Origin of the sequence: Rhodococcus sp. B10 (assembly GCF_011770055.1) — a bacterium.
Classification (GTDB): Bacteria; Actinomycetota; Actinomycetes; order Mycobacteriales; family Mycobacteriaceae; genus Rhodococcoides; species Rhodococcoides kyotonensis_B.
Window position 1 is genome coordinate 56,657 of record NZ_JAAFYV010000018.1, and the last position, 43,462, is coordinate 100,118.

Annotated in this window: 37 protein-coding genes, 1 tRNA gene and 1 pseudogene (1 of these 39 only partly in view); 17 read left to right on the forward strand and 22 right to left on the reverse strand. The window is 65.8% G+C overall.

What is annotated here, in order from left to right; genetic code table 11:
• Positions 1-659, reverse strand: the 5' portion of a protein-coding gene (locus tag RhoFasB10_RS13765; RefSeq protein ID WP_068426022.1) for an acyl-ACP desaturase. The gene continues 160 nt to the left of window position 1, outside the view; only the first 659 of its 819 coding nucleotides appear in the window; it begins with the start codon at positions 657-659; the stop codon falls past the left edge of the window.
• A 413-nt stretch (positions 660-1,072) separates the two neighbouring features.
• Here RhoFasB10_RS13765 and RhoFasB10_RS13770 point away from each other — a divergent pair, with 413 nt between their 5' ends.
• The 5 genes from RhoFasB10_RS13770 (at position 1,073) to RhoFasB10_RS13790 (ending at position 6,146) form a co-directional block, all read left to right on the forward strand.
• Entirely contained in the window at positions 1,073-2,305 is a 1,233-nt protein-coding gene (locus tag RhoFasB10_RS13770; RefSeq protein WP_068424589.1) for a helix-turn-helix domain-containing protein, read from the forward strand.
• A 201-nt stretch (positions 2,306-2,506) separates the two neighbouring features.
• Positions 2,507-2,582 (forward strand) — tRNA-Arg (locus RhoFasB10_RS13775).
• A gap of 45 nt (positions 2,583-2,627) precedes the next feature.
• Positions 2,628-3,056, forward strand: coding sequence for a DUF732 domain-containing protein (locus tag RhoFasB10_RS13780; RefSeq protein WP_157105281.1), 429 nt, complete (start codon positions 2,628-2,630; stop codon positions 3,054-3,056).
• Positions 3,057-3,132: 76 nt separating this feature from the next.
• A complete protein-coding gene (locus RhoFasB10_RS13785; protein ID WP_254303482.1) occupies positions 3,133-4,473 on the forward strand; it encodes an HNH endonuclease in 1,341 nt (446 codons plus the stop codon).
• A gap of 254 nt (positions 4,474-4,727) precedes the next feature.
• Entirely contained in the window at positions 4,728-6,146 is a 1,419-nt protein-coding gene (locus RhoFasB10_RS13790; RefSeq protein WP_068424592.1) for a DEAD/DEAH box helicase, read from the forward strand.
• A 4-nt stretch (positions 6,147-6,150) separates the two neighbouring features.
• On the opposite strand, the gene RhoFasB10_RS13795 is transcribed toward RhoFasB10_RS13790, so the two are convergent.
• On the reverse strand, positions 6,151-6,594 hold the full coding sequence (locus tag RhoFasB10_RS13795; protein ID WP_254303511.1) for a GNAT family N-acetyltransferase: 444 nt from the start codon (positions 6,592-6,594) through the stop codon (positions 6,151-6,153).
• Positions 6,595-6,666: 72 nt separating this feature from the next.
• Here RhoFasB10_RS13795 and RhoFasB10_RS13800 point away from each other — a divergent pair, with 72 nt between their 5' ends.
• On the forward strand, positions 6,667-8,688 hold the full coding sequence (locus RhoFasB10_RS13800; protein ID WP_254303483.1) for an ABC transporter ATP-binding protein: 2,022 nt from the start codon (positions 6,667-6,669) through the stop codon (positions 8,686-8,688).
• A complete protein-coding gene (locus RhoFasB10_RS13805; protein ID WP_167676826.1) occupies positions 8,685-9,422 on the forward strand; it encodes an energy-coupling factor transporter transmembrane protein EcfT in 738 nt (245 codons plus the stop codon). The genes RhoFasB10_RS13800 and RhoFasB10_RS13805 overlap by 4 nt, the downstream gene beginning before the upstream one ends.
• A 12-nt stretch (positions 9,423-9,434) precedes the next feature.
• Here RhoFasB10_RS13805 and RhoFasB10_RS13810 read toward each other — a convergent pair whose 3' ends face one another.
• From RhoFasB10_RS13810 to RhoFasB10_RS13875, 14 genes are all read right to left on the reverse strand, one after another.
• Positions 9,435-11,084, reverse strand: coding sequence for a VWA domain-containing protein (locus RhoFasB10_RS13810; RefSeq protein ID WP_068424596.1), 1,650 nt, complete (start codon positions 11,082-11,084; stop codon positions 9,435-9,437).
• A gap of 57 nt (positions 11,085-11,141) precedes the next feature.
• Positions 11,142-12,773 (reverse strand): VWA domain-containing protein, encoded by a 1,632-nt coding sequence (locus RhoFasB10_RS13815; protein ID WP_068424597.1) that lies wholly within the window; start codon positions 12,771-12,773, stop codon positions 11,142-11,144.
• 78 nt (positions 12,774-12,851) lie between these two features.
• Positions 12,852-13,286 (reverse strand): SRPBCC family protein, encoded by a 435-nt coding sequence (locus RhoFasB10_RS13820; RefSeq protein WP_068424598.1) that lies wholly within the window; start codon positions 13,284-13,286, stop codon positions 12,852-12,854.
• Between the two features lie 78 nt (positions 13,287-13,364).
• Positions 13,365-14,999 carry a cation acetate symporter gene (locus tag RhoFasB10_RS13825; RefSeq protein ID WP_167676828.1) on the reverse strand — a complete coding sequence of 545 codons (1,635 nt, stop codon included), beginning with the start codon at positions 14,997-14,999 and terminating at the stop codon, positions 13,365-13,367.
• Entirely contained in the window at positions 14,996-15,283 is a 288-nt protein-coding gene (locus RhoFasB10_RS13830; RefSeq protein ID WP_167676860.1) for a DUF485 domain-containing protein, read from the reverse strand. Before RhoFasB10_RS13830 ends, RhoFasB10_RS13825 begins: the two co-directional genes overlap by 4 nt.
• A gap of 202 nt (positions 15,284-15,485) precedes the next feature.
• Positions 15,486-17,222 carry a cation acetate symporter gene (locus RhoFasB10_RS13835; RefSeq protein WP_068424605.1) on the reverse strand — a complete coding sequence of 579 codons (1,737 nt, stop codon included), beginning with the start codon at positions 17,220-17,222 and terminating at the stop codon, positions 15,486-15,488.
• Positions 17,223-17,528 carry a DUF485 domain-containing protein gene (locus RhoFasB10_RS13840; protein WP_240931099.1) on the reverse strand — a complete coding sequence of 102 codons (306 nt, stop codon included), beginning with the start codon at positions 17,526-17,528 and terminating at the stop codon, positions 17,223-17,225.
• A gap of 59 nt (positions 17,529-17,587) precedes the next feature.
• The gene (locus tag RhoFasB10_RS13845; RefSeq protein WP_240931089.1) at positions 17,588-18,415 is read right to left on the reverse strand and encodes a LytTR family DNA-binding domain-containing protein; all 828 of its coding nucleotides are present in this window, start codon (positions 18,413-18,415) and stop codon (positions 17,588-17,590) included.
• On the reverse strand, positions 18,412-19,554 hold the full coding sequence (locus RhoFasB10_RS13850; RefSeq protein WP_254303512.1) for a histidine kinase: 1,143 nt from the start codon (positions 19,552-19,554) through the stop codon (positions 18,412-18,414). The genes RhoFasB10_RS13845 and RhoFasB10_RS13850 overlap by 4 nt, the downstream gene beginning before the upstream one ends.
• A 79-nt stretch (positions 19,555-19,633) precedes the next feature.
• Positions 19,634-20,830 (reverse strand): lipase family protein, encoded by a 1,197-nt coding sequence (locus RhoFasB10_RS13855; RefSeq protein WP_167676830.1) that lies wholly within the window; start codon positions 20,828-20,830, stop codon positions 19,634-19,636.
• Positions 20,827-22,464, reverse strand: coding sequence for a Na+/H+ antiporter (locus RhoFasB10_RS13860; RefSeq protein WP_068424610.1), 1,638 nt, complete (start codon positions 22,462-22,464; stop codon positions 20,827-20,829). Before RhoFasB10_RS13860 ends, RhoFasB10_RS13855 begins: the two co-directional genes overlap by 4 nt.
• A 91-nt stretch (positions 22,465-22,555) precedes the next feature.
• Positions 22,556-22,744, reverse strand: coding sequence for an antitoxin (locus tag RhoFasB10_RS13865; RefSeq protein ID WP_068424611.1), 189 nt, complete (start codon positions 22,742-22,744; stop codon positions 22,556-22,558).
• Positions 22,745-22,789: 45 nt separating this feature from the next.
• Positions 22,790-25,195: an HAD-IC family P-type ATPase gene (locus RhoFasB10_RS13870; RefSeq protein WP_167676832.1), complete on the reverse strand. Its 2,406-nt coding sequence runs from the start codon at positions 25,193-25,195 to the stop codon at positions 22,790-22,792.
• Between the two features lie 58 nt (positions 25,196-25,253).
• The gene (locus RhoFasB10_RS13875) at positions 25,254-26,354 is read right to left on the reverse strand and encodes an MBL fold metallo-hydrolase (RefSeq protein ID WP_068426033.1); all 1,101 of its coding nucleotides are present in this window, start codon (positions 26,352-26,354) and stop codon (positions 25,254-25,256) included.
• A 198-nt stretch (positions 26,355-26,552) separates the two neighbouring features.
• Here RhoFasB10_RS13875 and htpG point away from each other — a divergent pair, with 198 nt between their 5' ends.
• Positions 26,553-28,478: a molecular chaperone HtpG gene (gene htpG, locus RhoFasB10_RS13880; protein ID WP_167676834.1), complete on the forward strand. Its 1,926-nt coding sequence runs from the start codon at positions 26,553-26,555 to the stop codon at positions 28,476-28,478.
• A 58-nt stretch (positions 28,479-28,536) separates the two neighbouring features.
• On the opposite strand, the gene RhoFasB10_RS13885 is transcribed toward htpG, so the two are convergent.
• Entirely contained in the window at positions 28,537-29,121 is a 585-nt protein-coding gene (locus RhoFasB10_RS13885; RefSeq protein ID WP_167676836.1) for a TetR/AcrR family transcriptional regulator, read from the reverse strand.
• A 94-nt stretch (positions 29,122-29,215) separates the two neighbouring features.
• Here RhoFasB10_RS13885 and RhoFasB10_RS13890 point away from each other — a divergent pair, with 94 nt between their 5' ends.
• On the forward strand, positions 29,216-30,181 hold the full coding sequence (locus RhoFasB10_RS13890) for a hypothetical protein (RefSeq protein ID WP_167676838.1): 966 nt from the start codon (positions 29,216-29,218) through the stop codon (positions 30,179-30,181).
• Positions 30,182-30,210: 29 nt separating this feature from the next.
• A complete protein-coding gene (locus tag RhoFasB10_RS13895; RefSeq protein ID WP_068424623.1) occupies positions 30,211-31,011 on the forward strand; it encodes a crotonase/enoyl-CoA hydratase family protein in 801 nt (266 codons plus the stop codon).
• Positions 31,012-31,062: 51 nt separating this feature from the next.
• On the opposite strand, the gene shbA is transcribed toward RhoFasB10_RS13895, so the two are convergent.
• Positions 31,063-31,626, reverse strand: coding sequence for an RNA polymerase sigma factor ShbA (gene shbA, locus RhoFasB10_RS13900; protein WP_167676841.1), 564 nt, complete (start codon positions 31,624-31,626; stop codon positions 31,063-31,065).
• A 225-nt stretch (positions 31,627-31,851) separates the two neighbouring features.
• Between shbA and RhoFasB10_RS13905 the strand changes: the two genes are divergently transcribed.
• Positions 31,852-32,781, forward strand: a complete 930-nt coding sequence (locus RhoFasB10_RS13905) for an alpha/beta hydrolase (RefSeq protein ID WP_167676843.1) — start codon at positions 31,852-31,854, stop codon at positions 32,779-32,781.
• Here RhoFasB10_RS13905 and RhoFasB10_RS13910 read toward each other — a convergent pair.
• From RhoFasB10_RS13910 to RhoFasB10_RS13920, 3 genes are all read right to left on the reverse strand, one after another.
• On the reverse strand, positions 32,764-33,390 hold the full coding sequence (locus RhoFasB10_RS13910) for an FHA domain-containing protein (RefSeq protein ID WP_068424629.1): 627 nt from the start codon (positions 33,388-33,390) through the stop codon (positions 32,764-32,766). The genes RhoFasB10_RS13905 and RhoFasB10_RS13910 overlap by 18 nt on opposite strands.
• Positions 33,391-33,446: 56 nt before the next feature.
• The gene (locus RhoFasB10_RS13915; protein WP_068424631.1) at positions 33,447-34,115 is read right to left on the reverse strand and encodes a hypothetical protein; all 669 of its coding nucleotides are present in this window, start codon (positions 34,113-34,115) and stop codon (positions 33,447-33,449) included.
• A gap of 209 nt (positions 34,116-34,324) precedes the next feature.
• Positions 34,325-35,056, reverse strand: a complete 732-nt coding sequence (locus RhoFasB10_RS13920; RefSeq protein WP_068424634.1) for an enoyl-CoA hydratase — start codon at positions 35,054-35,056, stop codon at positions 34,325-34,327.
• Positions 35,057-35,073: 17 nt separating this feature from the next.
• Here RhoFasB10_RS13920 and RhoFasB10_RS13925 point away from each other — a divergent pair, with 17 nt between their 5' ends.
• The 6 genes and pseudogenes from RhoFasB10_RS13925 to RhoFasB10_RS13950 form a co-directional block, all read left to right on the forward strand.
• Positions 35,074-36,186, forward strand: coding sequence for an NAD(P)-binding domain-containing protein (locus RhoFasB10_RS13925; protein WP_167676844.1), 1,113 nt, complete (start codon positions 35,074-35,076; stop codon positions 36,184-36,186).
• A gap of 568 nt (positions 36,187-36,754) precedes the next feature.
• The gene (locus RhoFasB10_RS13930) at positions 36,755-37,585 is read left to right on the forward strand and encodes a mycofactocin-coupled SDR family oxidoreductase (RefSeq protein ID WP_167676846.1); all 831 of its coding nucleotides are present in this window, start codon (positions 36,755-36,757) and stop codon (positions 37,583-37,585) included.
• Positions 37,582-38,418 (forward strand): mycofactocin-coupled SDR family oxidoreductase, encoded by an 837-nt coding sequence (locus RhoFasB10_RS13935; RefSeq protein WP_167676848.1) that lies wholly within the window; start codon positions 37,582-37,584, stop codon positions 38,416-38,418. The genes RhoFasB10_RS13930 and RhoFasB10_RS13935 overlap by 4 nt, the downstream gene beginning before the upstream one ends.
• Positions 38,415-39,350, forward strand: a complete 936-nt coding sequence (locus tag RhoFasB10_RS13940) for a MoxR family ATPase (RefSeq protein ID WP_167676850.1) — start codon at positions 38,415-38,417, stop codon at positions 39,348-39,350. Before RhoFasB10_RS13935 ends, RhoFasB10_RS13940 begins: the two co-directional genes overlap by 4 nt.
• Before the next feature lie 69 nt (positions 39,351-39,419).
• Positions 39,420-40,334: a VWA domain-containing protein gene (locus RhoFasB10_RS13945; RefSeq protein ID WP_167676862.1), complete on the forward strand. Its 915-nt coding sequence runs from the start codon at positions 39,420-39,422 to the stop codon at positions 40,332-40,334.
• A 198-nt stretch (positions 40,335-40,532) separates the two neighbouring features.
• Positions 40,533-42,413 (forward strand): annotated as a pseudogene (locus tag RhoFasB10_RS13950) (MMPL family transporter); the annotation flags it as partial.
• Positions 42,414-42,441: 28 nt separating this feature from the next.
• Here the strand turns inward: RhoFasB10_RS13950 and RhoFasB10_RS26335 are convergent.
• Positions 42,442-43,281 (reverse strand): uroporphyrinogen-III synthase, encoded by an 840-nt coding sequence (locus tag RhoFasB10_RS26335; RefSeq protein ID WP_240931090.1) that lies wholly within the window; start codon positions 43,279-43,281, stop codon positions 42,442-42,444.
• Between the last annotated feature and the right edge of the window lie 181 nt (positions 43,282-43,462).

Consider the following 43,462-nt stretch of genomic DNA (forward strand, 5'->3'; position numbering starts at 1 on the left):
TGGAGTCGGAGGTCGTAGATGCCGTCGCGTTCGATCAGCATCGAACTGCGCTCGAACCCAGGAAGGCCGCTTCCCGGCATCTGGAAGTTCATGATGACCTCGGTGACGATCGACGCTGTCTGCGCGGGCACGATGTCGAAAGCCGCGGCCGCGATGCTGCGGAGGAACTCGACCTGACGTTCCTGGTCGGCGACGACGCGGCCGAGCAGGGCCGTCGCCACCGGATCGGCACATTCGACGGCCGCGTTGCGGTGGCTGACCATCGTGGCCATGACATCGATCGTGGCGTGCGCGATCGATCGAAGCAGGTGGTCACCTTCCATCGACGACGCGATCCCCACCGTCATGCACTGGAACCGGGCGCGGTCGAGCGCAACGGGATCGACGCTGCGCGTAGCGACGAGGTAATTCTCTATCGCTGCCGCGTGACGCGCCTTCTCGTCGGACCAGGCGGACGTCCACGACGTCCACGCGCCAGGAATGGCAGGCGACTCCACCGAGCGATAGTTGTTGTGCGTCAGAAGCGTCGTGATCAGTGCCGCCTTGGCGGTTTCGGTCAGCGTGGAACGTTGTGCGCTCCAGAACGATTCGGGTTCGACGTAGTCCGACGACGTCCAGGTCGACGAGTTGCCGAAGCACTCACCGAGTTTCGCCTCCATGACAGGCTCCAGCTCTCGGAGCAACGCCAGTTGAGTCACCCGTCCGCGCACTGCCTACCCCCTGAATCGATGGTGATCGCCCCCGTCGGTGCGTCGGCGTCGTCGGATCCGCACCGTGAAAACGTAGGCGCCGGATCACGGCGCTGGGAACCGGTTTTCGAAGGTTTAGGCAATGTCGCAAGGCCGGATCGCCGGGCCTCGAGAGTCCTCACAAGTTTCTTCGCCGAACCTATGGATAACGCGTTGATAACAACCTATGATCTAGTCCGCTAGAGGGCTCGAAACAATCTCCAAGTACGAAAACGTTGGAATTTCGTCGAAGTTTGCCTACGACAACTAGGTAAGTACGCCATACTACGCACCAGTAACTTTGTTTCCGCCAGAGCTGAAGTTCCCACACGAAGGGCTGATCTGTGACCGTTCACAACACGACGAGCCTCGGAATCATGGTCGCGGGCGAGCCCGCTTCCGCTCCACTTCGCGACTTCCGTGCCGTGGCCCGGCTGCTCGTCGGCCACTTCGCCGCCAACACGCCGTGCGGTTCGCTACCTGGCGAGCAACTGCACGGCGACGTCACCGAGTTCACGGTCAAGTGCATCAGCATCGCGGTCCAGATGCTCGACGAGCGTCGCGCTCCGAACGACGCGGACCTCGCCGAACTTCGTGCGAAGGCGAGCCAGTGGGCGCGTGAAGGTGTGCCACTCGAATCTGTGCTGACCGTCTATCACGAGGGAATTCAGATCGGCTGGAACCTCGTGTCCAAGCGAGCGGGCGACGGCGATGCACGCAGCCTCATCGAAGCAGCGCGAGTGTTCGTACTTCTGTCGGAGAAGGTGTCGATCGCCGCATCGAAGAGTTACGTCGAAGAACTTCAAGCCGTCGCCAGCGAGCACCACACTGCGGCACACACTCTCGTGTCGTCGCTGCTCAGCGGACACAACGCGGTGTCGTTCGCGCGTCAGAGCGGAATCGAGCTGGCCGACAGTTACCTGGTGCTCGCGTTGTCCGTTCCTCCTCATCCCGACGAGAACGACCCGGCCATCCAGCGGACCGTCGCCGCGCGTCGGAAACTACGTCGCGTTCAAGCCGAACTCGCGACCATCTGCGGTCGCACGCCGCTGTCGATGCTCAGCCCCGAGGGCGGCACCGTTCTCATTCCCGGTGTGCACGACGAGGAATGGGTCGAGGCGCTCGTCCACCGGATCAGCACCGCCGCCGAGGTTCAGGTGACCGCCACCGCCGAGCAGTCGGCCATCGCCGACATTCCCACGGCCGCCGACCAGGTTCACGAGTTGCTCGTGCTCGCACATCAACTTCACCGTCCCGCCGGGCTGTACCGCATGGACGATCTGGTTCTCGAATATCAGCTGACACGTCCGGGACCGGGTCGACGTCACCTCCGGCAGATCCTCGAACCGCTCGACGCGTCCCCCGAACTTCTCGAGACGCTGGAGATCCACATCTCACACGACCTCAACCGTCAGCGCTCGGCCCGACAGCTGCACCTGCACACCAACACCGTCGACTACCGGTTGAAGAGGATCGCGCAGCTCACCGGGTTCGATCCGACCCGACCGTCGGGCATCAGGCATCTACAGGCGGCGTTGGTCGCGCGCCGGCTCGAGGCTTCGCAGGGGGCTGCCTAACCATCGCGGGAATTATTCGAGAAGGCATGCAGTTGCACCCCTCGACAGTGTTCGATCCATGCCCCGGGTACCAACACTTTGCCGCTGCGAGCGGCCACCTGCCGAGAGGCGCACTGGCGGACACTGTCACCTCGGGAGCCGTCCACACATCGTGTGGGCGGCTTCCTTCTTTCTCGAAGTCATCGGGTACCCTGACCGTGCGCCTTCGTAGCTCAGGGGATAGAGCAACCCTCTCCTAAAGGGTAGGTCGCAGGTTCGAATCCTGCCGAGGGCACCACACGTACCACCAAGCCCTTCCAAGCCACTGGCTACTATGCGGCATATGAAACCATGCGTTCTGTCAGTTTTGGCGGTCTGCGCCGTCGGCGCGGTCGTCGCAGGATGCAGTGCGCCCGACCGATCAGCTGACGCCGCACCGTCGGCGAGCGCGCGCGTCGAGGCCACCGAGACGACAGCCGCTTCTCCCAGCACTCCGCCCGAACGAACTCCGTCCGACCCGGCGGACTTCGGTCGACTGTTCGACAGATACGTCGCGTCGGGTGTTCCCGTGGTCGACTGGGCCAGATCGGTCTGCCAAGCATTCGATCGGGGCGAATCGACGTCATCGGTCGAGACTTCGCTGGCAGGCTACCTCGAGAACTACCCGCCGCCAGGAGATTCGGCGTCGTGGGTTCCCGCGGATTCTCAGTTCCTCGTTGACAATTCGGTCACGCTCTACTGCCCCGAGCACCTTACCCTGATCGACAACTAGCACGTCGCGATCCCTTGCACGGCTCACGGCGGTCCGCTAGTCTCGAACATGTGTTCGAAAGAGATTGGGGGATCTCGTGGAAACAATCGACGACGCGCAGGACGCACTGGGGGCGGCAGAAGTGCTCGCGTTCGTGTCGAGGCTGCAACAGCGGCTCGACCTGCCCGACGCAGCGGCCGGCGTCGATTTGATCTCCGCCCTCGAAACCGTGAAATCTGCAGCGTCGGCCGTGCAGGCTACGGCGACGGTGTCGGTTGCAACTACCATCGAGACGAAGCGCAAAGAATCCGGAAAGCCGAAATCGCAGTGGCGCAAAGGAATTGCGTCGCAGATCGGATTGGCTCGCCGCGAATCACCCAGCAAGGGCGGCAGATTCCTCGGGCTCGCACGCGCGCTGGTCGATGAAATGCCCCATGCTTACCGACGTCTGCTCGCAGGCGAACTCAACGAATGGCGCGTCACCATGATTGCCCGCGAGACCGCGTGCCTGGCCGCCGACGACCGACGGGAGATCGACAAGCGGCTCTGCGAGAACCCCGACACGCTGAAGGGGCTCGGCGACAAGGCAATCGAGGGGAAGGCGCGGGCACTGGCTGCCGAGCTCGATCCGGCGTCCGTCGTGAAGAAGCGTGCGAAGGCATATTCGCAGCGTCGCACCGCTACTCGACCGCAGCCGGACTTCATGGCCCAGTTCACCACGCTGACATCCATGGATCGTGCTGTCTCCATGTGGGCCACCTTGAAACGTGACGCCGACTCGATGGTGGGCGTCGGCAAAGAGCCCAGGACGCGAGACCAGATCATGGCCGACCTTGCGTACGAGCGCATTACAGGCGCCGCGTCGGCGACCAGCAGTGCGCCGGTGTCGGTGAACCTGGTCATCTCCGACGACTCACTACTGTCGGACGGGGCCAAGCCCGCGCACCTCATCGGCTACGGAGACATCCCTGCGACCATCGCGCGGCATCTCGTGAAGGAAGCATGCGAGTCCGACACCGACGTCGAATTGCGGAGGCTTTACGCCACGCCGGCGACCGGCGCCCTCACCGCGATGGAGTCGAAATCGCGACACTTCCCGACAGCGTTGGCGAGGCTGATCGACATCCGTGACCGAACCTGCCGAACACCGTGGTGCGACGCGCCGATTCGTCACCGCGACCACATACGCCCCCATGCACGGGGAGGAAAGACGAGCGCGGACAACGGGGCGGGTCTGTGCGCGGCGTGCAACCACGCGAAGGAAGCCGAAGGCTGGGTGTCGACACCACGACCGCGTAGATACGGCGTGGTGCACGGGTACGACTTCGAGACTCCGACCGGGCATCGGTACACCTCGGAGGCACCGCCGATGCCCGTCGGCAGGGTGTATGTGTCGCTCGTCGAGCAGGATCTCGACGACGGTCTGTCGGCTGCGTGAGTGCCTGATGCATCACTCGGGAAATGATTTCGAGGCCTCACCCGTTACACTCGACGATGGCGCGCGTAGCTGCTCGTCAGACGTCGTGGAATGCTTCGACTTTCCGCCCGGCTCCGGCCGCGTTGTCCATGTGCACCCTGCACAGGCTTTTCTTACGGCGATCGATACTGCCCACCGGCAGTCTCGCCACCTTGCATTCGCGGGCGAATTCGCCCATGGGTGCACTAGTTTGCCCGAAAGGCACACCACTTTCTATGACTACGTTCGCTTCGTTCGGTGTCCCGACTGCACTCGCCGAAGTTCTCTCCGCCCAGGGCAAGACCGAGCCCTTCCCGATCCAGGCAGACACGCTCCCCGACACACTCGCGGGACGCGACGTGCTCGGCCGCGGCAAGACCGGCAGCGGCAAGACCCTGGCGTTCTCCATCCCGATGGTCGCCCGCCTCGCCGAAGGATCGACAGGACGCCGCAGGCCGGGCCGCCCACGTGGCCTCATTCTGTCCCCGACGCGTGAGCTGGCCACCCAGATCGCCGCAACGATCGAGCCGTTGGCCGCTGCCTACTCGATGAAGGTCACCACCATCTTCGGTGGCGTCTCGCAGAACCGTCAGGTGGCGGCGTTGTCCGCAGGCGTCGACATCGTCGTCGCGTGCCCCGGACGTCTCGAAGACCTCATGAAGCAGCACTACGTGAGCCTCGAGAACGTGCAGATCACCGTCCTCGACGAGGCCGATCACATGGCCGACCTCGGATTCCTCCCCGGCGTGACCCGCATCCTGTCCGCCACGCCCGCGAAGGGACAGCGCCTGCTGTTCTCGGCGACGCTGGACAACGGCGTCGACAAGCTCGTGAAGCGATTCCTCACCGACCAGGTGACGCACTCGGTCGACGAAGCCACCTCCCCCGTTGCCGCCATGACGCACAACGTGTTCGAGGTCGACGGCGTCGAGACCAAGAAGAAGCTGGTGCACACGTTGGCGTCGGGCACCGGCCGCCGGATCCTGTTCATGCGTACCAAGCATCAGGCCCGCAAGCTCGCGAAACAGTTGACGGAGGCCGGAATCCCGTCGGTCGACCTGCACGGCAACCTGTCCCAGGCTGCGCGTGACCGCAACCTGCTCGCGTTCTCGTCCGGTGACGCAAAGGTTCTCGTCGCCACCGACGTCGCCGCCCGCGGTGTGCACGTCGACGACGTCGCACTGGTCGTGCACGTGGATCCGCCGGCCGAACACAAGGCGTACCTGCATCGTTCGGGTCGTACCGCGCGCGCCGGAAGTGCGGGGGACGTCGTCACCGTCGTGCTCCCGGAACAGCGCAAGGACACGGCAGTCCTGTTGCGCAAGGCCGACATCAAGGTCACTCCCATCCGCGTCACCGCGGACTCCCCCGAGGTGGCACGCCTCGTCGGCGAGCAGGCAGCCTACGTCGCCCCGGCGCCCAAGGCCGCGACGCAGCAGCCGCGTCAGGCCAAGCCCCGCAACGGTTCCGGCCGCAGCAGCAATCCGCGTAGCACCGCTGCTCGCGGCGGCGGCAATTCCCGCAGCGCGTCGGGCAACCCGCGTGCAGGTGCAGGTGCGACAGCAGCCGGAGCCGACGGCCGTCAGCACGCAGCAGGCGGCGGACGCCGTCGCCGTCGTCCTGCAGGGCCCGCCGCGAGCCAGCGGACGCGCTGAGTTTCTACAAGCTCCGCGCGAAGCAGAGTGAGGTCGGCTCGTCGACGTACGGGCCGTACGAATCGATTCGCGAATATCCCTCGCGTTCGTAGAACCTCACCGCATCGGGCTGCCCCGACCCCGTTTCGAGTTTGAGTACCTCGATTCCTCGGTCACGGGCCAGACGTTCGAGCTCGCGGAGGATGGCGACGGCTGCGCCTCCTCCGCGCTCGAAGGGGATGACGTACATCCGTTTGATCTCGGCAGAACCGTCGCCGAGCAGTCTCAATGCGCCGCAGCCGATGCCGACGGCGTTCTCGTCGCGGGCGACGACGAAGACCGCGATGTCGTCGGCCGACGGTGCACTGCCCGGCTCGTGGTTGCTGTTTCCGTAGCGAGCATCCAATTCTGCTCGCTGAGCCGCACGCAACTGGGCGCCCACTGGGGTGTCCCAGCTCTCTTCGTTCACGGTGACCAATTCGTGCGCCTCTCTCGTTTTCGCTGATCAAGAGTTTAAGTCGGTTCCTGGCACACTGGACAAGTGAGTAAGAACCCCCGTGTCCACAGGCAGGCCCTGACGCCTGCAGAACTGGCCACGGCTGCGGTCATGAGCAGTTTCTCCGTCGCGCTGTCCGTCGTCGCGATGGTGGTCCCCCTTGCGACGGCGCTGCAGATCGTTGCAGCTGTGCCGATGGCCGTCGTCGCGCAACGTCACCGCACGCGCGCGCTCGTGTCCGCCGCGGTGGCGGGCACACTCGTCGCGTTCGTCGCGGCAGGCACCACGACGGCCATCACTGTTGCGACGTCGGCGTTGCTCGGCGGGCTGGTCGGTCGCGCGAAACGCAAAGGACACGGCCTGCTGTCGGTTCTGGGGACCGCGTCGATCATCGGCCCGTCGCTCGGCCTGGTGACGGTCCTCGCGCTGTGGGTCTTGACGCCGCTTCGAGAGCTGTTCCTCCGGACGATCGAGAACACCATCGAGGGCATCGCCCGACTGCTCGCCCGCGCCGATGCTCTCGTGTCGACCGCCGACGTCGTGCGATCGAGCGCAGGCGCGGTGATCGACAACTGGTGGTGGTGGATTCTCGGCACGATGAGCGTCAGCACCGTCGGCGGCGCATTCTTCACCTGGCTGATCCTCGGCGCCGTTCTGGACCGCCTCGCCACCATTCCCGTCGTCGATCATCTGCCCGCAGGTGGCGACGGTGACATCGGCCCCCTTCCGGTTCGGTTGCACGACATACACTTTCGCTACGACGGCGCACACTCGGACGCGCTGCAGGGCATCGCCCTGACGATCGGATACGGCGAATTCGTCACGATCGTCGGACACAACGGCTCCGGAAAATCCACCCTCGCACGGATCCTGGCCGGCCGCGTGCCGACGTCGGGCGTCGTCGAACGTCCCGGCATCGCGGGTCTCGGACGCGTCGGCGGCACGGCAGTGGTGTTGCAGCGGCCGGAAAGTCAGATCCTGGGCAGCCGCGTCGCCGACGATGTCGTGTGGGGTCTCGCGCCGGATTCCGATACCGATGTCGACGCGCTGCTCGCCGAAGTGGGTCTGGCAGGAATGGGTCCACGTGAAACCGCATCTCTCTCCGGCGGTGAGATGCAGCGGCTCGCCGTGGCCGCAGCCTTGGCGAGACGGCCCGCGTTGCTGATCGCCGACGAGGCAACGACGATGGTCGACGCGGACGGCCGGGCCCGATTGGTCGCGCTGCTCGCCGATCTCCCGAAGCGGCACCGCATGTCGGTCGTGCTCGTGACGCATCAGGAATCGGAGACGACAGCTGCCGATCGCGTCATCCATCTCGACGGAGGAAGACAAGTCGAGCACGCCCAGGATTGGATGCGTGCACGCTTCCTGGACGACGACCCCACGCCGTTCCGTGCGGGGGCTCCGCTGATGGAACTACGCGGCGTCGAGCACACGTACAACCGGCGTACGCCGTGGTCGCAGAAGGCTTTGAACGGTCTCGACCTCACCGTTCGTCACGGCGACGGCATTTTGATTCTGGGCGGAAACGGGTCCGGGAAATCGACGCTCGCATGGGTTCTCGCGGGCCTGACGACGCCGTCGCACGGCACGGCCGAGTTCGACGGCTCCCCGATCTCCCGGGACGTCGGAACCGTCGGCCTGGCTTTCCAGCATGCTCGTCTGCAACTGCAACGCCGGACCGTCTCGGAGGACATCGAAGCGGCGGGCGGTCCCGAAGTCGGCTCGGCGCACGTGGCGTATGCGATGGACGCCGTCGGACTGGATCGACGTCTGGCGGGGCGCGACATCGACGCACTCAGCGGCGGGCAGATGCGTCGGGTCGTCATCGCCGGATTGATCGTCAACAAACCTCGCGTGCTCGTGCTCGACGAACCCCTCGCCGGTCTCGATCCGCCGGGCCGAACGGAGATCATCGGCGTGCTCGGGAATCTCCGGCGACGCGGCATCGCGATCGTCGTCATTTCCCACGACGTCGACGGTATGGACCGCATCTGCGACCGAACGATCGTGTTGGACAACGGCCGCATCGCACAGGACCTGTCGAGAAGAGGAGTGACGTCGTGACAACCGTTGTGCTGCGGCAGGTTCCGCGGACGTCGCCGATCCACCGGCTGTGGGCAGGTACGAAACTGATCTCGGTTCTGCTGCCGAGCATTCTGCTCGTGGTCGCACCGTCGTGGCCGACCATCGGTGTCATCGTCGCACTTCTGGTCGTCACGGCAATCGTCGCGCGCGTGCCGCCGACGGCGATACCGCGTCCACCCATCTGGATCTGGGGCCTGTTCGTGATCGGCGCGCTGATCAACGCGCCGCTCGGGTTCGACGCGATCCTGCTGTTCCTGCGTGCGACGACGTTCGCATTCGTGCTGTTGGGTGCGTCGATGATGCTCGGCTGGACGACGTCGATGAGCGACATCGCGCCTGCAGTCGCCGTGCTGGGCTATCCGCTGAAGAAGATGCGGTTGCCGGTCGACGAATGGGCAGCCACCGTCGCCCTGTGCCTGCGATCGCTTCCGCTGTTGATCGAGGAGATGCGGGTCATGAACGCGGCACGTCGACTGCGTCCGAAATCGGTACTCAACAGCGCGGCCGACAACTCGATCGTCGACCTCGTCACCGCCACGATGTCGATCGCGATCCGGCGCGCCACCGAGATGGGCGAGGCCATCACCGCTCGCGGTGGCACCGGCCAGATCACCGCGTACCCGAGCAGGCCCGGCATGGCCGACGCCATTGCACTCGTCGTGGTCGCGGCGTGCTGTGCGTTGGGCATCGTGCTCACGGTGATGCTCGGCTGATCGGCGCCGCGTCTACTGCCCGCCGACCCGTTCGGTGCGCGAATTGAGTGCCTTGACGAAGACCTCGGGGATGTCGCGTGGATCCTCGGCGATGTAGCTGGTTCCGCCCGTTGCAGCCGAAATCTTCTGCAACGCAACGGGATCCGCGTCCGTCGTGATTCCCACGGTCACGATCACGATCGGACGAACCGGGTCCTGCTCGCGCTGCAGCGTGGCGAGCAGTTCGTCGAGGCTCGGGCTGCCCGCATCCTCGTTCGCGCCGTCGGTGAGGATGATGACGCTGTTGACATAGTTCGGGTCGTAGCCTTCTTTCACCCGGCGGAAGGCGGCGAGAGTCGTGTCGTACAAACCGGTTCCACCGCCGACGAGCGAGGGCAGCGTGCGAATGGCCGACAGAATGGCTTCGCGCTGCGGCACTCCGTCGACCATGTTGCTCACCGGGCCCAGGGGAACCAGTTCACGGAAATCCTGGTTGCCACCGCCGAGGCCGATCGAGAACGCCCACAGACCCATCTCGGTCTGGTCGCTGAACAGCGAATTCGCACCGAGGCTGGCATCGACCGTCAACGCGATGCGCGTCGAATCACCGGACTTCGCTGCCATCGAACCCGACACGTCCTCGACGACCAACGTGCGCAGGGGCAAGGCGAGCACGGCCCAGTCGCGGAGCGTCGTCTCGATCGCCAACGGATTCTTCAGTTCGAGCGATGCCGCCGATCCGACGCCCTTGCCGTCGGGCAACGCCGTGCCGTTCGACTGCCGAAAACCGGCGGCCGTCAACGCATCCGTGGCGGATTTCGTCGACAACACCGACGACAGCGACGCGCCGGCGTCCTTGGCTCTGTCGTAGTCGGGTCCGGCTGCGGCGGTGACGGCGAGCGGAAAGTTCAGGAAGTAGCTGCCCGTCGGCGGCACCGACGCCGTCAGCGGCGCACCGGGATTCGCGTCGTTGTAGGCGACGAGACTCTGTTCCGTCGACACACTCGTACCGCCGTCGGTCGCGACCTGCTTCACCAGATCGGCTACCTCGTGAGGTGTGTCGGCGATGCGCCCGAAGTCCTGAGCCATCGGCACGAGCGCCGCCGACACCGCGTTGGCGTCGGTGATCGCGACTTCGGACTCGGCGAGCGCACCGAGAATCGACGCCAACGACGCACTGCTGGTGAGCGGATCGCCGATGCGCTGACCCTGCTTCTGCAGAACCTGAAGCCATGTCACGGCAGGGGGCAGCGAATCGTCCTGAGAGACAACGACTGGAAGCGTGTTGGCCACCGAGGACTTGGCCAGCTCCGGGAGCGCCCCCGTGGATCGCAACGTCTTGAGCAGCCACAGCGTCGAATCCGGGATCCACAGATCGGGACGGTTCGCGTTCTCGCCCGCCAATTCCGCAGCCGTGTCGCTCGGAGCTTCGGCACGGACCTCGAAATCGGTGCAGCCACGCGACACCTCGTCGGACTGCGCGAGGACGTCGGTGATCACCGGCGCAATGGTCGGATCGACGGCGAGAGAGACCTGCCGGGTGCCGTCGCACCCGGCGGATCCGGCCCGGACGGCCTGAACTCCGAAGTACCCCCCGACCACCACGACCACGGCGACTACGACGATGGCACCCCACGTCAGGGCAGGATGTGTGCGCGATCCAGTTCCGTGCCGCCCCGACATTCTCCTTCGCCCCCAAACGAGTCTCTGTGCATCCGGCAAACCAACCTAGCTGCTGAATCAGCGGCCGGACCGGCTTTTGAGAGCATTCACAAAGACGTTGGGGATTTCCGCTGGGTTTCTCGCCAAGAAGCTGGTTCCGCCGGTGGCCGCCGAGATCTGTTGCAGCACGCCGGCGTCGGCGTCGTCGGTGATCCCGATCGTGACGACGATGACGGGCTTCGTCGGGTCCTGCTCCGCCCGTAGCGTCGACAACAGTTCGTCGAGGGAGATGCTGTCGGGATCTTCGTTCGTTCCGTCGGTCAGGATGATGACGCTGTTGATGTAGTCGGGGTCGTACCCTTCCTTGACCTTCCGGAACGCCGCCAACGTGGTGTCGTAGAGGCCCGTTCCGCCACCGACGAGGCTCGGCAGAGTCCGCGTCTGCTGCAGCAAGACCTCACGCTGCGAGGTCCCGTTCACGTTCTCGTCGAGACGCCGGATCGGCACGAGTTCGCGGTAGTCCTGGTTGCCGCCGCCGAGTCCGATCGAGAACGCCCAGAGCCCGAGAGCTGCGTTGTCCGGGAACAGTCGGTTGCCGGTGTCGCTGGCCTGGACGGTCAGTCCGATCCGGGTGTCGGCGCCCGCGCTGTAGCCCATCGAGCCGGACACGTCTTCCATGACGAGCGTGCGCGACGGCAGCGCCAGGACCTGATACCGCTGCAACGTGTCCTCGGCGGTCTGTTGATCCGCGATGGTCAACGTTGTGACATCACCCAAACCGCGGCCGTCGCTCAGGGCGGTCGCGTCGGGAGCTCGGAAGCCTGCGTCGGACAGCGCCGACAGACCGGCCTCGGAAGCGAGGGCGTCGGCGACGGCGCGGCCGACCTCCTTGGCCTCGTCGTGCCGCTCCCCCGCGGGCTCGGTGACGGCAAGCGGGAAGTTGAGAAAGAAGCTGCCGGTGGGTGGTGTCGTCGCACCGAGTTCGGTGCCGGTGTCCTTCTCGTACGTCAGCAGCGACTGTTCGGACACGACGGCGACGCCGCCGTCGGAGGACATCTCGTCGAGACGCACGACGGGGTCCGCCTCCCCACGCGTCGCGGCCTGCGCCTGCGCGATGGGAACGAGGGCAGCGGACACCGAGTCGACGGCCTCGGCGTCGGACCCGGCTTCGGCGAGCGCGCCGAGGATGGCCGCGTCGGACACGGTGTTGCTGAGCGGATTACCGATTCGTAGGCCACGCAACTGCAGTGCCGTGAGCCAGGTGTCGAAAAACGGAACCTCGTCCTTGCGGGCAGCGATGACCGCCGGACTACTGGCCACCGACTGGCTGGCCAGGTCGACGAGGGCGCCCGTCGCACGTACGGTCTTGCCGACCCACAGCGACGAGTCGGGAATCCACAGAGCAGGCGCGTCGGCACCCTTCGACACCGCGGCCGACGCGTCGGCCGAATCCTGGGCGGTGACGTCGACGCTGCCGCACCCGAGTTCGTCGGCCGACTTGCCTGCCAGAACGCCGGCCACCACGTCCGCGATCGCAGGATCGGCTGCCAGGGTGTACGTGGCCGGATCGGAACAATCGGAACCGAAGGCCTTTTGTGCTGCGAACACACCGCCGCCGACCACGAGCAGCGCCACGACGGCGATAACGCCGTACTTCACCAATCCCGTCGAGCCGGACGCGGCGGACGGCGCGCTGTGTTTGCCTGGCATTGCAGAACCTCTCCGTAGTGAGCAGAAGCCGAACTGCGATGACTCCCGCTGTGCGGTTGGCGGCGATAGTAACGGGTTCTACGAGTACAGAGTCTCGAACTTCTTCAGCGAGCTCTCGATGTCGCCCTTCAAGGCTCGTGCGACGCCCGAGCCGATGGGCCCGAACAACGGCGCTCCGCCGAGATCGATGTCGAGCGCGAGGTCCGATCCGCCGGCCTTGGCTTCGGACACCGACAGCACGAGCGAGATCTTGACGCCGCCCTTTCCGTTTCCTTTCAGCTTCAACTTCTTCGGTGGGTCGTAGCTCTCGATGGTCCAGCGGACCCGGTTGCGCATGCCCTTCACGGTGGCCACGCTCTCCAGCGTGGTGCCTGCAGCGAGCTGGTCGGGGAGCTCGCCTCGCCATGCTTCGTGGATGGACAACCACTTCTCGTAGTCCGCGAGATCCGACGCGTGAGACCACGTCGTGTCGGGGTCGAGGGGAACGTTGACGGAAACCTTCAGCTTGGCCACGCAGGGATAGTAACCACACATGCCACGACGCCCGTGTGAGGCATGACTCACACGGGCGTCGTGGTTTTGTGACAGTTCCTAGTGGACCGACGCCTTTTCGGCACCGATGCCGGTCAGCGACCGCACCTCCATCTCGGCCTGCTTGGTCTTGTCCTCGTTGTCCTTCGACAACAGGGTGCCGACGATGCCGAGCAAGAAGGCCAGCGGGATGGACACGATGCCCGGGTTGGACAGCGGGAACCAGGCAAAGTCCGAACCGGGAATCATCGACGTCTTCGACCCGGACACGGCGGGCGAGAAGACGATGAGCACGAGCGTCGAGATCAGGCCACCGTACATACTGCACAGCGCGCCGGTGGTGTTGAAGCGACGCCAGAACAGCGAGTACACGATGGTCGGCAGATTCGCGGCTGCGGCGACGGCGAACGCCAGTGCGACGAGGAACGCGATGTTCTGTCCGTTCGCGAGGATGCCGAGGCCGATCGCGAGCAAACCGATCACGACGGCGGTGATCCGCGAGACCTTGACCTGCTTCCGCTCGTCGACGTCGCCCTTCTTGATGACGGACGCGTAGATGTCGTGTGCGAACGACGCCGATGCGGTAATCGTCAGACCCGCGACGACGGCGAGGATCGTCGCGAAGGCGACGGCAGAGATGACGCCGAGCAGGACGACACCGCCGAGTTCGAACGCGAGAAGCGGTGCGGCCGAGTTCTGTCCGCCTGCCGACGCGAGAATGCGATCCGGTCCGACGATGGCCGCGGCGCCGTAGCCGAGAACCAGGGTGAACAGGTAGAACGCACCGATCAGAGCGATGGCCCAGACGACACTGCGACGGGCTTCCTTCGCGGTGGGCACGGTGTAGAAGCGCATGAGAACGTGTGGGAGACCGGCAGTTCCGAGCACGAGTGCGATGCCGAGCGACAGGAAGTTCAGCTTGGACATGTTGCTGCCGCCGTACTGGGCACCGGGCTCGAGCACGTTGGTCGCAGCGACGGTCTCGCTGGCCGAGCCGGAGATGGTCGCCTGTGCGCTACCGAGCAGGTCGGACAGGTTGAATCCGAACTTCGCGAGCACGAGCACCGTCATGAACAGCGCGCCTGCGATGAGCAGAACAGCCTTGATGATCTGCACCCACGTCGTACCCTTCATGCCGCCGACGAGGACGTAGACGATCATCAGCACACCGACGACGGCGATGACGATGGATTGCCCGGTGCGATCGGAGATGTCGAGCAGCAGTGCGACGAGTCCACCCGCGCCTGCCATCTGCGCGAGCAGGTAGAACAACGACACCGTCAGCGTCGACAACGCGGCCGCGGTACGGACCGGACGCTGCTTCAGACGGAAGCTCAGCACGTCGGCCATCGTGAATTTACCTGTGTTGCGGAGCAATTCGGCGACGAGAAGCAATGCGACGAGCCACGCGACGAGGAACCCGATGGAGTACAGGAAGCCGTCGTACCCGTAGACCGCGATGGCACCTGCGATGCCGAGGAAGCTGGCCGCGGACAGATAGTCACCGGCGATCGCGACGCCGTTCTGCGGCCCGGAGAATCCGCCGCCCGCGGTGAAGAACTCCGACGCCGTCGCGTTCTTCTTGCTCGCGCGAATGACGACGAACATGGTGACGGCGACGAACGCACCGAAGATCGCGATGTTGACGATCGGTTCGCCGACGGTGGTGTCGGCGGCTTGTGCCAGGACGTTCACGACCGAGCCTCCATTTCGTTGCGAAGCGCTTCGGCGCGGGGATCGAGCTCACGGTTCGCGAATCGGACGTAGATGCCCGTGATGGCGAAGGTCGTCACGAACTGACCGAGCCCCAGCAGCAGGCCGACGTTGATGTTGCCCCACACCGGGGTGGACATGAAGTCGTGCGCGTAGTTGCTGAGCAGCACGTAGACGATGTACCAGATCAGAAAGAACGCGGTCATCGGAAAGACGAAGTTGCGCAGGCGTCGTCGCAGCTCCTGAAACTCCGGGCTTGCTTGCATCTCCACGAACGCTTGCGCATCCGGGGGTGTTGTATCCGGCTTGGTCACCGTCGTTGCTCCCTCTTTCGGCCGTCACGGTCTGTGACTCGGAACTGAAGGAGACGGTAATGAGAGCCACATCACAAAGGAACGATGCGGCAGCGATCGCACGGTGAACCGACCGTCGATGCGACGAACGGTCGCCGAACGACGACGAACGGACTTACAGCTCGCGCTCGCGATCGCGGCCCATGTCGAGACGTTCCGGCGCGTGCAGCCGGGTGAAGATGCGTCCGACGTCGACAGGCACCGATCGTGCCGTGGCCTTGCTGACCAGGATCATGAGCGCGAACGCGAGCGGAACACTGACCGCCGCCGGGTAGCCGAGAATCGCTGCGGGCCAGCCGGACCACACGGCGTCGGACACTCCGAACACCGACAGCGTCGCCGCGGTGAGGGACACGACGCCGCCGCCGATCAGCCCCGCCGCGGCGCCCGCGGCCGTCAAACCGCGCCACCAGATTCCGAGCACGAGCAGCGGGCACAACGTCGACGCGGCCACGGCGAACACCAACCCGACCGTGCGCGAGAGATCCAGCGACACCACACCCAGAGACAGAGCAAGCGGGACGATGCCGGCGAGGACGGCCGCGATACGGAAGTCGCGGACCCGACCGCGCAGCACATCGGTGCTGAGCACGCCGGCAATACTGACGAGCAGGCCGGACGACGTCGACAGGAACGCCGCGATCGCACCCGCGGCGACGACGGCAGCGAGCAGTTGGCCACCGACACCCGACAGGACCGACCCCGGCAGCAGCAACACCGCGGCGTCGGACGTGCCGGTGATCGACAGTTGCGGCACGTAGAGGCGAGCGAACACCCCGAGCAGCGTCGGGAACAGATAGAACACGCCGAGCAGACCCAACACCGTCAGCGACGTGATGCGTGCGGCACGTCCGTCGGGGTTCGTGTAGAACCGCACCAGCACGTGGGGCAGGCCGAGAGTACCGAGGAACGTCGCGAGAATGAGCGAGTAGACCTGGTACAGCGGGTGCGTCCCGCCCAGTCCCCACCCCGGTTGCGCCCACTGTCGATCCGTCGTCGGCGCCCCCGCGACGACGGGAACCGGCGAGTCCGCGTCGAGAACGAGCGTCGTACCGTCGCCGAGTTCGTGCGTTCCGGGGTCGAGAACAAAACGCCCGTCCACGGCCTCCTGGTCGACGGTTCCCCGCGCGGTCACCTCGATCGGCGAATCCACCTGCACCAGAACGTCGGTGGAGATCTCGACGGTCGTCTCACGATCGACGGTCGGTGGCGCCGGACTGCCGACGACACGGTCGTCCGCGAGAAAGTGCATGGCCAGCACGACGGCGGGAACGGCGACGGCCGTGAGCTTCAGCCAGTACTGGAACGCCTGCACGAACGTGATCGACCGCATCCCGCCCCCGACGACGTTCGCGATGACGATGAGACCGACGACGGCCGCGCCGACCCAACTCGGAACGCCGAGAAGGATGTTCAGTGTCAGGCCCGCACCCTGGAACTGCGGCACCAGATACAGCGCGCAGATGATGACGACGACGAACATCGCCAGTGTCCGCAATCGCCGTGAGCCGAGGCGGAACTCGGCGAAATCCGGGACCGTGTACGCCCCGCTACGTCTCAAGGGTGCGGCGACGAACAGCAGCAATCCGAGGTAGCCCGCGGTGAATCCGATCGGGTACCACAGCGCGTCCGCGCCGTATTTCGCGATGAGACCGGCGACGCCGAGAAACGACGCAGCCGAGAGGTATTCACCGGAGATCGCCGCCGCGTTCCACCTCGGCCCGACACTGCGCGACGCCACCAGAAAGTCCGACGTCGTGCGTGCCAGTCTCACGCCGTAGACACCGATCGCGACCGTGGCGACGGCTGCGAGCAGCAGCGCGGCAACCGTCACCCAGGGCACGGTGTCCATCTAGTCGTCCACGAGGTCGACGAACTCGTGTTCGTTGCGGTCGGCCTGACGCACGTACACCCACCCGACGACCAGCAGCAGCGGATAGACCGCGACACCCAACACCAGCCACGGCAGCCGAATTCCGAACAGCGTCGCGTCGGCGAACGCGGGAACGACGAGGGACACGAGCGGGATGGCGAACAGCACGGCCAACGTCAGCAGCGCCAACCGGACGGACAGCATCAGTTGTGCACGTACGAGACCACGGACCATCGCGTCGCCGACCTCGGTCTGCTCCTGGACCTCGACGCGGGTGCGCACCATGCGTGCTCCGCGCCTGCCCGCGAGAACGACGCGTTCCCTCGGCCGGCGTCGTGGCCCGGTCACCGGCTCGACCAGGACTGCAGCGGACCGCGGACCAGTCGGTCCTTGAGTTCTCTGGTGTGACGGCGGCTCACCGGCAGTTCGGTGGCGGGCAGTGCGCCGTCGGCGCGCAGGCACACGACCAAACCCGAACCGACACTGCGAATTCCGGTCACGAGCGCGAGCGACACCAGGAAAGATCGGTGCACCCGAAGGAAACCACTGCTCCCCCAACGGCTTTCGAGCGTAGAGATCGGGATACGCACCAGATGCGAGCCGGACGTGGTGTGCAGCCTGGCGTAGTCGCCCTCGGCTTCGACCCATCCGACGCTCGAGCGTTGGACGAGCGTCGTCGTCCCGGCGAGTTCGACGGGAATGATCTCGTCCGAGGCGACGGCGTCCTGCGGTTCGCTCTGTCTACCCGCCGACACGATCCGGCGAAGCGATTCCGCGAGCCGCTCCTCGCGCAGCGGTTTGAGCAGATAGTCCACCGCTCCGAGGTCGAATGCCGCGAGTGCACGGTCGTCGTGCGCGGTCACGAACACCACGGCAGGTGGGCGCGCGAAATTCGACAGGATCCCTGCGAGTTCCATGCCGTCGAGTCCGGGCATGTTGATGTCGAGGAACACGGCGTCGACAGCAGGCACACCGGGTCCGGCGGGATGTTGCAGCCGACGCAAGGCAGTGGTGGCGTCCGAGGCCGTACTGACCTCGGCCACCGAGTCCTGTCTGCTCAGCAGAAAGGCAAGCTCGTCGAGCGCGGGTTTCTCGTCGTCGACCGCGAGCACGACGAGCCCTGTCGACGACGCAGTATCCACGGACGTCATCGTGCCAGACGCGCCGGTCATGCCCGAATACCTGCTCGAAATTTCGGTACCCGCATGCTGACCTTCGTTCCGGCGCCCGGCGCGGTGTCGACGACGAGTCCGTAGTCGTTGCCGAACGCTGCACGCAATCGGTCGTCGACGTTGGACAGCCCCACGTGCGCGCCTTCCTCCACGTTCAACGAGCCCGAGCGCAACATGTCCGGATCCATGCCGACGCCGTCGTCCTCGACGCTGATCAGACAGTCGGTCCCCTCGTCGGCGGCGACGATGGTGATGGTGCCGCCGCCCGAACGTCCGGCCAGCCCGTGTCGAACCGCGTTCTCGACGAGCGGTTGCAGCGCGAGGAACGGCAGCACCACGCTCAACACCTCGGGCGCGACCCGCAGCGTCACCTGCAGAGTGTCGCCGAAGCGGGCGCGTTCGAGAGTCAGGTAGCGGTCGATGTTGCGCAGCTCGTCGGCCAGCACCGTGAATTCGCCTGCCGTCCGGAACGAGTAGCGCGTGAAGTCGGCGAACTCGAGCACCAGCTCGCGAGCCCGGTCCGGGTCGGTCCGCACGAACGACGCGATCGTGCCGAGTGCGTTGTAGATGAAGTGCGGACTGATCTGCGCTCGCAGTGCGCGTACCTCGGCGCGATCCAATCGAGCGCGTGACGCGTCGAGCTCGGCGAGTTCTATCTGCCCGCACGCGTACCGGGCGACCTCCGAAATCGCGCCGAGCATGCCCGGCCCCGGCACCGACGTCGTCACGGCTCCGAGAACGCCGACGACGCCGACGTCCTCGATCAGCAGCGGTTGCGCGATGACAGCACGTACCGCGTGATCCGGCCCCAGCGGATACGACAGCAGGACGCGTCGCTCACCCTCGATCGCACGTGACGACGCCTCCAGAAACGGCCCCGCCAGTTCGTCGTAGGGGCCGTTCCACGTCAGCAGGCTCGCATCCGCGTCGGCGACACCGAGCGCATCGCCGCCGGTCAGGGCCCGCAGATGCGGTGCCGCCTCGGCGGCGGACTCCGCGTCCAACCCTTGCCGCAGCGGGCGCGCAGCCAGCGATGCGGTGTGGAGCGTCGAATGCACGGCTCGTTCCTCGGGCGTCGTCAGCGCGCGACGGCCACGGAAGCTGATCAGCGCGATCGCCGCCACCGCACACGCGGCGATGACGGCGAGCCAGAGAGGCGCAGAGTTCACTCGGGCTGCCGCTCCGCGTCGAGCTGCGTCGGTCGATCCAGCACGGCCCTCACCCTCCTGCGCAGGTGTTCGGCGCGGGCGCACCCGCGAAACGGTCGGACAGCCATGACACTCCGTACGGAATCGCAGCCTGGTCGGAATGACCTTGTCCCGGGTCCCGCCGAAGTTCGACGACGTCTCCCAACGAGCATGCCTCGGCGACGGCGTCCTGTGTCCACTTCGGGTCGATCAACTGATCCTGGTCGCCCACGAACGCCGCCAACGGAACCGACGACCGCGCACGCGGAAGCGCGACGGACGTCAGCCACTCCTCCATGCGCAGTCGCGACGCCTCGGTGGCAGGCGCGGAATCGCCGGGCGTCAGACGCGTTGCGGCTTCGGCCTTCTGCACTCCGAGCAGATCCGTGCACGCGGTGAGTGCACGGCGTTCGCTGCTCAGGACGCCGCGGATGTACTCAGACGAGTCGACGTCGGGCTGCCGAAACTGCACACCGACGACCAGAAACGGCGTCAGCAACGCCTGCGGAAGGGTCGGTGTCGCACCGCTTCGATACAGCGGGCTCAGATCCAACACGGGCGACAGACCGACCGCGCCGACGAGATCGAGACCGTCACCGTAATCCGCGCGCTCCGCCGCAGCCCAGACCGCCTGTCCGCCTTGTGAATTGCCGATGGCGCCCCATCGCGTTCCAGTTCCCGGCACGAGCGCACGTGCCGCGCGCACGATGTCGATCACGTTGTACGCGGCGGCGTCGGGATCGAGATACGGGTGTGGTCCGTCGGTGCCGATACCCTCGTAGTCGGTGACGGCGACGACCATGCCGCGTTCGAGGAACGGTGCGACAGTTCCGATGGTGCCCAACAGGTTCGGATACAGGGACGGTGCACATTCGTCGGTGACGCCCGTGGTTCCGTGCGCGACGGACACGACGGGCCATCCACCCGCGGGCGGCGCTCCGCTCGGTGTGAACACGACGCCCGACACCTCGGTACCTGTAGTGCCGTCCCCGGACGTGGACCGGTAGACGACGCGGGTCGCCGTCGCACCGAGCACACGGACCGCGAAGTCCGCATGACCCATGGCGAACGACGAGACCACTGCGCCCCGCTCGTCGCCGACCGGGGCTGCAGGCACGACTGCCGAATGCGGCTGCGTTTCTGCCTGTGGCTTCGTCTCTGCCTGTGGCTGAGCGCAACCCGCCAGCACGCAGACCGCGACGGCCAACGCCGCTGCCAGCCGCGTCACCGAATACGCCGTTCGATTCGCGCCTCGGCGGCAGCCTCCTCGACGTCGAGACCGTCCAGAACCTCCCGCAGCACCTCGTCGTCGAGATCGCCGGAGTCACGCGCTTTCACGAGCGCAGTTCGCTGCGCCGCCAACACGTTTCGTCGCAACCGGTCGAACGTCGCACTCGCCGACTTCTTGCGTTCCTCGTGGTCCTCGGCCGCGTCGGCTTCGAGACGGGCGCGGACCGAGCGTCGCACTCGGTCGAGCACCGCGTCGACCGATTCCTTGTCGGACCCCGAGATGCCGTCGGAGGCCACCTCGGACAGGTACGTCTCGGCGGCTGCCCGAGAGATCGCGCGGGCCAACGCATGCTGCTCTTCCGTCTGCTGCTGCTCGAGCGGATCCGCGACGTCGAGGCGCCGGATCAGCATCGGCAGCGTCAGACCCTGGATCAACAGTGTTCCGACGGCAACGACGAACGCGACCGCCTGGATGACGCCGCGGCCCGGGAAGGGATCGCCCGTCACCGTCACGAGTGGTACACCCGATGCCGCGGCGAGCGTGACGACACCGCGCATCCCGGCCCAGGACAGCACGAGGTTCTGCCGCCACGTGAGACCCACGGCATCGGTGCCGGAGGATCCGTTCCGCCGCACCAGTTTTCGGCTTGCGGCCCGTCGACCGGTGTTGACGAAGATCCACGCCGGCCGCACCGCGATGACGACCGCGAGAATCAGCAGCGAGTAGGCGAAGATGTGCAGCACGGGCAGGCCGTTCCGCTCGACCTCTGCGATGACCGACTTCAGCTGAAGACCCATGTACGCGAACACGAATGCCTCGAGCAGCAGGTCCAGGGTCGGCCACACCTGCCGCTCCTGGATTCGCGTCGTCACCGGGACGTCGGCGGTGACGCGTCCGAGCACGAACCCCGCCGTCACCACGGCCAGCACACCCGACGCGTGTATCTCCTCGGCGGCGAGGTACGCCGCGAACGGAAGAACGAGGCCGAGAACGGTTTCCAAGGCCGAGTCCTGGATACGGGATCGGACGAAACGCACGATTCTCGCCAGTATCAGCCCGATCAGAACTCCGCCGACGATCTCGTACGCGAAGAACAGAACGGGCGAGTCGATGGCGATCTTCTTACCGGTGACCGACGCGACCGTGAGAGTGAACAGGGTCAGTGCGGCGGCGTCGTTGACGAGACTCTCACCCGTCAGGATCGCCATCATGCGCGACGGCAGGCCGAGCTTTCGGCCGACGGCGACGGCCGCGACCGCGTCGGGAGGTGCGACGACGGCGCCCAGCACGAGGGCTGCACCTAGGGTCAGTTCCGGGACGAGCCAGTTCGCGAAGTAGCCGACGGCGAAGGTCGTCACGACAACCATGATGATGCCGAGCCGCAGAATGTGGCCGAGGTTCTTACGGAAACTGACGAACGAGAAGTCGAGCGCAGCCGAGTACAGCAGCGGGGGCAGGACCGCGCCGAGGATGAGATCCGGCGCGAGGGTGATGTGCGGGACGCCGGGTACGAACGACGCGATGGACCCGACCGTCACCAGGACGAGCGGAACCTGCAGATCGAGACGCTTCGCGAAACCGGCAACCGCGACGGCGGCAATCACCACGAGGAGAAGAATCGGTCCGTCCACACGAACATAGTGCGCCAACGCACCCGTGCGCGGATAGTTGGCCCAGGGGCCGTGTCCAGGGGCCGACTATTCACGCACGGGCGCTACGCGCCTACTTTTCCGGAATCGCCTTCTTCGCGGCTTCCTGAACCTTGTCGACCTTGTCGGAATACTTGCCGCCGGTCTTGTTGTCGATGAAGTCACCGGCCTTGTCGACGGCGCTCTCGATCTTGTCCGAGTTCTCGGCAGCGGCCTTCTTGCCCTTGTCGACGAGACCCTTCAGATTGTCTGCGAAACCCATGATCGCTCCATCTCGTGTGGTTGTGTCCGACCCCGAAAAGCTTACTCAGGCCGGCGCGCCTGCAAACAGGCGTCGCTTCTCTCCGTGCAGTGCCGCACTGATCCACCAGGCTGCTTCGACTGCCACGATGCCGATTGCGCCGATGACGAGTGCCGTCGTCGTCAGGGCGATGTTCGACGGGTCCAGCTTGAAGAACGTGCGGCAGAACGGGATCGTGAACAGCAGCAGGTAGCCGACGACCGACCCGGCGAGCAACAGAATCTTCCACCACACATACGGCCGCGCGACGACGGCGAGTACCCAGACGGCGATCATGATCAACGTGATCAGTGCCGTCGTACTGGCTTGCGTCACCTGGGTTTCCGACGCCTCGGGCCCCTGGTACGCGAGCAGGTACGACACGAACGTCGCGACACCGACGATCAACCCCGACGGCACCGCCAGACGCATGACGCGGCCCACGAATCCAGTGCGTGCGCGTTCGTTGTTCGGCGCGAGCGACAGGATGAACGCCGGAATGCCGATGGTGAACCACGCTGCGATCGTGACGTGCCTCGGCAGGAACGGATACGGCAATGGTTCGAAGTGGAAGATCTGCGACAGCACACCCGAGATCCCGATGAGAAACGCGAGCAGAACCGAGTACACCGTCTTGGTGAGGAACAGATTCGAGACGCGTTCGATGTTGCCGATGACGCGTCGACCTTCACCGACGACATACGGCAGCGTGGCGAACTTGTTGTCCAGCAACACGATCTGTGCGACCGCGCGCGTTGCCGCGCTTCCCGATCCCATCGCGACGCCGATGTCGGCGTCCTTGAGGGCGAGCACGTCGTTGACGCCGTCGCCGGTCATCGCGACGGTGTGCCCCCGAGACTGCAGCGCGCCGACCATCTGCCGCTTCTGATCGGGACGCACGCGTCCGAAGGTGATGCCGCTTTCGACGGTGTCGGCCAGTTCGTCGTCGTTCTCGGGCAGCGTGCGTGCGTCGACAGGGCTGCCCTCCAATCCGAGCGAGCCCGCGACCGCGCCGACCGACACCGCGTTGTCGCCGGAGATGACCTTGACCGAGACGGACTGGCTGGCGAAGTAGTCGAGGGTCTCGCGGGCGTCGGAACGCACCTTCTGCTCGAGGATCACCAGGGCCCGAGGCGTCACGACGCCGGGAGCGTCGACGTCGTCGACGGGCAGGTCACTGCTGGCCAACAGCAGGACACGCAGGCCGGACGAGCCCGCATCCTCGGCCTGGCGCGCGATGACAGTGTCCGCGTCGAGCAGTACGTCCGGGGCGCCGAGGAGCCAGTTGCCGTGGTCCCCGTAGGACAGCCCGCTCCACTTCTTCGCCGACGAGAAGGGTGCGACGGCAGTCTCGGTCCAGTTCGGATCGTCGGGAAAGGCCTCGGCAATGGCGAGCACGCTGGCGTTCGGCCGCGGATCGTCGTGGGCGAGGGCAGCGAGCACCTGCGTCAGCAGGCCGCCGTCGCCGTCCTCGACGACACGCAGCTCCGACAGGCGCATACCGTTCTCGGTGAGGGTTCCGGTCTTGTCCGCGCAGACGACGTCGACGCGCGCGAGACCCTCGATCGCGGGAAGTTCCTGCACGAGACACTTGCGCTGGCCGAGGCGAACGACACCGACCGCGAACGCGATCGACGTCATCAGCACGAGGCCTTCCGGCACCATCGGCACGAGCGCGGCCACCATGCCGTTGAGCGCGGGCCCGAGCGACTGACCGCTCGAGAACAGCTGGTTGTAGATGATCAGCGCACCGGCCGGAATCATCAGGTACGTGATGAACTTCAGGATCCTGTCGATGCCGCTGCGCAGTTCGGAATGCACGAGCGTGAACTTGCTGGCTTCCTCGGCGAGCCGGGCGGCGTACGCGTCGCGTCCGACTTTGGTCGCCCGGTAGGCGCCGCTGCCCGAGACGACGAAACTTCCCGAAAGCACTTGTGCGCCATCGGTTTTGTGGACAGCGTCGGCCTCGCCGGTGAGCAGGGACTCGTCGACCTCCAGGCTGGCCGTCTCGATGATCTCGCCGTCGACGACGATCTGATCGCCCGGTCCGAGTTCGATGACGTCGCCGAGGACGACCTCGTCGGGCGCGACCTCGCGGGCCACGCCGTCGCGTCGCACGACGGGCTTGTTCTGGCCGACGATCGCCAGTTCGTCCAGCGTCTTCTTGGCGCGGATCTCCTGGATGATGCCGATGCCGCTGTTCGCAATGATCAGCAGGCCGAACATGCCGTCGACGATCGACCCGGTCGACAACACGATCAGCAGCAACACACCCAGGATCGCATTGATTCGGGTGAAAACGTTGCCCCGAACGATGTCCTTGACGGACCGACTCGCACGAGCCGGGACGTCGTTCGATTTCCCCTCGGACCGAAGCTGCGCCACCTGCGCTTCGGTCAATCCGCCCTCGCGCTCGTCCGTCTCGATCGACATGGGGGTTAGCCTAATCGGGTCGTTCCTGCAGGCTCCACTCCTGCCTATGCGTTCGCCGTCATCCGAGCCGTGCCCACCAACGGTCGTCGGCGACGCCGTGAGCGACGTCGACCCGCTGACCCGGCATCGGCACGGCCGTCGTGATTCCTGCCTCGTTCGCCGCGGCCTTCAACCGAACAATCGGCTCCGACCACGGATGGAAGGCGAGGTTGAAGGTAGCCCAGTGGACCGGCACGAGAACACCACCGTTCAGGTCCTCATGCGCGCGGACCGCTTCCTCGGGGTTCATGTGAATATCGGCCCAGCGCGGGTCGTAGGCACCGACCGGCAGCAGCGTCAGATCGAAGGGGCCGTACTGGGCACCGATCTCGGCGAACTTGACCGTGTATCCGGTGTCACCACCGAAGAAGACGCGATGCTCCGGCCCGGCGAACGCCCAGGACGCCCACTGCGTCGGGTCGCGCCTGAGTCCTCGACCGGAGAAGTGCCTGGCCTCGGTGCACGTGATGGTCAGACCGTCGATCTGGGTCTGCTCGTCCCAGTCGAGTTCGACGATCCTGTCCTCCGGGATCCGCCAGTGCCGCAGGTGCGCGCCGATGCCGATCGGTACGACGAACGGCGCGTCCTGCAGACTCGCAAGCCGCTGGATGGTCGCCTTGTCCAGATGGTCGTAGTGATCGTGCGAGATGACGATGGCGTCGACCTTCGGAAGCGCGCGCAGCGGCAGAGGCGTCGGATGCAGCCGAGCCGGACCGAGCGTGCGCGACGGCGACACACGGTTGCTCCACACCGGATCGGCGAGGATCCGTCGACCGTCGAGCTCGATCAGCACCGACGAATGCCCGTACCAGGTGACGGCCGTTTCCCCGGCGTCGACCGGCGCGATCGTCGGCGCCAACGGGACCGGTCGCTGCGGCTTGCCGTCAGATCGACGCTTGAGGAACGACACCAGGAGAGACTCGCCGCTGCCGCCGGTGAAGCTCGAGCTCGGCTCGCTGTTGTGGAACCGGCGGTCGCGGTAGCGCGCGGAGTTCGCGGCGTACGGCGCGATCTTCGCTGCGGTGGCACCGATCTGCGCGGGCAGACCCCACGCGGCACGCGTCACCCAGGCAGCAGCCGCGACACCCACAGCAAGAGGCACGATCGATTTGCTCGTCACCGAAGCCACGATAGGTGAACTGCTGCGATCGAGGGCGTGGTCACCGCGTCGATCGCGTCGCCTGTGGTCGCTGACGTGGACCGATGTTCCCGTCGTGTTCTCCCTCGGCGTAACGGCCATCTCCCGCAGCTCGGCGCCCCGGTACGGAAGTAGAATTCTCGATGTCGTTTTTGCTCTGAAAGGAGATCGCACCCAGTCATGACCACCGAACAGCGTGAGTTTCAGGCCGAGACGCGTCAGCTCTTGGACCTGATGGTTCACTCCATCTACTCGAACAAGGACAGCTTCCTTCGCGAGATCATCTCGAACGGGTCCGACGCACTCGACAAGCTGCGGCTCGAGTCGTACCGAAACAAGGACCTCGACGTCGACGTCTCCGATCTCCACCTCGAGGTGGAGATCGACAAGGAGGCGCGAGTCCTGACGATCCGCGACAACGGCATCGGCATGACCCGCGACGAGGTCATCGACCTCATCGGCACGCTCGCCAAGTCCGGTACCGCCGAGGTTCGCAAGAAGCTGAAGGAAGCCAAGGACGCGGCCGCGTCGGAAGAGTTGATCGGTCAGTTCGGCATCGGCTTCTACTCGACGTTCATGGTCGCCGACAAGGTCACCCTGCTGACGCGCAAGGCCGGGGAGAGCACCGCGACGCGCTGGGAGTCCGACGGCGCAGGCACGTACGAGATCTCCGACGTCGACGACGCCCCGCAGGGCACGTCCGTGACGCTGCATCTCAAGCCGGCCGACGAGGAGGACCACCTCCACGACTACGCGTCGGAATCGAAGATCAAGCAGCTCGTCAAGAAGTACTCCGACTTCATCGCGTGGCCCATTCGCATCGACGTCGAGAAGACCGTCAAGGCAACCGAAGAGGGCGCCGAGGACACCACCACGATCGAGACGCAGACGATCAACTCGCAGAAGGCACTGTGGACTCGCCCCAAGGACGAGGTGTCCGACGACGAGTACAAGGAGTTCTACAAGCACGTCAGCCACGCATGGGACGAACCGCTCGAGGTCATCCCGTTCAAGGCCGAGGGAACGTTCGAATACCAAGCGCTGCTGTTCATTCCGTCGCAGGCGCCGTTCGATCTGTTCATGCGCGAGGGCAAGACGGGCGTGCACCTGTACGTCAAGCGCGTCTTCATCATGGACGACTGCGAAGAGTTGATGCCCGAGTACCTGCGGTTCGTCAAGGGTGTCGTCGACGCACAGGATCTCTCGCTGAATGTTTCACGTGAAATCCTGCAGCAGGACAGGCAGATTCGCGCGATCCGTCGACGTCTGACGCGCAAGGTCCTGTCGACGATCAAGGAACTGCAGAGCGAGAACGCCGAGAAGTACCAGACGTTCTGGTCGCAGTTCGGTCGGGCGCTGAAGGAAGGCCTGATCTCCGACTCCGACAACCGCGAGACGCTGCTGCAGGTGTCGTCGTTCGAGTCGACTCACTCCGAGTCGGGCCTCACGACGCTCGCCGAGTACGTCGACCGGATGAAGGACGGCCAGGAGCAGATCTACTACATGACGGGCGAATCCCGTCAGCAGATCGAGAGCTCGCCGCACATGGAGGCGTTCAAGGCTCGTGGCCTCGAAGTTCTGCTGCTGACCGATTCGGTCGACGAGGTCTGGGTCGGCAACGTTCCCGACTTCGACGGCAAGGCATTCCAGTCCATCTCCAAGGGCGAGGTCGACCTCGACACCGAGGAGGAGAAGAAGGAAGCCGAAGCCAAGCGCGAGGAGCAGGACAAGGAGTTCGAAGAGCTCCTGAAGTGGATGAGCGAAACCTTGTCCGAGGACGTCAAGGAGGTTCGCCTGTCGTCACGTCTCACGACGTCGCCCGCGTGCGTCGTCGGCGACGAGTTCAGCTTCTCCCCGCAGCTCGAGAAGATGTACAAGGCGTCGGGACAGTTCATTCCGACGTCCAAGCGCATCCTCGAACTCAACCCGACACACGACCTGGTGACGGGCTTGAAGAAGGCACGCGAGGACCGCAGCGACGACCCGTCGTTGGCCGAGACCGCAGAATTGCTCTACGCCACGGCACTTCTCGCCGAGGGCACCGAGTTGAAGGATCCCGCGAAGTTTTCGCGTCTGCTGGCCGACCGGTTGACGCGGACGGTGTAGGCAGCTTCGCTGCACGTGCACGGAAATACATAGGGGGCTATGTATTTCCGTGCACGTGCTAGGCGAACCCGAGCTCGTCCAACGCGGCCAGATAGTGCTCGCCGTCGAAGTCGGGTAACAGCGCCGACTGCAGGATGTACCCCTGACACAGCCCGACGACGAGGGGCGCGACCGCCCGCGCACGATCATCGGAGTCCTCGAAACCCTTCTGCGCGAACCACACTCGCAGATAGCGCTCGTACAGCCCACGCAGTTCCACCACGACCGGAATCACCGTCGACGTCTCGCGCGGCTCTGCTGCCGCCGCCGCCCAGATCTGCACCAGGATGCTCGGGTTCCCGATGTCGCGTGTCATCCCCGCCAGGAACATGCGGATGACAGCCTGCGGCGGAGGCAACGGATCCTGCTTCTCCAGCCCGTCGAGGTCCTCGGACCGGCTCCTCAGGACGTCACGCGTCACCTGCAGGATCAGCTCCTGCTTGTTCTTGAAGTAGCTGTAGATCGCGCCGGCCGACAGCCCTGATTCGGTGATGATGTCCGCCATCGACGTGCCCTCGAACCCCGATCGCGCGAAGCACGTCATCGCCGCATCGATGATCTGACGTCGACGCTCGACGCGATGGTCCTCGCTCACTTTGGGCACCGGGCCATATTAAAAACGAATGCTCGTTCTTGACAACTCGCCCTCACCGCCTCAGCATAAAAGAACGATTATTCGTTTTTTTAGGAGTCGAACCATGAAGCTCACCACCTGGCCACGCGCCGTCGCCGTCGCACTCGTCGGCTCGGCAGCCCTGGCCGTCGTCGTCCTCGCCTTCCTGTGGCCGTCCGTCACGTCGAAGGTCCACGAGATTCCTGTCGCTGTCGTCGGCGACTCACCCGCTGTGACCAGCCGATTGTCGGAGCAGTTCGACGTCACGACCGCGGCGAGCCGTGACGACGCCGTGCAGCGGATCGAATCGCGCGACGTGTACGGCGCAGTCGTTCTCGGCCCGACCCCGGAGGTTCTGACGGCCTCCGCCAACGGCGCGGTCGTCGGTCAGATGCTCACCGGGGTTGCGTCGGCGATGAATGCTCAGGTCACCGACGTCGTGCCGCTGGCGTCGACCGACGCGCGAGGCGCCGGCCTGTCGGCAATGGCGTTCCCGCTGGTAATCGGCGGCATCATCGGCGGTGTCGTCATCTCGATGACCACCAGGGGCGTGTGGCGACGGCTCCTCGCCACCGCGGTCTACGGCGTCGGGGCAGGTGTTGTCGTCGTGGCCATCACCCAGGGTTGGTTCGGCATTCTTCACGGACCCGTGCTTCTCGACGTGGCCGCGGCAGCCCTCGCGGTTCTGGCCGTCAGTGCCCCGATCGTCGGTCTGACGTCGATCATCGGGCCGGCGGGCATCGGCGTCGTCGCGGTACTGATGATGTTCGTCGGAAATCAGATCGCCGGGGCGACGCAACCCGCCCAGTTCCTGCCGGCGCCGTGGGGTGCCATCGGACAGTTCTTGCCGCCGGGCGCCGGGTCGACCCTGATGCGGACGCTGTCCTACTTTCCCGAGGCATCGACCGCTCAGGCGTGGTGGGTGCTGATCGCGTGGGTCGCGCTGGGTGGCGTGTTCATGGCCGTCGGGCACCGCACGACGACGGCCGCGACACGCGCGTCGATCGTGCGAGCAAGCTCGGTCGCCGAGCCGGAGCGTGTTGCACTGTAGGCACCGACCATCGAATGGAGGCCTTGGACGTGACGGACCCGGTACTGATCGAACGCAGCGACGACGTCGTCGTATGGACCTTGAACTATCCCGAAGCGCGGAACCCGATCTCGGAGATCGAGACGATCGACGCGCTCGAGGACGCCGTTCGGGACGTGAACCGCGACCCCAGTGTGCGAGTGGCGATTCTGACCGGCGCCGGGTCCGCGTTCTCGTCCGGAGGCAACGTCAAGCACATGCGGGACAAGGAAGGAATGTTCGGCGGCAGCCCGGCCGAACTGCGGCAGGGCTACCGTCACGGCATCCAGCGCATTCCGAAAGCGTTGTACCACTGCGAGATTCCGACCATCGCCGCCGTCAACGGTCCGGCCGTCGGGGCGGGGTGCGACCTGGCGCTGATGTGCGATCTGCGTATCGCGTCGACGACGGCGAAGTTCGCGGAGAGCTTCGTCAAGGTCGGCATCATTCCCGGCGACGGCGGTGCATGGCTGCTGCCACGGGCCGTCGGCATGGCTCGGGCGAGCGAGATGGCGTTCACCGGTGAGGCGATCGACGCGTCGACGGCGCTCGAGTGGGGCATGGTGTCGCAGGTGGTCGACCCCGACGACTTGCTCCCCGCGGCGCACGCGCTGGCGGCACGTGTGGCCGTCAACCCGCCGCAGGTGTTGCGGATGACGAAGAAACTCCTGCGCGAAGGTCAGCACCAGAGCCTCGAGTCGCTGCTGGAACTGTCCGCGGCGTATCAGGCGATCGCGCACACGACGTCGGACCACTCCGAAGCGGTGAACGCGATGCTGGACCGGCGGGAGCCGAGGTTCGAAGGCCGCTGACGCGCCTCGTGCGTGCGAATGTACAGCCGGCTGTACATTCGCGCGCACGGACTACGCGCTCATCGCCATTTCCGCGCGGAGTTGATTCATCGCCCGATGCTGGGCGACCCGCACCGCGCCCGCGCTCATTCCGAGCGCCCGACCGGTTTCGGGGGCCGTCAGTCCCCACACGACGCGCATCAGAACGATCTTGCGCAGTCTCGGGGCAAGTGTGTTCATCAACGCTGTGGCGTCGCTGTGCAATTCGGAATTCAGCGCGTGCTGTTCCGGACCGTCGTCGGTACTCGGTTCGTCGGTCACGAGTTCGAGTGAATATGCCCGTCGCAGAGCGGTTTTGCGGCCCGCGTCGGCCAGTTTGTGCGATGCGATGCCGTAGACGAAGGCCATGAACGGTTTGCCGTAATCACGATACGTCGGCACCGCCGTCACGAGCGCCAGACAGACTTCCTGCACCACGTCGTCCGCGGACACGTCGAGGTTGCCGGAACGCGTTGTGCAGTAACGCTCGAGGTGTGGCCGCACCAGAGCGATCACGTCTCCCAATGCGTCCTTGTCGCCGGCCACTGCCTGCGGCACGCGCGCCTCGAGTGTGTCCACGATGTCTACCACGGTCATCGCTCACGTCCTCCCTGCCGAACTCCCCTGTCGTTGATTCGATACTGCGGCGATTCCGGTTTGGTCACTACCCACCCCAGGGTGAACAAGTGCACCCCGGGGGTGATCTTTCGTCAGTCGTCGGGAGGGTTCGACGACGCGTGCAGGTCGACGACAGTAGTGGGACGTAACGCATTGAGCGGTACAGGCGAAACCCCGTACACACCACCGGACATCGGAGGACCCATGAGGCAGCGGACGCAGGGACGGAGCACAGTGGTCGCGGACGACGGCACAGCCCTTGCCGTCCGCGAATCGGGCGATCCGAATGCACCGATGACGGTGATCTTCGTGCACGGTCACTGTCTCGCCAAGGAATCGTGGACCGACGTTCAGGATGAGCTCGCCGCGACGTGGGGCGACGACATCCGCATGGTCTCCTACGACCACCGCGGCCACGGCGCGTCCGGCAGCGCCGACGCATCCACGTACACGATCGAACAACTCGGCCGCGACCTCGCCGCCGTCGTCAGAACCACGGTTCCGACGGGCCGTTACGTGGTCGTCGGACATTCGATGGGCGGCATGACGGTCATGGCGTACGCGCGTCAGCAACTCGGCGAACTCGGTGATCGGCTGGTCGGCGTCGGCCTCGTCGCCACCGCCGCGTCGGGCCTGGCGGACGATGGTCTCGGGGCCTATCTGGCCCATCCGCTGGTGTCGATGTTCCAGTCCGCGGTGCGTCACGCACCGTCGGCCATGGGGCGTTCCAAGCGTCTCAGCAGGGGAATCTGCGCCCCGATCGTCCGGGCAGCAGGCTGCGGGTCCCGGCGCGTCAGTCCACGGGTCGTTGCGGTGGCCACCGCGATGCTGAACGACACGTCGGTCGTCACGATGGCCGCGTTCCTGAAGTCGCTGCACGATTTCGACGAGTCGAAGTCCATCGCCGCTCTGGCAGTCGTCCCGACGTTCGTGCTCTGCGGGTCCGACGACGTCATGACCCCGATGCGGCATTCGGAGGCGATCTCACGTCATCTCCCGGCAGCGCGCCTGGTCACCGTCGAGAAGGCCGGTCACATGGTCGTCCTCGAACGTGCACGCGAAGTTGCCGACGCGGTGGCGACGCTCGTCGAGCGCGCGATCGCCGATACCAGGACGCTAGAGATCGCGCTGTGAGATGACGCCGCTCTGCAGCGCGCGTTCGGCGAGTCGCACGCGCTTCTGATTCTGCGGAAGGTCCTCGACGCCGAACTTCGCGAACAACACTCGCAGGTGCGTTTTGACGGCGTCGACGCTGAGAAAGATCTCGGTCGCGATCTGCTGGTTCGACGACGGGTTGGCGAACGTCGCGTTGTGCTTGTACGGCCGGCACAGTGCGACGAGGACCGACCGTTGAGTGTCGGTGAGCGAGCGGGTGTTCGGCATCTCGGCGGCAATACGCGTCGCCTCGTCGCCGAGTCCGGAGAAGTCGTGGAACGTGAGCAACGAGCTGCCGATGCGGATGGTGTCGCCCTGACGCAGACTGCGTCGGCCCGTCAATCGGTCTCCGTTGACGAACGTGCCGTTGCGGGAAAGACCGTCGTCGACGACGGTCCAGTGCGTGCCCATCCATTCGATGGCCGCGTGCAGACGCGATACCTCGTGATCCTCGGGAAACGCGATGTCGGCGTGTGGTGATCTACCGACGGTGAGGCGGCTGCGATCCGGCGACAGTGTCACCTCGTGCCGCTCGCCGCCCTTGCCCTCGTATTGGAGCCGCGGATCCTCGTGTTCGCCCCCACTCACCGCTACATCCTGCTCTCCCGGACTCGGTCAGAGCAAGACGTAGCGGCGATCGCTGGCTACTTCTTGGCAGGCGGCGCGTTCAGCAGGGTGATGAACTGCTGGGCATTGGCGGCGACGGCACCGAGGCCACCGACAGCGGTTCCGGCGAGCGACGCCGTGGAGCCGAGCAGCAGTGCACCACCGATGCATCCGGCGATCGGACCTGCGCCGAACAACAGCGCCGCCGGTGCGGAGACGACGCCGGCGGCGACGGCACCGAGGAGGCATCCGCCGACGAGACCCGTTGCGGCACCGAGGAATCCACCGACGGAAGCCGTCAGACTCAGATTGTCCTTGACGCCTGCGACGGCGGCAGGCAGGTCGACCTGTTGCAGACCGGGAAGCTGCGTCGACACGGGGGTGGCAGCGGCAGGGGTGACGTCGGCCGTCAGAACGGCGTGATTGCCGTCGATGTCCGCGGCGACGGGGTGAGCGAAGCCGTCGACGGCGAGGGACAGCGGCACGGAGTCGACCAAGGCGCCGCTGGCGTCGCGGACGACCAGGTGATCGTCTTCGTTGCTGAGACTTCCGGCAGACGTGTCGACGATGACCTGGTTGCCGCTCTGCGTGACGTTCCACCCGACCGGCGCCGGAGCCGGAGCCGGGTCCGCGTAGGACGTTCCCATTGCGGTCGTCATGGCCGCGACGACCAATGCCGACGTGGCTGCGAATTTACCGATTCTCATGTTCCCCGTCTCCCGGTGAAAGTACGTACGCACCCGGTCGGGTGCGGCGCAAACGTACGGGGAGAACGGGGACCTGCACATGACCCGAACGCATCCACGGCAAGGCCGTCGCGTAAACAGCGGTGCAGAGTTACGCCAAAGGGACAGAACGGATTTGGCAACTTTCAACTAACGGTAATGAGGAGCCTACTACTTCCCACGCCGGACGTTCATCGGCCCAGGAATTTCGGAGCGCGCTTCTCCTTGCGTGCGCGTCGCGCTTCCTTCATGTCCTCGCTCGTCCACGCCGCCCCGAACGCTTCGAGCTGCTCCTGGGTGGCCTCCTCGTGCGTTCCGTCGTCGTTGAAGACCAGCTTGAGGTGGCGAAGGGCGAGCGGGGCGAGCTCGGTGATCGACGCAGCCCACTCCTGAGCGTCGGCAAGGTCGCCACGCTTGTTCGCCAAACCGCTGTAGAAGGCACGCTCGGCGTCGAGCCGCTCCCCTCCCATGAGGATCGTGCGCGCGGCACTCGACCCGGCCAGTGAGGCGAGTCGCTTGATCGTCCAGTTGTTGACGGCGATACCGAGGCGTGTCGACGGGATCTCGAAGTACGCACCGTCCGCGACGACGCGGAGGTCGCTGGCTATCGCCAACTGAGTGCCCGCGCCGACGGCCGGTCCGTTGACGGCCGCGACGATCGGGATCGGTGCGCCGTCGACCGACCGGAGCAGCAGCTCCAGTGCTCGCGGGAAGTCCGCGGCGAAATCGTCACCGCTGAGGTCGGCGCCCGCACAGAAGCTGGACCCCTGCCCGGTGAGGACGACGACCCGCGCATCCGTCGCGACCGCGTCCTCGATGCCGGCCCGCAAGGCCGTGCACAGCTCGGTGTTCAGTGCATTGCGCCGCTCGGGACGCTGAAGTTCGAGGGTGACGACAGCGCCGTCCCGTGTCTGTCCGATCATGAGTGCAGACGTTACTCATGGGTACGAACGACTGCGCTCGACGGGCTGATCTACTGGGAACCGTGATCGAGACAGACGTGGCCGTCATCGGCGCCGGGCAGGCCGGCCTTTCTGCGGGATATCACCTGCGTCGGGCGGGGCTGGCGCCCGGCGACGGGTTCGTCGTGCTCGATCGATCCCCCGAACCCGGCGGCGCATGGCAGTACCGCTGGCCGTCGTTGACGCTGAGCACGGTCAATCGCGTCCACGACCTCCCCGGCATGGAATTCGCGGACACGCTGACCGGTGAGGCCCCCGACGGCGTCGTCGCCGCCGAAGCGGTGCCCCGGTACTACCGGATCTACGAAGAGAAGTTCGACCTGCAGGTACGACGGCCCGTCACCGTCACGGTCGTCTGCGACCGCGAACCGCGCTTCCGCGTCGAGGCCGGGGACGTCGTACTGTCGGCGCGCGGCCTGATCAACGCGACCGGCACGTGGGAGAAGCCGTTCATCCCCCGCTACCGCGGCGCCGAGACCTTCCGCGGACGACAGCTGCACACCAGGGATTACAAGACGGCCGACGAGTTCGCGGGTAAGCACGTCATCGTCGTCGGCGGCGGCATCTCGGCCGTGCAATTGCTCGACGAGATCTCACTCGTCACCTCGACCACATGGGTGACGCGTCGGGAACCCGAGTTTCGTGACAGCGACTTCGGTCCCGAAGCCGGACGTGCGGCCGTGGCGATGGTCGAGGAACGCGTGCGCGCAGGCCTGCCGCCGGGCTCGGTCGTCTCGGTGACGGGTCTGCTGCTGACCGACAGGTTGAAGGCAGCGCGCGATCGCGGAGTTCTGGTGCGGCGGCCGATGTTCACCTCGGTCGAGCCCGACGGCGTCCGGTGGGACGACGGATCCTTCGTGCGCGCCGACGTCATCCTGTGGGCCACCGGATTCCGCAGTGCGCTGGACCATTTGGCGCCGCTGAGGTTGCGCGGCCACGGCGGCGGCATCGTCATGGACGGGCGGCTCGCCACCCGCGTCGCGAAGGATCACCGCGTGCATCTGCTCGGCTACGGGCCGTCGGCCAGCACGATCGGCGCGAACCGCGCGGGCAGAGCAGCGGTATCGGAGTTACTGGAGACCTTGAGCTGATTCTGGCGGGTCCGAGCCATCCCGCTCCGCGCAGGTTTCAGCAGCTGCGCACGTTGCAACCTGCGCACACGCTGGAAGGTGCGCGGCAGGGGAAGTGCCCGCCCACCCCGGTCCGCTCCGCGCAGGTTTCAGCAACTGCGCACGTTGCAACCTGCGCGCTCGCTGGAAGGTGCGCGGCAGGGGAAGTGGCCGCCCACCAGTTCCGCTCCGCGCAGGTTTCAGCAGCTGCGCACGTTGCAACCTGCGCACTCGCTGGAAGGTGCGCGGCAGGGGAAGTGGCCGCCCACCCGCTCCGCTCCGCGCAGGTTTCAGCAGCTGCGCACGTTGCAACCTGCGCGCACGCTGGAAGGTGCGCGCTCGCAAAGGGTGCGAACGACACCTACTTACTTGACACCCTGAGTACCAGATAGAAATTTCGACCAAATCGCCCACTTCTGCACTCGGTGTCAGATACGTTTCTTCTCATGTCCTCCAATTCGGACATCCTGCCGCGAAACGCACAGCGCCCCGGTGGGCCAATCGTTTTGCGCTCGTACTGTTTTCACCAACCGAACAAGGAAGTTCGACCATGGGAAAGCTCGACGGGAAAGTAGCGTTCATCACCGGCGCCGCCCGCGGACAAGGCCGCAGCCACGCCGTCAAACTCGCCCAGGAGGGCGCGGACATCATCGCGATCGACCTCTGCGAGCAGGTCGGAACCGTGGGGTTCCCGCTCGCCACCGAGGAGGATCTTGCACAGACGGTCAAGGAAGTCGAAGCGCTCGATCGTCGCATCGTCGCCACGAAAGCCGACGTCCGCGACACCGCGGCACTGAAGAAGGCCGTCGACGACGGCGTCGCAGAGCTCGGCCGACTCGACATCGTCCTCGCCAACGCCGGCATTGCCAGCTTCGCGCCGGTCGACGAACTGACCGACGAGATGTGGGACGACATGATCGACATCAATCTCACCGGCGTGTTCAAGACGGTCCGCGCGGCGTTGCCACACTTGAAGGCCGGCGGACGCGGAGGCGCGATCGTGCTGACGTCGTCGACGGCGGGCATCAAGGGCCTGGGCAACCTCGCGCACTACGTCGCCGCGAAGCACGGCGTCGTCGGCCTGGTGAAGACCTTCGCAAACGAGTTCGCGCCGTACAACATTCGGGTCAACTCGGTGCATCCGACGTCGGTGAACACCGATATGATTCACAACGAACAGACGTACAAGACGTTTCTCCCCGACAACCCGAATCCGCAGAAGGACGACGCGGCCGAGGCGTTCAAGACGCTGAACGCACTGCCGATCGAGTGGGTCGAACCTGTCGACATCTCCAACGCCATTGCATTTCTCGTCTCCGACGAGGGCCGGTACATCACCGGCGTCCAACTTCCCGTCGATGCAGGATCGGTGATCAAATGACCGGCAAACTCGAAGGCAAGGTCGCCTTCATCACTGGGGCAGCGCGCAGCCAGGGCCGCAGCCACGCCCTCAGACTCGCCCAGGAAGGCGCCGACATCATCGCCGTCGACCTGTGCGGCCCCGTCGACACCATCGAGATGTACCCGGCTGCAACGGAATCGGATCTCGAAGACACCGTGAAGCAGGTCGAGGCACTGGACCGTCGGATCGTCGCGACGAAAGCCGATGTGCGGGACAGCGTCGCGTTGAAGAAAGCCGTCGACGACGGGGTTGCCGAACTCGGCCGCCTCGACATCGTCCTCGGCAACGCGGGCGTGTTCGAGATCGCGCCCGCTCTCGACATCACCGACGACGCCTGGCGGAACATGATCGACGTCAACCTCACCGGAGTCTGGAACACGTGCAGGGTTGCACTCCCTCATCTCATCGCCGGCGGCCGCGGAGGGTCGATCGTGCTGACATCGTCGACCGCGGGTCTCAAGGGCACACCGAACACCGTGCACTACACCGCCACCAAGCACGGCGTCGTGGGCATCATGCGCACACTCGCGAACGAATTCGGGCAGCACAGCATTCGTGTCAACACCGTGCACCCGACCGGCGTCGACACGGTGATGATCCAGAACCGCAAGACGTGGGGATTGTTCGCACCCGACGATCCGAATCCGACCCGCGAGAAGGCAGAACCGATCTTCGCGACGACGAACACGTTGCCGATTCCGTGGGTCGAGCCGATCGACATCTCCAACGCCATCGCGTTCCTGGTGTCCGACGAGGCTCGATACATCACCGGCGCAACACTTCCCGTGGACGCCGGGTACACGATCAAATGACGTCGCTGATGTCGATCGCCGAGATTCGCCGCCGTATCGCGGCGAATCTCGTCGGTCGTGATTACGAACTGGATCTGGTGCTCGCCGCAGTGGCGGCCGGGCGGGACATGCTCATCGAAGGTCCGCCCGGCACCAGCAAGAGCACGCTTCTCGGTGCGATCACCGCCGAGTGGGGCATTCCGCTGCTCTTCGTCGAGGGCAATGCAGACTTGACGCCTGCGCGAATCGTCGGACACCACAACCCCGCTCGCGTTCTGCGGGAGGATTACAGCGAGGACAACTTCGTACCAGGTCCCCTCGTCGAGGCAATGCGCTCCGGCGGATTCCTGTACGTCGAGGAGTTCAACCGGGCGCCCGAGGACACGCTGAACACTCTTCTGACGGCGATGGCCGAGCGTCGCATCACGATCCCGCGCGTCGGGACGGTGCATGCGTTGCCCACGTTCCGCGTCATCGCGTCGATGAATCCGTACGACAACGTCGGAACGACGCGCCTGTCCACGAGCGTGCACGACCGCCTCTGCCGACTCGCGATCGACTATCAGGACGCCGAAGCGGAACGTGGAATCGTCGCACTCCGAACGGAATCCGACTCGCCACGACTGATTGCCGACGCCGTCGCGATCACCCGCGCGACCCGAGAACAGGACGACATCACGCAGGGCAGCAGTGTCCGCGGGGCGATCGACCTGACGCTCGTCGCTGGGCAGCTGGCCGATCTCCGGTCGGTCGCGATACCCGTCGTCACCGATATCGCGCCACCGCGCGACCTGCCGCAGGACTACCAGGCACTGATGCTCGACGCCGTCCTCGTGGCCCTGTCCGGCCGAATCCACGTCGACGAAACCGCCGATGCGACACCGGAGACGATCCTGCGTCGACTCTGGGAGGACCACTTCGTCCTGAATCCTGCTGCGGCCGCGCCTGGTTGAAGAGCCGTCGCGGCCGATTCCCCGGTGCGCAGGCCGGGGAGCAGGACGACGCCCGGATCGCTGAAACCACTGCGCCGCAAGCCGAAACAACTCGACGAATCCCCGTCCTTGTTCAAGCCCGGCGTCAGCGGCGCCGTCCTCGTCGTCGACGGCCGGAGCCGGGCAGGTAAGGCGACGGGCGAGAACAACCCGTCGGCACCCGGTTTCACCGACGAGACGGCGGAGGTGATTCCGCTGCGCGACGCGACCGAGGAGGAGTCGTCGGCCGACGCGGCCACCCGTGCTCGGGCCCGTAAGATCGCTGCCCGTCTGGCGGTGCGACGGCCACGCCGCGACGCGCGGGCTCGGCGCGGCATCGGCGATCTGACGTCGTTGCGCTACCGCGGCGGGTCCGACGAGATCGACATGGATTGCACCCTCGACATCCTGGCGGCGAATCCGCTGCCCGAGGACGACGACATCGTCGTGCGGGAACGTCTGCACACCAAGCGCTCGATCGTGCTCGTCGTCGACATCTCCGGATCGATGAAGGGTGAGCGGGTCAGGACGGCCGCGGCGACCGTCGGCGCGTTGGCGGGCGAGTTGAACCAGGACAACCTGGCGGTCGTCGCATTCTGGTCCGACGCCGCCGTCCTCACGCGCTTCGGCGATCCGATGACGCCGCTCGGCATTCTCGACACCATTCTGCGCATTCCGGCTCAGGGGCTCACCAACGTGCAGTTCGCCCTCGACACCGCGGCCGGACTGCTGCGCGGGACGTCGTCGCGTGATGCGCGTGTCGTGCTGCTGTCCGACTGCGTCCACAACGCCGGACCCGACCCGCGGTACATCGCCGCGTCGATCCCGCGTCTCGACGTCCTGCTCGACACGTCCGGTGAGAACGACCTCGATCTGGGACGCGATCTGGCGCGTCTCGGGCACGGACGGATCCGCATGGTCCGCACGTACCGCGACGTCGGGTCCGCTCTGAGCGCGTTCTTCTGACACCGTTTCAGAAAGCTGCAAGAACCCTCCAAGTCGCTCCGGCCAGTGTGTGCACACCACACCCGAAGGAGCACCATCATGAGCACTCTGCTCGGAAGACTCGGCGCACTGTGCGCCGCACACCCTTGGCGAACGATCACGGTCTGGGTCGTACTGCTGGTGTCCACGCTCGCCGCTGCAGGCGCGTTCGGCGGCCAGATGCAGGACGACTATCACGTCGACGGACTCGAATCCGTCGCGGGCAGCGACCTGCTGGCCGAACGGTTTCCGGACATGGCAGGAACCGACGCCCGCGTCGTCGTCCACGATCCCGACGGTCTCGACCAGGCCGATCTGGCCGGCCTCGGCAGTCGACTCCGCGATCTCGACGGCGTCGGAACGGTAGCGCCCCCGCGGATGTCCTCGGACGGCGACACCGCGCTGATCGCCGTCCAGTACTCCGTTCCGGTGACCGACTTCGCCGGGACCGAGGGCATCGATGCACTGCGGACGGCGACGGCACCGCTCGAACGCGAGGGCGTGCAGGTCGAACTCGGCGGGCAGGTGGCCGAGAACATCAGCGCTCCGAGTGGCGTCGCCGAAGCAGTCGGCATCGTCGTCGCGCTGGCCATTCTGTTGGTGGCGTTCGGATCGGTCGTCGCGGCGGGGCTCCCGATCGCGGTGGCGATCGTCGGAGTCGGGATCGGAACGGGAATCATCGCGTTGCTGTCGGCCGTCACCGAGATCGGCCCCATGGCCCCGACGATCGCGACGATGGTCGGCATCGGCGTCGGCATCGATTACGCGTTGCTGCTCGTCACCCGTTTCGCCGACGGTCTTCGATCGGGCCTCTCCCGGACGGAGTCTGCAGCACAGGCCAATTCGACGGCAGGCGTCTCCGTCGTGTTCGCCGGTACGACGGTTCTGCTGTGCCTGCTCGGCCTGCGCCTCGCCGGCGTGCCCGTCTACGCGTCGATGGGGTATGCGACGCTGGCCGTCGTCGGCGCCGTGATGCTGACGTCGGTCACTCTGGTGCCTGCACTGTGCGCGCTTGCCGGCCCGCGCGTTCTGGGCAGAAAGGTGCGGTCCACGGTGGGCCCGTCCCGAACCGAGCGGTGGGCACGCATGGTGTGTCGCAGACCGGTGGCGTGGGCAGTATCGGCACTGGTACTGATGGCTATCCTGGCCGCACCCGTGCTCGACATGCGACTGTGGCCGCAGAACGCAGGAACGCAGCCGACGTCGAACACGACCCGAGTGGCCTACGACCTGATCGACGCCGAATACGGTCCAGGCGCCAACGGGCCGTTCACGCTGGCCGTCGATCTGACAACGGTCGACATCGACTCCCTGACAATGCGATTGGCCGACGAGCCGGGAATCGCCACGGTGATGCCGCCGATGGTCAACGCAGTGGGAGACACGGCGATCGTCGTGATCGAGCCGACGACGGGACCCGCCGACGAAGCGACCACCGAATTGCTCGACCGGCTACGCTCCGACGTCGCAGGCGACGGCGTCGTCGTCACCGGTGTGACCCCGATCTTCGCGGACATCACCGACAAACTCGCCGACCGGATCTGGCTCGTCGTCGCGTTCGTCGTGGCTCTGTCGGTCGTGTTGCTGACCGCGGTGTTCCGTTCGATCGTCGTATCACTGAAAGCCGCGGCGATGAATCTACTGTCGGTGGCCGCGGCATACGGCGTCATGGTCGCAATCTTCCAATGGGGCTGGGGCACAGAACTGTTGGGGCTTCCGCACGCAGTACCGGTGTCGAGCTGGGTACCGATTCTGATGTTCACGATTCTGTTCGGACTCTCGATGGACTACGAGGTCTTTCTGCTCTCGCGCGTCCGTGAACTGTGGCTGCGCTCCGGAGACGCTCATTCCTCGGTCGTCGACGGCGTCGCCTCGACCGGACGCGTCATCACCAGCGCGGCAGCGATCATGGTCGCGGTGTTCCTCGGCTTCGCGATGGACGCCGACGTGACGGTCAAGATGATGGGCGTCGGACTCGCGACGGCGGTGTTCCTCGACGCCACCGTGGTACGCATGGTGCTCGTCCCGGCGACGATGACGCTTCTCGGACAATGGAATTGGTGGACGCCTATGAGTCCGCGAACCCGGGTCACTCCGCAGGCTGCGGTCCCGCACCCAGCTGCTCGACCACATACTTCGCAAGAGCACCCAACCGAGCCCGCTCCGGCATACGCGTCGGAACATCGAGAGCGTCCAACGGCGCCGAGGTGACCGGTCCGACGCAGATCGCGACGACGGGACCCCGTAGCGCAGTGAGGAATTCGTCGAGAAGTCCGTTGTCCTTGGCCGTCGACAACATCGATGCGACGGCCGGGGCGCTGGTGAAGGTGACGGCGTCGACGTCGTGGTTCAGGATCTCGGTCAGAAGGTCGATCAGCGGCTGCTGATCGACCGGCCGAATCCAGCGATAGACGGGGATAGCGCGAACGTCGGCGCCGAGTCTGCCCAGAGCCTCGCTGAGGTGGATCGTCGGCTCCCACTCGGTGATGGTGCCGTGCAACTGGACGGCGACGTCGACGCCCGCAACGCCTTCCGCTGCGAGATGATCGGCGACTTCCTGGGATGCCTCGGTCGTCGGCGACCAGATCTCGCGGAGACCGGCGCCGCGAATGGCGCCGCGTGCCTTGGGGCCTCGCGCGATGATGCGCGTGGACCCGAGGGCCGCCAGAAGTTCCTCACGGTTGTCCCAGCCCTCGGCCGCGTCGAGCCAGCCGCGGAAACCGATACCGGTACTGATGACCGTCAGTTCGGGAGGGCGTTCGATGAAGTCGGCGGTCTTCTCACGGAGATCCGAGTCGTCGAGAAGAGGGAGAACGTGAATCGCGGGGACGTGCACGGTCCGCGCGCCGCGGCGTTCGAGCAGCGCGGCGAACTCGTCCGCCCGCCGTTCGGCGGTCAGCGCGATCGTCTTCCCCGACAGTGGAGCCATGCCGGAAAGAATAGGCGCTCCGCGCCTGTGCGTGCATAGTCGGACTCCTGCCCATGTCCAGTCCATAGACATATGAGAGTCGTATGTCTACGGACATGTGAGACACGCTTGCTGGCGTCGTAGGTGTGGGGCACCTGAATCGGCTAGGGAAGATTCCATGGCCAGAACGGGTGCGCGCCTC

Coding starts and splice junctions, on each gene's coding strand:
- RhoFasB10_RS13780 (WP_157105281.1), top strand. CDS start 2,628: ATGAAACCATGCGTTCTGTCAGTTTTGGCGGTCTGCGCCGTCGGCGCG.
- RhoFasB10_RS13790 (WP_068424592.1), top strand. CDS start 4,728: ATGACTACGTTCGCTTCGTTCGGTGTCCCGACTGCACTCGCCGAAGTT.
- RhoFasB10_RS13810 (WP_068424596.1), bottom strand. CDS start 11,084: ATGTCGGGGCGGCACGGAACTGGATCGCGCACACATCCTGCCCTGACG.
- RhoFasB10_RS13815 (WP_068424597.1), bottom strand. CDS start 12,773: ATGCCAGGCAAACACAGCGCGCCGTCCGCCGCGTCCGGCTCGACGGGA.
- RhoFasB10_RS13830 (WP_167676860.1), bottom strand. CDS start 15,283: ATGCAAGCAAGCCCGGAGTTTCAGGAGCTGCGACGACGCCTGCGCAAC.
- RhoFasB10_RS13835 (WP_068424605.1), bottom strand. CDS start 17,222: ATGGACACCGTGCCCTGGGTGACGGTTGCCGCGCTGCTGCTCGCAGCC.
- RhoFasB10_RS13840 (WP_240931099.1), bottom strand. CDS start 17,528: ATGGTGCGCACCCGCGTCGAGGTCCAGGAGCAGACCGAGGTCGGCGAC.
- RhoFasB10_RS13845 (WP_240931089.1), bottom strand. CDS start 18,415: ATGACCGGCGCGTCTGGCACGATGACGTCCGTGGATACTGCGTCGTCG.
- RhoFasB10_RS13865 (WP_068424611.1), bottom strand. CDS start 22,744: ATGGGTTTCGCAGACAATCTGAAGGGTCTCGTCGACAAGGGCAAGAAG.
- RhoFasB10_RS13870 (WP_167676832.1), bottom strand. CDS start 25,195: ATGTCGATCGAGACGGACGAGCGCGAGGGCGGATTGACCGAAGCGCAG.
- htpG (WP_167676834.1), top strand. CDS start 26,553: ATGACCACCGAACAGCGTGAGTTTCAGGCCGAGACGCGTCAGCTCTTG.
- RhoFasB10_RS13890 (WP_167676838.1), top strand. CDS start 29,216: ATGAAGCTCACCACCTGGCCACGCGCCGTCGCCGTCGCACTCGTCGGC.
- shbA (WP_167676841.1), bottom strand. CDS start 31,626: ATGACCGTGGTAGACATCGTGGACACACTCGAGGCGCGCGTGCCGCAG.
- RhoFasB10_RS13905 (WP_167676843.1), top strand. CDS start 31,852: ATGAGGCAGCGGACGCAGGGACGGAGCACAGTGGTCGCGGACGACGGC.
- RhoFasB10_RS13915 (WP_068424631.1), bottom strand. CDS start 34,115: ATGAGAATCGGTAAATTCGCAGCCACGTCGGCATTGGTCGTCGCGGCC.
- RhoFasB10_RS13920 (WP_068424634.1), bottom strand. CDS start 35,056: ATGATCGGACAGACACGGGACGGCGCTGTCGTCACCCTCGAACTTCAG.
- RhoFasB10_RS13925 (WP_167676844.1), top strand. CDS start 35,074: ATGGGTACGAACGACTGCGCTCGACGGGCTGATCTACTGGGAACCGTG.
- RhoFasB10_RS13930 (WP_167676846.1), top strand. CDS start 36,755: ATGGGAAAGCTCGACGGGAAAGTAGCGTTCATCACCGGCGCCGCCCGC.
- RhoFasB10_RS13935 (WP_167676848.1), top strand. CDS start 37,582: ATGACCGGCAAACTCGAAGGCAAGGTCGCCTTCATCACTGGGGCAGCG.
- RhoFasB10_RS13940 (WP_167676850.1), top strand. CDS start 38,415: ATGACGTCGCTGATGTCGATCGCCGAGATTCGCCGCCGTATCGCGGCG.
- RhoFasB10_RS26335 (WP_240931090.1), bottom strand. CDS start 43,281: ATGGCTCCACTGTCGGGGAAGACGATCGCGCTGACCGCCGAACGGCGG.